At 63.5% G+C, this 57,671-nt stretch carries 45 protein-coding genes, 1 tRNA gene and 2 pseudogenes (2 of these 48 running past the window's edge); 22 read left to right on the forward strand and 26 right to left on the reverse strand.

Annotation, left to right across the window (positions count from 1 at the left end; all coding sequences use genetic code 11):
- Together gabT and gabD are read right to left on the reverse strand one after the other, a co-directional pair.
- Positions 1 to 900: the 5' portion of a 4-aminobutyrate--2-oxoglutarate transaminase gene (gene gabT, locus NPS46_RS13620; RefSeq protein ID WP_274107963.1), read on the reverse strand. The gene continues 381 nt to the left of window position 1, outside the view; only the first 900 of its 1,281 coding nucleotides appear in the window; the start codon lies at positions 898 to 900; the stop codon falls past the left edge of the window.
- A 174-nt stretch (positions 901 to 1,074) separates the two neighbouring features.
- A complete protein-coding gene (gene gabD / locus NPS46_RS13625) occupies positions 1,075 to 2,517 on the reverse strand; it encodes an NADP-dependent succinate-semialdehyde dehydrogenase (protein WP_274107965.1) in 1,443 nt (480 codons plus the stop codon).
- Positions 2,518 to 2,856: 339 nt separating this feature from the next.
- Here gabD and NPS46_RS13630 point away from each other — a divergent pair.
- From NPS46_RS13630 to NPS46_RS13705, 16 genes and pseudogenes are all read left to right on the forward strand, one after another.
- A tRNA-Arg gene (locus NPS46_RS13630) sits at positions 2,857 to 2,933 on the forward strand.
- Between the two features lie 482 nt (positions 2,934 to 3,415).
- The gene (locus tag NPS46_RS13635) at positions 3,416 to 4,309 is read left to right on the forward strand and encodes a LysR family transcriptional regulator (RefSeq protein WP_274107967.1); all 894 of its coding nucleotides are present in this window, start codon (positions 3,416 to 3,418) and stop codon (positions 4,307 to 4,309) included.
- A 222-nt stretch (positions 4,310 to 4,531) separates the two neighbouring features.
- Positions 4,532 to 4,876 (forward strand): hypothetical protein, encoded by a 345-nt coding sequence (locus tag NPS46_RS13640; protein WP_274107969.1) that lies wholly within the window; start codon positions 4,532 to 4,534, stop codon positions 4,874 to 4,876.
- Entirely contained in the window at positions 4,854 to 6,242 is a 1,389-nt protein-coding gene (locus NPS46_RS13645) for an aminotransferase (RefSeq protein WP_274107971.1), read from the forward strand. The genes NPS46_RS13640 and NPS46_RS13645 overlap by 23 nt, the downstream gene beginning before the upstream one ends.
- Positions 6,175 to 7,347, forward strand: a complete 1,173-nt coding sequence (locus NPS46_RS13650) for an ABC transporter permease (RefSeq protein WP_274107972.1) — start codon at positions 6,175 to 6,177, stop codon at positions 7,345 to 7,347. Before NPS46_RS13645 ends, NPS46_RS13650 begins: the two co-directional genes overlap by 68 nt.
- Positions 7,344 to 8,249 (forward strand): ABC transporter permease, encoded by a 906-nt coding sequence (locus tag NPS46_RS13655; RefSeq protein WP_274107973.1) that lies wholly within the window; start codon positions 7,344 to 7,346, stop codon positions 8,247 to 8,249. Before NPS46_RS13650 ends, NPS46_RS13655 begins: the two co-directional genes overlap by 4 nt.
- Positions 8,250 to 8,257: 8 nt before the next feature.
- On the forward strand, positions 8,258 to 9,103 hold the full coding sequence (locus NPS46_RS13660) for an ABC transporter ATP-binding protein (protein WP_274107975.1): 846 nt from the start codon (positions 8,258 to 8,260) through the stop codon (positions 9,101 to 9,103).
- Positions 9,091 to 9,610: pseudogene (locus NPS46_RS13665) on the forward strand (ABC transporter ATP-binding protein); the annotation flags it as partial. The gene NPS46_RS13660 and the pseudogene NPS46_RS13665, both read left to right, overlap by 13 nt.
- A gap of 307 nt (positions 9,611 to 9,917) precedes the next feature.
- On the forward strand, positions 9,918 to 11,507 hold the full coding sequence (locus NPS46_RS13670) for an ABC transporter substrate-binding protein (protein WP_274107979.1): 1,590 nt from the start codon (positions 9,918 to 9,920) through the stop codon (positions 11,505 to 11,507).
- Between the two features lie 341 nt (positions 11,508 to 11,848).
- Positions 11,849 to 14,338, forward strand: coding sequence for a TonB-dependent receptor plug domain-containing protein (locus NPS46_RS13675; RefSeq protein WP_274107981.1), 2,490 nt, complete (start codon positions 11,849 to 11,851; stop codon positions 14,336 to 14,338).
- A 49-nt stretch (positions 14,339 to 14,387) separates the two neighbouring features.
- Complete coding sequence (locus tag NPS46_RS13680) at positions 14,388 to 15,812, forward strand: NAD-dependent succinate-semialdehyde dehydrogenase (RefSeq protein WP_274107983.1); 1,425 nt, start codon at positions 14,388 to 14,390, stop codon at positions 15,810 to 15,812.
- A 22-nt stretch (positions 15,813 to 15,834) separates the two neighbouring features.
- Positions 15,835 to 17,154: an LLM class flavin-dependent oxidoreductase gene (locus tag NPS46_RS13685; protein WP_274107985.1), complete on the forward strand. Its 1,320-nt coding sequence runs from the start codon at positions 15,835 to 15,837 to the stop codon at positions 17,152 to 17,154.
- Between the two features lie 75 nt (positions 17,155 to 17,229).
- Positions 17,230 to 17,382: pseudogene (locus NPS46_RS13690) on the forward strand (helix-turn-helix domain-containing protein); the annotation flags it as partial.
- Between the two features lie 447 nt (positions 17,383 to 17,829).
- Entirely contained in the window at positions 17,830 to 19,110 is a 1,281-nt protein-coding gene (locus tag NPS46_RS13695) for a flippase (RefSeq protein ID WP_274107988.1), read from the forward strand.
- 154 nt (positions 19,111 to 19,264) lie between these two features.
- Positions 19,265 to 20,206: a phosphotransferase gene (locus tag NPS46_RS13700; RefSeq protein ID WP_274107990.1), complete on the forward strand. Its 942-nt coding sequence runs from the start codon at positions 19,265 to 19,267 to the stop codon at positions 20,204 to 20,206.
- A gap of 50 nt (positions 20,207 to 20,256) precedes the next feature.
- Positions 20,257 to 21,402 carry a glycosyltransferase gene (locus NPS46_RS13705; protein WP_274107992.1) on the forward strand — a complete coding sequence of 382 codons (1,146 nt, stop codon included), beginning with the start codon at positions 20,257 to 20,259 and terminating at the stop codon, positions 21,400 to 21,402.
- A 74-nt stretch (positions 21,403 to 21,476) separates the two neighbouring features.
- Here the strand turns inward: NPS46_RS13705 and NPS46_RS13710 are convergent, their stop codons facing one another.
- Entirely contained in the window at positions 21,477 to 22,493 is a 1,017-nt protein-coding gene (locus NPS46_RS13710) for a GlxA family transcriptional regulator (RefSeq protein WP_274107994.1), read from the reverse strand.
- Between the two features lie 105 nt (positions 22,494 to 22,598).
- Here NPS46_RS13710 and NPS46_RS13715 point away from each other — a divergent pair, with 105 nt between their 5' ends.
- The 5 genes from NPS46_RS13715 to NPS46_RS13735 are packed head-to-tail and all read left to right on the forward strand — an operon-like array spanning position 22,599 to position 27,428.
- The gene (locus NPS46_RS13715) at positions 22,599 to 23,654 is read left to right on the forward strand and encodes an ABC transporter substrate-binding protein (RefSeq protein ID WP_274107996.1); all 1,056 of its coding nucleotides are present in this window, start codon (positions 22,599 to 22,601) and stop codon (positions 23,652 to 23,654) included.
- A 15-nt stretch (positions 23,655 to 23,669) separates the two neighbouring features.
- On the forward strand, positions 23,670 to 24,743 hold the full coding sequence (locus NPS46_RS13720) for an ABC transporter ATP-binding protein (RefSeq protein WP_274107998.1): 1,074 nt from the start codon (positions 23,670 to 23,672) through the stop codon (positions 24,741 to 24,743).
- Positions 24,740 to 25,582, forward strand: coding sequence for an ABC transporter permease (locus NPS46_RS13725; protein WP_274108000.1), 843 nt, complete (start codon positions 24,740 to 24,742; stop codon positions 25,580 to 25,582). Before NPS46_RS13720 ends, NPS46_RS13725 begins: the two co-directional genes overlap by 4 nt.
- Positions 25,579 to 26,367 carry an ABC transporter permease gene (locus NPS46_RS13730; RefSeq protein WP_274108002.1) on the forward strand — a complete coding sequence of 263 codons (789 nt, stop codon included), beginning with the start codon at positions 25,579 to 25,581 and terminating at the stop codon, positions 26,365 to 26,367. The genes NPS46_RS13725 and NPS46_RS13730 overlap by 4 nt, the downstream gene beginning before the upstream one ends.
- 47 nt (positions 26,368 to 26,414) lie before the next feature.
- Positions 26,415 to 27,428, forward strand: a complete 1,014-nt coding sequence (locus tag NPS46_RS13735; RefSeq protein ID WP_274108003.1) for a proline racemase family protein — start codon at positions 26,415 to 26,417, stop codon at positions 27,426 to 27,428.
- 115 nt (positions 27,429 to 27,543) lie between these two features.
- On the opposite strand, the gene pgaD is transcribed toward NPS46_RS13735, so the two are convergent.
- The 7 genes from pgaD to NPS46_RS13770 form a co-directional block, all read right to left on the reverse strand.
- A complete protein-coding gene (gene pgaD, locus NPS46_RS13740; RefSeq protein WP_274108005.1) occupies positions 27,544 to 28,068 on the reverse strand; it encodes a poly-beta-1,6-N-acetyl-D-glucosamine biosynthesis protein PgaD in 525 nt (174 codons plus the stop codon).
- Positions 28,065 to 29,426: a poly-beta-1,6-N-acetyl-D-glucosamine synthase gene (pgaC, locus tag NPS46_RS13745; RefSeq protein ID WP_274108007.1), complete on the reverse strand. Its 1,362-nt coding sequence runs from the start codon at positions 29,424 to 29,426 to the stop codon at positions 28,065 to 28,067. Before pgaC ends, pgaD begins: the two co-directional genes overlap by 4 nt.
- A 2-nt stretch (positions 29,427 to 29,428) precedes the next feature.
- Complete coding sequence (pgaB, locus tag NPS46_RS13750; RefSeq protein ID WP_274108009.1) at positions 29,429 to 31,426, reverse strand: poly-beta-1,6-N-acetyl-D-glucosamine N-deacetylase PgaB; 1,998 nt, start codon at positions 31,424 to 31,426, stop codon at positions 29,429 to 29,431.
- 12 nt (positions 31,427 to 31,438) lie between these two features.
- Positions 31,439 to 33,916 (reverse strand): poly-beta-1,6 N-acetyl-D-glucosamine export porin PgaA, encoded by a 2,478-nt coding sequence (gene pgaA / locus NPS46_RS13755; protein WP_274108011.1) that lies wholly within the window; start codon positions 33,914 to 33,916, stop codon positions 31,439 to 31,441.
- Between the two features lie 178 nt (positions 33,917 to 34,094).
- Positions 34,095 to 36,407, reverse strand: coding sequence for a CHASE2 domain-containing protein (locus NPS46_RS13760; RefSeq protein ID WP_274108013.1), 2,313 nt, complete (start codon positions 36,405 to 36,407; stop codon positions 34,095 to 34,097).
- 18 nt (positions 36,408 to 36,425) lie between these two features.
- Positions 36,426 to 37,406, reverse strand: coding sequence for a FecR family protein (locus NPS46_RS13765; RefSeq protein ID WP_274108015.1), 981 nt, complete (start codon positions 37,404 to 37,406; stop codon positions 36,426 to 36,428).
- 322 nt (positions 37,407 to 37,728) lie between these two features.
- Positions 37,729 to 37,941, reverse strand: coding sequence for a hypothetical protein (locus NPS46_RS13770; protein ID WP_274108017.1), 213 nt, complete (start codon positions 37,939 to 37,941; stop codon positions 37,729 to 37,731).
- A gap of 149 nt (positions 37,942 to 38,090) precedes the next feature.
- Between NPS46_RS13770 and NPS46_RS13775 the strand changes: the two genes are divergently transcribed.
- Entirely contained in the window at positions 38,091 to 38,810 is a 720-nt protein-coding gene (locus NPS46_RS13775; protein ID WP_274108019.1) for a response regulator transcription factor, read from the forward strand.
- Between the two features lie 75 nt (positions 38,811 to 38,885).
- Here the strand turns inward: NPS46_RS13775 and NPS46_RS13780 are convergent, their stop codons facing one another.
- From NPS46_RS13780 to NPS46_RS13855, 16 genes are all read right to left on the reverse strand, one after another.
- Positions 38,886 to 40,376, reverse strand: a complete 1,491-nt coding sequence (locus NPS46_RS13780) for a YdgA family protein (RefSeq protein WP_274108021.1) — start codon at positions 40,374 to 40,376, stop codon at positions 38,886 to 38,888.
- A 256-nt stretch (positions 40,377 to 40,632) separates the two neighbouring features.
- Complete coding sequence (locus NPS46_RS13785) at positions 40,633 to 41,268, reverse strand: NADH:ubiquinone oxidoreductase subunit N (RefSeq protein ID WP_274108023.1); 636 nt, start codon at positions 41,266 to 41,268, stop codon at positions 40,633 to 40,635.
- A 73-nt stretch (positions 41,269 to 41,341) separates the two neighbouring features.
- Positions 41,342 to 42,790 (reverse strand): efflux transporter outer membrane subunit, encoded by a 1,449-nt coding sequence (locus NPS46_RS13790; protein WP_274108025.1) that lies wholly within the window; start codon positions 42,788 to 42,790, stop codon positions 41,342 to 41,344.
- On the reverse strand, positions 42,787 to 43,683 hold the full coding sequence (locus NPS46_RS13795; RefSeq protein ID WP_274108027.1) for an efflux RND transporter periplasmic adaptor subunit: 897 nt from the start codon (positions 43,681 to 43,683) through the stop codon (positions 42,787 to 42,789). The genes NPS46_RS13790 and NPS46_RS13795 overlap by 4 nt, the downstream gene beginning before the upstream one ends.
- On the reverse strand, positions 43,680 to 43,889 hold the full coding sequence (locus NPS46_RS13800) for a DUF1656 domain-containing protein (protein WP_274108029.1): 210 nt from the start codon (positions 43,887 to 43,889) through the stop codon (positions 43,680 to 43,682). Before NPS46_RS13800 ends, NPS46_RS13795 begins: the two co-directional genes overlap by 4 nt.
- Positions 43,886 to 45,964, reverse strand: coding sequence for an FUSC family protein (locus NPS46_RS13805; protein WP_274108081.1), 2,079 nt, complete (start codon positions 45,962 to 45,964; stop codon positions 43,886 to 43,888). Before NPS46_RS13805 ends, NPS46_RS13800 begins: the two co-directional genes overlap by 4 nt.
- On the reverse strand, positions 45,961 to 46,392 hold the full coding sequence (locus tag NPS46_RS13810) for a MarR family winged helix-turn-helix transcriptional regulator (protein ID WP_274108031.1): 432 nt from the start codon (positions 46,390 to 46,392) through the stop codon (positions 45,961 to 45,963). The genes NPS46_RS13805 and NPS46_RS13810 overlap by 4 nt, the downstream gene beginning before the upstream one ends.
- Before the next feature lie 211 nt (positions 46,393 to 46,603).
- Positions 46,604 to 46,837, reverse strand: a complete 234-nt coding sequence (locus tag NPS46_RS13815; RefSeq protein ID WP_274108033.1) for a DUF2789 domain-containing protein — start codon at positions 46,835 to 46,837, stop codon at positions 46,604 to 46,606.
- 22 nt (positions 46,838 to 46,859) lie between these two features.
- Positions 46,860 to 48,437 (reverse strand): glycosyltransferase family 39 protein, encoded by a 1,578-nt coding sequence (locus NPS46_RS13820; protein WP_274108034.1) that lies wholly within the window; start codon positions 48,435 to 48,437, stop codon positions 46,860 to 46,862.
- A 72-nt stretch (positions 48,438 to 48,509) separates the two neighbouring features.
- The gene (locus tag NPS46_RS13825) at positions 48,510 to 50,921 is read right to left on the reverse strand and encodes a TonB-dependent siderophore receptor (RefSeq protein WP_274108035.1); all 2,412 of its coding nucleotides are present in this window, start codon (positions 50,919 to 50,921) and stop codon (positions 48,510 to 48,512) included.
- A 147-nt stretch (positions 50,922 to 51,068) separates the two neighbouring features.
- On the reverse strand, positions 51,069 to 52,022 hold the full coding sequence (locus NPS46_RS13830) for a FecR domain-containing protein (protein ID WP_274108036.1): 954 nt from the start codon (positions 52,020 to 52,022) through the stop codon (positions 51,069 to 51,071).
- Positions 52,019 to 52,528 (reverse strand): sigma-70 family RNA polymerase sigma factor, encoded by a 510-nt coding sequence (locus NPS46_RS13835; RefSeq protein WP_274108037.1) that lies wholly within the window; start codon positions 52,526 to 52,528, stop codon positions 52,019 to 52,021. Before NPS46_RS13835 ends, NPS46_RS13830 begins: the two co-directional genes overlap by 4 nt.
- A 135-nt stretch (positions 52,529 to 52,663) precedes the next feature.
- The gene (locus NPS46_RS13840; RefSeq protein ID WP_274108038.1) at positions 52,664 to 54,091 is read right to left on the reverse strand and encodes an efflux transporter outer membrane subunit; all 1,428 of its coding nucleotides are present in this window, start codon (positions 54,089 to 54,091) and stop codon (positions 52,664 to 52,666) included.
- Entirely contained in the window at positions 54,088 to 55,143 is a 1,056-nt protein-coding gene (locus NPS46_RS13845) for an HlyD family secretion protein (RefSeq protein ID WP_274108040.1), read from the reverse strand. Before NPS46_RS13845 ends, NPS46_RS13840 begins: the two co-directional genes overlap by 4 nt.
- A gap of 25 nt (positions 55,144 to 55,168) precedes the next feature.
- Positions 55,169 to 56,707 (reverse strand): MFS transporter, encoded by a 1,539-nt coding sequence (locus tag NPS46_RS13850; RefSeq protein ID WP_274108042.1) that lies wholly within the window; start codon positions 56,705 to 56,707, stop codon positions 55,169 to 55,171.
- A gap of 155 nt (positions 56,708 to 56,862) precedes the next feature.
- On the reverse strand, positions 56,863 to 57,671 hold the 3' portion of the coding sequence (locus NPS46_RS13855; protein WP_274108044.1) for a LysR family transcriptional regulator. It continues 106 nt past the right edge of the window; only the last 809 of its 915 coding nucleotides appear in the window; the start codon falls outside the window, past its right edge; the stop codon is at positions 56,863 to 56,865.

The raw sequence follows: 57,671 nt of genomic DNA on the forward strand, positions 1-57,671 counted from the left end.
GGCGTAGGTGCCGCCCAGGCCGCCTGGCGCAATGGCGTCCATGTATTCGGCCTTGCCGCATACACCGGCCAGCGGGAAGCCGCCTGCGATGGATTTGGCGAAGGTGGTCAGGTCGGCAGCAACACCCATCTGTTCCATGGCAAAGAAAGTACCGGTACGGCCGGCACCGGTCTGCACTTCGTCGGCGATCAACAGGATGCCGTGCTGGTCGCACAGGGCACGAAGGCGAGCCATGAAGGCTTTAGGCGCAACGTAGAAACCGCCTTCCCCCTGAACCGGCTCGATGATGATTGCAGCGATGTCTTTAGGCTCGGCATCGTTCTTGAAGATACGCTCGATGCTGGCGATGGAGTCATCAACGCTGACGCCATGCAGTTCGTTCGGGTACAGCGCGCGGAAGATGCCGCCTGGCATCAGGCCCATGCCGGCCGAGTACGGTACGACTTTACCGGTCAGACCCAGGGTCATCATGGTACGGCCGTGGTAGGCGCCGGTGAACGCGATCACGCCGGCACGGCCGGTGGCGGCGCGGGCGATTTTCACGGCGTTTTCGACCGCTTCGGAACCGGTGGTGACCAGCAGGGTTTTCTTGGCGAAGTCGCCAGGCACCTTGGCGTTCACTTTCTCGCACACTTCAACGTACGGCTCGTAGGCCAGCACCTGGAAGCAGGTGTGAGTCAGCTTGTTCAGTTGCTCGGTCACGGCGGCGATGATTTTCGGGTGCACGTGGCCGGTGTTCAGTACCGCGATGCCGCCGGCAAAGTCGATGAACTCGCGACCTTCAACGTCGGTCACGGTGGAGTTCTTCGCCGACTCGGCGAAGATCGGGTGGATCTGGCCAACGCCACGTGGCACGGCGGCCTGGCGGCGTTGCATCAAGGATTCGTTAGTCTTGCTCATGGTGTCCTCATTCACCGCTCATCGGGCGGCGTGGTTCAAGGATGTCGCGACGGGGAGGCAACTGCGCCAGCATACGATGATCGACTGCCGCAGCGATCCCGGTCACATGGATAGATCGTTTGAAACACGCAAGGAGCAGCGCTCTCGTGCCCCTCGCGTCGAACCACTCTCGCCTTAGATACCCAGGCAGAGATATTTGATTTCCAGGTAGTCTTCGATGCCGTACTTGGAGCCTTCACGGCCCAGGCCAGAGGCCTTGATGCCGCCAAACGGCGCGACTTCGTTGGAGATCAGCCCGGTGTTGACGCCGACCATACCGTATTCCAGGGCCTCGGCCACACGGAAGACACGGCCCAGGTCGCGGGCATAGAAGTACGAAGCCAGACCGAACTCGGTGTCGTTGGACATCGCGATCACATCGGCTTCGTCCTTGAAGCGGAACAGCGGCGCCAACGGGCCGAAAGTTTCTTCCTTGGCCACGGCCGCATTGTTCGGCACGTTGGTCAGGATGGTCGGCTCGAAGAAGTTACCTTCGATGGTCTTGCCGCCCGCCAGCACCGTCGCGCCTTTGCTCACGGCATCGGCGATATGTTCCTTGACCTTGGCCACGGCTTTTTCGTCGATCAGCGGGCCGGTGGTGGTGCCCTCTTCCAGACCGTTGCCGATCTTGAGCTTGGCCACGGCCACTTTCAGCTTCTCGGCAAATGCGTCGTAGACCGAATCCTGGACATACAGGCGGTTGGCACAGACGCAGGTCTGGCCGTTGTTGCGGTATTTGGAAATGATCGCGCCTTCGACGGCCTTATCCAGGTCCGCGTCGTCGAACACGATAAACGGCGCGTTGCCACCCAGTTCCAGGGACACTTTCTTGATGTCCTTGGCGCATTCAGCCATCAACTGGCGACCGATTTCGGTCGAGCCGGTGAAGGACAGCTTGCGCACGATCGGGTTGCTGGTCAGCTCGCCACCGATGTCGCCAGCACTGCCGGTAACAACGCTCAGCACGCCTTTTGGAATACCGGCGCGGTGCGCCAGCTCGACCAGGGCCAAAGCGGAGAACGGGGTTTGCGATGCCGGCTTGATGACCATGGTGCAACCGGCGGCCAGGGCCGGGCCGGCTTTACGGGTGATCATCGCGGCCGGGAAGTTCCACGGGGTGATGGCGGCGGTCACGCCGATCGGCTGTTTGATCACGATCAGACGCTTGTCCGGCTGATGGCCCGGGATCACGTCGCCATAGATGCGCTTGGCCTCTTCGGCGAACCACTCGATAAAGGAAGCGGCGTAAACGATTTCACCCTTGGCTTCGGCCAGCGGCTTGCCCTGTTCCAGGGTCATCAGACGGCCGAGGTCGTCCTGGTTCTCGATCAACAGTTCGAACCAGCGGCGCAGCTTATTGGCACGCTCCTTGGCGGTCAGTGCACGCCAGGCCGGCAGCGCCTTGTCGGCGGCTTCGATGGCACGGCGGGTTTCGGCAGCGCCCATTTTCGGCACGGTGCCCAGAATCTCGCCCGTAGCCGGGTTGTTGACCTTGATCGTCTGACCACCGTCCGCATCAACCCAAGCCCCATCGATAAAGGCTTGTTGGCGGAACAACTGGGCGTCTTTAAGCTGCATGTCGGCTTTCCTTAACAGCACCGCGCACGCGCGGAGCGAATTATTGATTATAGAAAGGCGCCTCAAGGGGCTGCCGTCAGGGAAATCATTCACCGGGCTGAAGCACAATCAGCGCACATAGGGACAAGCGTGCGGTTCAGCACCCAGACAAGAGCGTTTGAAATCTCAAACGAATCCTAGGATCAAAGGGGGTAAAGGACAATAGTCTGTTCAAGAAAAAGAACGAAAAGGTCGGTTTACTGCGAAGTTTCTGACAAGCGTTGTTCAAGTTCCACAAACGCCTGTCCAATCAATAGCATGGACGGCAGGTATGCAGATGAGTATCATGGCGCCCGCGTTGCACCAGTAGCTCAGCTGGATAGAGTACTGCCCTCCGAAGGCAGGGGTCGTGGGTTCGAATCCCGCCTGGTGCACCATCTTCTTTCCCTTGTATCTCAAGGGCATCGCACTCCTCAGCAAAACCTGCCCCTCTCCTGACAGCCGCCTGACCGGGCAACGACTTCACCTGAGCGTGCGCCCATGGTTGAAATGGCAGCAGGCCTGTAAGTCCCACCTTCGGGCACAAGCCGCAGACAACCCTTGCTGACTTGCAAAAAGTGCTCTGACGCCCAAGCCAGGGGCGCTTCTGACGGAACATAATCGACCCGAGTTTTTGAGGTGTTCGCCTCCAGGCTGAGCACACCACCTCCCGCTCGCCTGCCGATTAGACGTCCCAAACCCCTAGCGTTTTAACGATTGGCAAACCGTAGCGTTGCCTGGGGCTTTGCCCTCTGCCGCACAATCGGTGTGCCGCGTTTTTTGCGTCCGAGCCTTTGCGCACATGCCAGGGCGGCTAAGCCACCCAGCCGATGATTATTCTATAATCACATTTTGGCATAACCCAATATGAGCAGATTTAATGAAGATCGATGACATGGATGCCTTCGTATCGGTGGTGCGCTGCCAATCCATCAGCCTGGCCGCCGACGCCCTGCAACTGACCCAGCCAGCCATCACCCGGCGCACGCAAAACTTCGAGAAAGACCTCGGCGTAATCCTTCTGGACCGCAACACCAAGCCGCTCAAGCCCACGCCCCTCGGCATGCGGGTGTATGAGCAGTGCAAGGCCGTGATACGGGAAATCGATTCACTGCGCGAACTGGTCGGCGCCGCAGGACCGACAGGCGGCGCGCTGCGCCTGGGGGTGCCGCAGACCATCGGCGATGCCGTACTGCTCCATGCCCTGCAGGACATTCGCGGCGCCTACCCGAACTTGCGTACCCAGGTCGTCAACGGCTGGGGCAGCCATCTACTGGCCAAAATGGAGAACGGTGAGCTGGACGCAGCGGCCGCGTTGTTCCCGGCCGGCAAGATTTTCCCCGAAGGCATCACCGGCCAATCCATCGGTCGGATGCCGCTGCTGGTGGTCGCCGCCCGGGATGCCCAACACAAACGGACTTGCAAGCTTGCCGACTGCTATCGCCAGGGCTGGGTCCTCAACCCCGACGGCTGCGGTTTCCGTGCTGGCCTGCAACGCGCACTGTCGGAACAGGGCCTGTCGCTGCACATCAATCTGGAAACCTTTGGCACCGAACTGCAACTTGGCCTGGTGGCCAACGGCATGGGCCTGGGCCTGGTGCCCCAACCGATCCTGGAGAAAAGCCAGCACCGCGAACACCTGGAAGTGATCAGCGTCAGCGACTTCAAGCCGATGATCGACCTCTGGCTACTGCACCCGCGCTTTCTCGGCAACCTCCAGGAGCCCGTCGCCTTGTTCGGCCGACTGGTGGCCCAGAACCTCGGCCAACCTTAGCGTTATCTGCCGGCGGCAGCCGAACGCTCGCCGGCGAGCAGGGATTACATGAAAAATTTGCATATAATGCAAAAATAACAATGCAATAAATACATAATTAGCTTAGACCTAAAAAGACTTTTACAGCGCATTTATATACGAATAAGTTGGCGCCATAACCGACCCCTCGCCAGGTGGAGGACACCCTAATGCGGCTCAGCCGTACGATGACGAGGGGCGTTCATGCCGTCACCATCCTGCACCTACACCCCGATCACCCGGACCCACCGGGAAGCCGATGCGTATGGCCCGACGCGGCAGTCACCCGCCGCCTGCCAGTGGGCAACCCTCGACCCGCCATTGGCAAGCCGCTTGAAACCGCACGGCTCGCCCATCCCTGCAGCTAACACACCCAATCCCGGCCGTGGCGAAACCCGGCCACTTGCCCGCCGCCACGGCCAGGCCGGCTTCGTCCCGCCGCACAACATCCACTGCACCGGTCGACGCCTGAGCCATCCGTTGCCTGCCCACGCCAGGTCCACCCCAACACACCAGGAGCACTCACGTGAGCCAGCCGCACAGCGATAACCAGCGCCGGGACATTGCGCATTTCATTCACCCCTATAGCAATCTCGACGCCCATCCCAGTCGTGGCCCAACGGTGATCGTGCGTGGCGAGGGCTGCCACGTCTTCGACGAACACGGCCAGCGCTACCTTGAGGGCATGTCCGGATTGTGGTGCACCAGCCTGGGCTTCTCCGAGCAGCGTCTGGTCGACGCCGCACATGCCCAATTGCAGGTCCTGCCCTACTACCACAGCTTCAACCACCGCAGTCACGTGCCGGGCATCGAACTGGCCGAGAAACTCGCGCAACTGGCCCCCGGACACCTGAATCACGTGCTGTTCGCCAACTCCGGCTCCGAGGCCAACGACTCGGCGGTGAAGCTGGTGTGGTACTACAACAACCTGCTGGGTCGGCCGCTGAAGAAAAAAATTATCGCCCGCCGCCAGGGTTACCATGGCATCACCGTCGCCTCCGGCAGCCTGACGGGCCTACCGCCGATCCACGGCGGCTTCGACCTGCCGATTGCCGGCATTCTGCACACCGACAGCCCCAGTCATTATCACGCCGGGCTGCCCGGTGAAACGCCACAAGCTTTCAGCGACCGTATTGTTGGCAACCTCGAGGCCCTGATCCTCAGCGAAGGCCCCGAAACCATCGCCGCCTTTATCGCCGAACCCGTGATCGGCTCCGGCGGGGTGATTCTGCCCCCACCGAACTACTTCCCGCGGGTCCAGGCGCTGCTGCGCAAGTACGACATTCTGTTTATCGCCGATGAAGTGATTACCGGCTTCGGCCGCACCGGACAGTTGTTCGGCAGCCAGACCTATGACCTGCAACCGGACCTGATGTCGGTCGCCAAGGGGCTGTCCTCGGCTTATCAACCCATCTCCGCACTATTGGTCAGCGACACCATCGATGACGTGTTACGCCAGGCCAGTCGCAAGCTGGGCGGTTTTGCCCACGGCACCACCTACGCCGCGCATCCGGTCTGCGCGGCCGTGGCCCTGGAAACCCTGCGCATCTACGAAGAGCGGCGCATCGTCGAGCACGTGCAGGATGTTTCACCGTACTTTCTGCAGCGCCTGCAAGGCTTCGCCGACCACCCGCTGGTCAGCGACGTACGTGGCGTGGGTCTGCTCGGCGCATTGGAGATCGCCGCCGATAAAAACCAGCGCACACCCTTCCCGGCGCAATGGCGCCTGGGCGAGTGGATCCAGCAGTCAGCGCAGGACCATGGCGTCATCGTGCGCGCCATCGGCAACGCTATCGCTCTGTGCCCGCCGCTGATCATCGACACACCACTGATCGACGAACTCTTCGATGGCGTTGCGCGCAGCCTGGACGATGCGCTGCGTCACGTTCGTCAACTCGACGCGCAGCGAGCCTGAGGTCGCCATGCACCAGAATGCCAACGTGCTCGACGACGCCTTGCCCACGCCTGCGCGCCTTGCCCTGCCGAACTGGACCCGCAGCGCCGCACGTGGCGCGTGGCGGCTGGCGGGGGCGCTGTTGAGTATTGCCGGCACGTTGCTCGGGCTGCTCTTCGTCACGTTCGCCATCGGCCGCCTGCTGCCCGCCGATCCCGTGCTCAGCGTGATCGGAGACCGCGCCTCGGCGGCGCTGTACGACAAGGTGTTTATTGAAATGCGCCTGGACCGGCCGCTGTACGAGCAATTTGCGCTCTATGTGCGCGACATGCTCAGCGGCGATTTCGGCACGTCGCTGGTGACCAGCAACCCGATTGCCAGCGACATCCTGCGCTTCTTTCCAGCCACCCTGGAACTGGCCACCGTGGGCATGCTCTTCGGCACGCTGCTGGGCATCCCGCTCGGCGTCCTTTGCGCACGCCATGAGGGGCGCCTGGTCGATCACCTGGGCCGCGTGGTGTCGTTGCTTGGCCATTCGATCCCGGTGTTCTGGCTCGGGTTGGTCGCCTTGCTGCTGTTCTACGCCAAGCTCGAATGGGTCGGCGGCCCCGGTCGACTGGATATCGCGTTTCAGTATTCGATCCCCGAAGTCAGCGGCCTGGTGCTGCTCGACTGCCTGCTGGCCGGCGACAGCGCGGCCTTCGCAAATGCGCTGTCGCACATTGTGCTGCCGGGCGCGCTGCTCGGTCTCGTTGCCCTGGGCTACATCGCCCGCATGACCCGTGGTTTCCTCCTCGCACAACTGCACCAGGACTACATCCTGGTGCTGCGCCTGAAAGGCTTTTCGCAATCGCGCATTCTCTGGCGTTACGCGCTGCCCAACGCCGCCGGGCCGATCCTGGCGGTAACGGTCATGGCCTACGCGTATTTGCTCGAAGGCGCGGTACTCACCGAAACCGTATTTGCCTGGCCCGGCCTGGGCATGTTCATCACCGAGTCGCTGTTTGCCGCCGACATTCCCGCCGTGCTTGCTGCCACCCTGGTGGTGGGCGTGGTCTATCTCAGCTTCAACATGTGCAGCGATGCCCTGTTGGTGCTGCTCGACCCACGAGCCCGCACGCAATGAAAGCCCCAACCCTCACCCATGCCTGGCTCACCAGTGACGAGCCACGCCACCGCTTGCAGGCGCGCCTGGGCAACGCCTATCGCTTCGCCCGTCGTTACGGGGCCAGCCCGGTGGGCATGCTCGGCCTGCTGATCGTCGGCCTGCTAGCCGGCCTGGCACTCGTCGCGCCCTGGCTGCCTCTGCAAGATCCGCTGACACAGCAGCTCAGCGAGCGCCTGATGCCGCCCTCGTCCGTGCACTGGTTCGGCACCGACAGCCTTGGCCGGGACATTTTTGCACGTGCGCTCTGGGGCGCCCGCCCGACCTTGCTGGTGGTGCTCGCCGCACTGGCATTGAGCGCGCCCCTGGGCACCCTGATCGGCGCCGCTGCCGGGTTGTTCGGCGGCGTGATCGACCGCGTGTTGATGCGCCTCACCGATATCTTCATGGCCTTCCCCCGGCTGATCCTCGCCCTCGCCGTGGCCGCCGCCCTGGGCGCGGGCTTGTGGACCGCCGTACTGGCAATCACCCTCACCGGCTGGACGCCCTATGCACGCATCGCCCGCAGCGAAGCGGCATCACTGCGCCGCGCCGAGTTCATGCAGGCGGCCCGTACACTCGGAGCTTCCCCCTGGCGCCTGCTCTGGCGCCACGCCTTGCCGCTGTGCCTGCCCTCGATGATCGTGCGGGCGGCGCTGGATGCTCCGGGAATCATTCTGATCGTTGCCGGCCTCGGCTTCCTCGGTCTCGGCCTGCCGCCGCCCCAGGCGGAATGGGGGGCGATGGTCGCTGACGGACGCTCCCTGGTCTTCGAAGCCTGGTGGGTCGCAACCTGCCCGGGCCTGCTGATTCTGCTCGCCGGCCTGGGTTTCAACCTGTGCGGTGACGCCCTGCGCGACCTGATCGGCCCTGCCGCCCGCTAGGAGAACACATGGACATCCCCCTCACCCAACCGCTACTTGAAGTCGACAACCTGTGCGTGGCGTTTAACGGCCCGGCCGGCCCTGTGCAAGCGGTACGCGGCGTGAGCCTGAGCCTGGGTCGCGAGCGCCTGGCCGTGGTCGGCGAGTCCGGCTCAGGAAAGTCCGTCAGCTTTCGCGCCCTGCTCGGCCTGCTGCCATCGAGCAGCGCGGTCAGCGGCCAGGCCCGCTTCGCCGGCGCCCCACTACTGGGCCTGGAAGAAAAGCAGTTGGTGGCCCTGCGCGGGCGCCGTATCGGCATGATTGTCCAGGACCCGCGCCAAGGCCTGAACCCGCAGCGCGACGTCGGCGTACAATTGCAGGAGATGCTGCGCTGGCACTGGCCACTGTCGCGCGCGCAGGCCCGCAACCGGGCACTGGAACTACTGGCGGACGTGGATATCCGCGAGCCGCAACGGGTCATGACGCTCTATCCGCACCAGTTGTCCGGCGGCATGGGCCAACGGGTGATGATCGCCATGGTGCTGGCCGGCGAGCCGGACCTGCTGATCGCCGACGAAGCCACCTCCGCCCTGGACAGTGTGATGCGCGGCACCATTCTCGACCTGATCGACCGCCAGGTACGCCAGCGCAACATGGGCCTGGTGCTGATCAGCCATGACCTGGACCTGGTTGCCGGGTTCGCCGATCGGATCCTGGTGATGTACGCCGGCAAAGTGGTCGAGGAACTGGCCGGCGGCGCCATACACACCGCAAGCCACCCCTACAGCCGCGGCCTGCTGGCCTGCCGCCCGAGCCTGGACAGCATTGGCCAGGACCTACCCACCTTGCAGAGGGATCCCGCATGGGCAGTGTGAACGCGGCATTGACGATCACCGACCTGGATATCCGCCATGGCGCACACAGCGTGGTCAAGGGTGTCTCCCTGCGCCTGGGCGAAGGCCATTGCCTGGGCATCGTCGGCGAATCCGGTTGCGGCAAGAGCAGTATTCTCAAAGCCGTCGCCGGTGTTGACGAGCACTGGAGCGGGCAAATCGACGTGTTCGGCGAGCCACTCGCCAGGCGCCGCAGCCAGCCTCAGCGACGCGCCCTGCAAATCGTCTTCCAGGACCCGCTGGCTTCGCTGAACCCGGCGCACACCGTGGACGAAATCCTCCGCGAGCCCTTGCAGATTCATGGCTTCGACCGCCACGAAGCACGCATTCTCGAAGCCCTGGACAGCGTGGCGCTACCCCGCGCCATTCGCTTCCGTTTCCCGGCCCAGCTCTCGGGCGGCCAGCGCCAGCGCATCAGCATTGCCCGCGCCCTGCTGGTCGAGCCCCGGGTCCTGCTGCTGGACGAACCCACCTCGGCGCTGGACGTTTCGGTGCAGGCCGAAGTGCTCAATCTGCTGTCGCGCCTGCGCCGCGAGCGGGGCCTGAGCTACCTGCTGGTCAGCCACGACCTGGCGGTGGTCGCGCACCTGTGCGAGGAGGTCGCCATCATGCATCGCGGCGCCTTCGTCGAGGTGCTGCAGCGCGAGCAACTGGCCGCAGGTCATGTCAGCCACCCCTATACGCAATCACTATTGAGCGCTGCAGCGTTCTGACCCTTATCCCCCTACGAAGAACTCGCTACAGGATAAAAGCTGCGCGGGATTGACCAAGGCCCCTGTTCCATCAAGGAGTTCCCATGAAACAACGACCCGCAAAGTTGCTCGTCACCCTCACCCTGCTGGCCGCCGCGCTGGCCGGCCAGACGCAGGCGGCCACACCCAAGGACACCGTGGTGATGGGCAAGGACATCACCAATATCCTGACCCTCGATCCTGCGGAAACCTTCGAGGTCACCGGCGGCGAGGTCATCAACAACCTCTACACCCGCCTGTTCACTTATGACCCGCAGGACTTCTCCAAGCTTGAAGGCGGCGTGGCCAAGGACTGGAGCGTTTCTGAGGACGGCAAGGTCTTTACCATCGCCATTCGCGAGAACCTGCGCTTTCAGTCCGGCAACCCGGTCCGGGCCGAAGACGCCGCCTTCTCGCTGCGCCGTGTCATCCAACTGGGCCTGACACCTTCGTTCATCCTCGAACAATACGGCTGGACCGCGCAGAACGTGGAGCAGAAAGTCCGCGTGGAAAACGGCCGCCTGGTGCTGGAACTGAACAAGCGTTGGGCGCCGACATTGGTCCTCAACACCCTGACGTCCGGCGTCGCGTCCATCGTCGACGAGCAGTTGGCACGCACCCATGAGAAAGCCGGCGACCTCGGCCATGCCTGGCTCAAAACCAATGCCGCAGGCTCCGGGGCGTTCAGCCTGAAACAGTGGAAAGCGGGTGACGTGGTGGCCCTGGATGCCTTCGACGGTTACTACCGCGGCCAGCCCGCGGTCAAGCGAGTGATCCTGCGGCACATCCCCGAGCCATCGGCACAGCGACTGCTGCTGGAAAAAGGTGATATCGACATCGCCCGCGACCTGCGCCCGGAACAGGTCAAGGCCCTGGCCGGCAATCCCGAGGTCACTCTGCACCAGGAGCACAAGGTTTCCGAGTTGTACCTGGCGCTCAACCTGAGCAACCCGGCACTGGCCAAGCCCAAGGTGCGCGAAGCGCTGCGTTGGTTGATCGACTACGACAACATCAGCGAACACCTGCTTGCCGGCCAGTGGTTCAACCACCAGACCTTCGTCCCCAAAGGCGTGCTCGGCGCACTGGATGAGACGCCGTACAAACTGAACGTGCAGAAGGCCCGCGAACTGTTGCGCGAAGCCGGGTATGCGGACGGTTTGAGCATCACCCTGGATGCCGCCAATCTGTTTCCCTGGTTACAAGTGTCCCAGGCGATCCAGCAGAGCTTCGCCAGTGCCGGCGTCAAGGTCGACCTGCGCGTAGTCGATATCAACCAGGCGATGAGCCGCTATCGCAGCCGCCAGTACGATGCGATGTTCTTTTACTGGTCCCACGACTACAACGATCCGCACTCCTCCGCCGGCTTTCTCATCCCCAACCCGGACGACAGCGACACCTCCACCCTCAAGGCAGCTGCCTGGCGGACCCACTGGAAGTTTCCCCACCCCGAGTTGATCGAGCAGGCCGCCGAAGAAACCGATACCCAGCGACGCGTCGCGCTCTACCAAGATCTGCAACGCCAGGTGCTGGCCGACTCGCCCTATATCTTCCTGTTGCAACAGAACGAGCAAACCGCCCTACGCAAGAACCTGAGCGGATTTGTCTCCGGTCCCGCCTTCGACACCCCCGTCTACGCAGGCCTGAAAAAAGACTAGAGCCCGCCTTTTCAGCCCTCCATCAATAGCCTGTCCGAGCCTCTCGGACGGGCTATTGGCGCTTCTTGAGAAAGCCTCGCATAAGAATATTTATGCATATTAGGTTATGCATATTATGTATTTCACGCATTAAAACCCCTCTCATAGAATTCCCCTCGAACTTCGCGGTTGCGTACGGCTTCACCTGGAACCAGGCCCCCTACGAGTCACCGCGTAACTCCCGACCGCTTTGGCCGGAGCAGCGCTTCTCCCCAGCGAGTCAGCCACGCCGCACACGGAACGCTCGCCCGCATAACTTAAAAAAAAGCCAGCACACACTTAGATCTCTGGAGTTAAACAACGTGGACAACCGCTTCCGCCGTGCGATCCTGCCCGACCTCGTCAGGCTCACTCTCTCCCTTGGCCTGCTCACCGGCAGCACCGCCGCCATCGCCGAAACGAATGACCGTCCCGGCTACGATGACAAACGCCTGGACACCGTGGTCGTCACCGGCAACCGCGCCCGCGGCAACCAGCGCACCATCACCGACAGCCCCGCACCGATTGACGTTATCAAGGGCGAAGACCTGCAACGCCAGAGCAGTGCCGGCCTGACCGCGGCCCTGAACAGCCTGCTGCCCTCGTTCAACCTGCCGGCCATCCCCGGTGGCGGTTCTTCATCGCTGGTGCGCCCGGCCGGCCTGCGCGGGCTGAATGCCGACCAGACACTCGTGCTGGTGAATGGCAAGCGACGCCACACCACGGCACTGGTGAATATATCCTCTTACATGAACAACGGCTCGCAACCGGCCGACATCGACCTGATCCCCGTCAGTGCGGTGGATCACATCGAGGTGCTGCGCGACGGCGCGGCGGCGCAGTACGGCTCCGATGCCATTGCCGGGGTGATCAACATCATCCTCAAAAACAATGACCACGGCGGCAACTCGACCACGACCGCAGGTCACAATTACGGCAGCGGTGGCGGCGTGGTGACCCAGGCCCTGAACCTGGGCACGCTGCTGCCCAACGATGGCTTCTTCAACTTCGCCCTCGACGTGCGGACCCAGAACCAGGCCGACCGCGCCGAGGCGGCCAAGGGTGACTTCTACAACCCACTGCCCGGCGGCGGCGCAGATCCGCGTGAATCGCAGGTCAACCGGCATATTTCCTCAAGCTACGGCCAGCCGCGCTACAAGCTGCTGAACGCGTCCTACAACGCAGAGCTGCCACTCTCGGACACCACGGCGCTGTATTCCTTTTCCACGGTCAGCGTACGCAAGTCCGAAGGGGGGGCGTCGTTCATCCGCCCCAACAGCCTGAGCGCCAATGCGAACCTGTACCCAGACGGCACCCTGCCGGTCCGCGAGATCGAGGAGCATGACTTCCAGAGCGCCTTCGGCGCCCGTGGCGAACTGGCCGCCTGGGCCTGGGACCTGAGCACCACCCTGGGCCGCAACAAGGCCTGGCTGTCGAGCCGCAACGATCTCAACCCCTCTTTCGGCGACAACAGTGGCACCCGCTTCGACCAAGGCAGCCAGACCGCCGACCAGTGGACCACCAACCTCGATTTCACTCGCCTCTTCGAAATCGGCCTGGCCAAGCCGGTGGATGTGTCTTTCGGCTTCGAGCACCGCTTTGAGCGGTTCAGCATCGGCGCCGGCGACTACGACTCCCACGCAGATGGCGGCTACGTGATCCCCAGCGGCCCCTACGCGGGAATCAAGCCTGCGGCCGGCTCCACCGCCACCAGCGGCTTTCGGCCAGACGAAGCCGGCAGCGGCAGCCGCAACAACTACGCCAGCTACCTGGACCTGGGTTTCTATCCGACCGAAAAGTGGTACGTGGGCGTCGCTGGACGTTATGAGCACTACACCGATGACGCCGGCGACTCGACCAGCGGCAAGCTGTCTACGCGCTATGAGCTGACCCCGGAGTTCTCCCTACGAGCCACGGTCAGCAACGGGTTTCGCGCACCGTCCATTGCCCAGTCGATCTATGCCTCTTCCTGGACCCGGACCCTGGTCACCGGCCCAGGCACCAGCACGTCCTACGACGTGAAGGTGCTGCCGGTCGATTCGGCCGCCGCCAAAGCCCTGGGCGCCCAAGCCCTGAAGCCGGAAAAATCGCTGAACTACAGCGTCGGCTTCACTTACGAACCCGTGCACAACCTGCGCCTGACCACCGACGCCTACCTGATCAAGATCAAGGACCGCATTGTCGAGGCCAGCGTACTGGCCGGGCCGCAGGTCAGTGCGATTCTGGCCGCCAACGGCTTGCCATCGGACATCGCGGCGCAGTACTACACCAATGCCATCGACACCCGCACCCACGGCGTCGACGTGGTGCTCGACTATCTGCAGGACTACGCCGCCTTCGGCTCGGTGAAGTGGAGCGCGGGGCTGAACTGGAACAAGACCAAGGTTTCCGACATCAAGGACACCCCGGCAGCACTCGCCGCCCTGGGCTCGAACTACACCCTGTTCGACTACGAGGCCCAGAGCGACCTGACCAAAGGCTCGCCGACCAACAAGTTCATCCTCAGTGCCAACTGGCTGATCGGTGACTTCAACGTCAACCTGCGCGGCACCCGCTACGGCGAGTACTTCCAGGCCAGTGCCGGCGGCCGTGCCTACGACCGCACCTGGAGCCCGACCTGGATCACCGACCTGGACGTCGCCTACTCGATCACCAAGCAACTCAAGGTCGCCGTGGGCGCCAACAACCTGTTCGACAAATACCCCGACAAGATCGGCCCGGTGACCGGCCAGGGGCTCAACGCCTACGGCCTGTATTCGCCCTACGGGCTGACCGGTGGCTACTACTACAGCCGCCTGTCGTTCGACTTCTGATTCCTTCCCAACCCACCCCGCGCCAGCCGCGGGGTCCGAGGACTGCCCAATGTACGAACACCTGTCGCTGTATATCGCCGGAGAATTCATCCACGAGGACCGTCCGCTGCAGGACGTGCTCAACCCTGCCGATGGCCAGGTCATCGGCCACCTGCCCCACGCTTTGACGGCCGACCTTGACCGCGCGCTGCACAGCGCCGAGCAGGCCTTCGAGGGTTGGCGGCGCAGCTCGCCGATCGAGCGCTCGAATGTCTTGCGCCGCGCCGCCGCCCTGGCCCGCGAACGCGCCGCGCAGATCGCCCACAACATCACACTTGACCAGGGCAAGCCGTTGGCCGAAGCCGTGCGCGAGGTACACGGCAGCGCCGAGCACCTCGAATGGCACGCCGAGGAAGCCCGGCGGATCTATGGCCGGGTCATCCCGGCACGCCAGCCTGACGTACGCCAGACCGTCACCCTGGAACCGGTCGGCGTCTGCGCTGCCTTCACACCGTGGAACTACCCGCTGTCGCAAGCGGTGAAGAAAGTCGCGGCCGCCATCGGCGCCGGTTGCAGCCTGATTCTCAAAGGCTCGGAGGAGTCGCCCAGTGCGGTGGTTGCCCTGGCCCGGCTGTTCCATGATGCGGGCCTACCGCCTGGCGTGCTGAACATCGTCTGGGGCGAGCCGGCGCAGGTCTGCGACTACCTGATCCGCTCACCGATCGTGCGCAAGGTGTCGTTCACCGGCTCCGTGCCCGTGGGCAAACAACTGGCCGCACTGGCTGGCCAGTACCTCAAGCGCACCACTTTCGAACTGGGCGGGCACTCGCCGGTGCTGGTGTTCGACGATGCCGATGTAGAGCTGGCGGCGCAGCAACTGGCGCGCTTCAAAGTACTCAACGCCGGCCAGGTCTGCATCTCGCCGACACGCTTTTTTGTCCAGAAAAATGTCTACGATCGCTTCCTTGAAACCTTTACCAGCACCCTGGCCAGCATCCGTGTCGGCAGCGGCCTGGATGCCACCAGCGACATGGGGCCCCTGGTCAGCCAACGGCGCCTGCAAGCCAGCCTGCGGCTAATCGAAGATGCGCGCGACAGGGGTGGGCGCGTCCTTCTCGGCGGCGAACGCCTCGGCAGCCAGGGCAACTTTCTCGCGCCGACGGTCCTCACCGAACTGCCCGCAGACGCCGCGATCCTCCATGAAGAACCTTTTGCCCCGGTGGCCCCCGTCATCCGTTTTGACGATCCGGCCGACGCCATCCGCAGCGCCAACAGCCTGCCCTACGGTCTGGCGGCCTATGTCTTCAGCAACTCCCTGCGCCTGGCCAACCACGCAGCGGCGGCACTGGAGGCCGGCATGGTCGGCGTCAACCACTTCGGCATCGCCCTGCCGGAAACCCCTTTTGGCGGCATCAAGGACAGCGGCATCGGCAGCGAGGGCGGCAGCGAGACCTTCGATGGCTACCTGGTGCGCAAGTACGTCTCGCAACTCTAATTCCGTTTAAAGGTACCTATTCATGAGCAAGACTTTACATCTGGGCCTGTTCCTCATGCCCAACGGCCATCATTTCGGCGGCTGGCGTCATCCGCAGGCGCAGGTCACGCGTCACCTCGACTTCGACGCCTACGTGGACATCGCACGCAAGGCCGAAGCCGCACGCCTGGACATGATTTTCATCGCCGACCGCCTGGCGGTAGACGACATCTACGGCGCGGACTTTCGCGACGCCGTGCGCTACCGTCCGTCCACCTCCGCCGAGCCGATCACCCTGATCGCCGCACTCAGCGCCGTGACCCGGCATATCGGCCTGGTGGCCACCGCCTCGACCACCTACAACGAGCCCTTCCACGTGGCGCGCATGTTCGCCAGCATCGACCACTTGAGCGGCGGACGGGTCGCCTGGAACGCCGTCACCTCCACCAGCGATGGCGAGGCCCACAATTTCAGCCGGGCCGAACACCTGGACCGGACCACCCGCTACCGCCGGGCCGGGGAGTTCCTGGACGTGGTGACCGGTCTCTGGCGCACCTGGGGCGAGGACGCCCTGCTGGCCGACAAGAGCAGCGGTGAATTCTATGACCCCGCAAAGATCCACTACCTCGACCACAAGGGCGAATGGTTCAACGTCCGCGGCCCCCTCAATGTACCCCGCACGCCACAGGGACGACCGGTGATTATCCAGGCTGGGCAGTCGGAAGAGTTCCGCGACCTGGCCGCGCAGCAGGCCGACGTGATTTTTACCGTCCAGCCGACCCTGGCCGGGGCCAAGGCTTTCTATGCCGATCTCAAGAACCGGGCCCAGGGGTTCGGCCGCGCACCGGACGCACTGAAAATCCTGCCTGGGCTGGTTCCGATCGTCGGCCGCAGCGAAGCCCACGCACAAGAACTCCAGGCGCTGCTGAAAGAGCGCACCCACCCGCTGGCAGGCCTGACCTTTATGTCGGCCAGCATGAACTACGATCTCTCGCAGCACCCCCTGGACGAACTGTTTCCAGATATCGAAGACCGCCTCAAGGGCAGTCGCGGACGCTTCCAGTACGTGATCCGCGATGCCCGCGAGCGGGGCCTGACCCTGGCCGAGGTCGCGCAGAACTACGCCGCCAACCGCTCGCACAACCTCGTGGTCGGCACGCCGCAGTTTATCGCCGACCAGATGCAGCAATGGCTGGAAGAAGAGGCGAGCGATGGCTTCAATCTGATGCCGGCCTACATGCCTGGCGGCCTTGATGACTTTCTCGAACAGGTCGTCCCCGAGTTGCAACGACGCGGGCTGTTCCGCCGCGAATACAGCGGCCACACCCTGCGCGACAACCTGGGCCTGGCACTGCCCGCCTGAATGCAGCCCGTCGCGGCCTACGCTCGCACACCCAGGAGCCGCGGCCGCGCTGACGGCTCCTGCTGGGGCCCAAACCTGCTTTGTCCCTGGCCTGCGCAGTCATCAAGGCCTCGCCCCCTGCATATCAATCCCCGCGCCCTGAAGTACTTCGACACCATCCGCCGCTGCGGCTCGATCCGGGAAGCCGCACGACGTTTGCACCTGGCCGTTTCGGCAGTTAACCGGCAGGGACTGGACAAGCCGCTAGCGAGAAAGCCTGCCATGAGAGCCGGCGCCGGCGCGGCCAAGCGCTCGGCATATTCATGGACCCCATTGGCGTAGCCAGGGCGGTGGGGGAATCTCGGGTCGCTTGCTACCGGCCTCCTGTGTACAATTAGTCAAACTATTTCAATAGCAATGTTTGTTCAGTTAGCCACTGGCTCCTCGAAATCGTTTCTCTGCTTGTCAAACCTGGCTCTGCAAGCCGCCAGCAAAGCGTGAACCCGCTCGAAACCGTGAAACGATAGAAGCAGCCTTGTCCTAGCCGGAAAACGCGAAGCTTCCTGGCCTGAATATTCAAGAATTATTGAGCTCGATAAACGTGGATGTGCAGGAAATGCTCCGTCGCTTCGGAGTGCTCTTGGGATGTGAGAACGCCTCACACCAGAGCAGGCATTACCAATAGAGGCTTGATGCGTGCGCTTTTCTGTCAATACGCAGTGGATGTTGCTGGAGCAATTGGTCAGGACGGCGACTGCGTTTTTTGTGGGCATCTACGTTGCTCGTTATCTCGGCCTGACGCAGTTCGGTGTACTCAATTACTGCATGAGTATCGTGGTGATCATCACGACTCTGTCGCGGTTCGGGATGGACTCAATCCTGACCCGAGAAATCTCCAGAACGCCCCACGACCTAGAGAAACTGCGGTCCAGTGCGGCCCTCATGATGTTCGCCGCCGCACTTGTCTTCAGCGTCGCGTGCCTGTTGATTCTGTATTTTTCAGGCGCAGAAAGAACAACGCTCGCCTACGTCGCAATTCTATTGTTCATGCCTGTACTGCAATGTCTCTATGTTGTGGACTATCAGTTTCAAGCCCAACAACAAGCCAAGATAACCTCGATGATCAAGGCCGGCGGGCTGCTGATCGGCGCACTCGTGCGAATCATCTTGGTCCAATACGACTCAGGTCTGTTCTGGATCATTGCCGTCTCGCCATTGGAATACTTACTGATCGGCGCAGCCTTCGCCCTGTTGAACCGCAATTACGTGAAACAACCCATTTTTCGCGGGGCGAGCCTGGAGTACATCACGTCTCTTGCCCGCAGCGCCTGGCCAATGGTGTTATCAAGCCTGTCCACCATCCTGTACTTGCGCACGGATCAATTGATGATCCAGCACATGCTGGGCCCGCAGGAACTGGGGCTGTACTCGGCCGCCAGCAAAATTTACGAAGGCTGGGTCGTTATTCCATTCATCTTGAGCATCGCTGCACTGCCCAGGCTGGTAAAGCAACGACAAATTTCCAGGGCAGTCTATGAGCGCGATCTCTGCACGCTTTTCGCAACGGTGTTCTGGGCTGGCATCATCGTCGCGCTGTTCTGCAGTATTTTTTCCGAGCTGATCATCCGCCTGTCATTCGGTAACGAGTTTCTGCCCAGCGCCCACGTATTGAGCATCTCCATGTGGGCCGCAGCCTTTTCCGGACTGAGTTCAGTCAGTACCCGCTATTTTGTGACCGAAGGACTGGAGCGTTTAAACCTGTGGCGCACCGTATTCACCCTACTACTGAACATTGCCCTCAACTGGGTACTCATCCCTATTGCGGGAATAGAAGGCGCCGCCTTCTCGACCCTGATCAGCCTTGTCACCGCCAACGTTCTCCTCGATTTCCTTGATGGACGCCTCCGTCGACTGGCCTTGATAAAACTCAAGGCATTCGCGCTCTACCCGCTGTGGAGAAAGGAATACAGACGTTGAGTTTCCTTGAGCACTCCACAGACCTGCCGGCAGGTGAAAGATCCTGTCCGGAAAAAGGTAAACCCCTTGTCACATCCGCCCTGCTGCGTTGCAGCTTCGAAGATCGCGTACCCATTGTTCTGCGGTTGAAACACACCACTGCCTGGCTGGACCGATGACCTTTTCCCCCCGTGAAATACCCGCACTGGCCTTGAGTTTGCTGCAGCGCCTGCTGGACCGCCTGCTCGGTGGCTTGGCCAACAGAAAATGGCTGCTGCGCTGGCCTTGGCTCATTGTTGGCTATCGGTATACCCATCGCTATTGCAACCGGATATCGAAACAGCAGCTTGAGATCGTTTCCAGGCTCCACGCCCATCATGACGTGGTGAAAGTGGGCATGACCTCAACAGGGGTATTGCAGTGCTACACCCCTCAACAATTGTTCGTAGTGCCATGCGGTGATGTTGCCGTTGGTGCGCTGGCTCAGAGCCACAAACACTGGAAACAATTGCAGGACAGTCCCTGGTCAGCATTGGCGGCCTATGACTTCACTCACCCAGCGCCCTCGCTATACACCATGGCGTTACTGCGCCCGGTTGATGACACGCGAGCCATCGCCAATGCTCTGCAGTCGATGCAAGGCCAGCGCTTGGAAGCCATTTCACACTTTGCCTGGCAACCACTCATCCAGCGGTTGAGCCTTTTCGCGGATACAAGCGCCCTGATGCAACTCTGCGAAAGCTCGACCGAAGTTACTTTCGGCCCCCTCCATGGCGACCTTCATCCAGGCAATGTCATGGCCAATCAAAAGGGAGAGCCGGTCCTTATCGACCTGGACAGATTTCATGCGTTCGCGCCGCAGTTCATCGATGAAATTCATCTGCTGGTCGGCAACCTTGAACAAGGTGCACACCGTTCCTGGCTGCTGATCCTGGCCACGGAGCATGTGCGCCAAGTGCGCTTTTCTACCGAACAGATCCTGGCCTACGTGGCCTTTCGAGCGGCAGCAGAAACCGCTTGGTGCACACCTGAACCGCGTTACCGCAGGCGCCTGGAAAGCTGCCTGGCATTTTTGGCCGAGCTCGATGAAAAACGCACGACCGATCCAGTGAACTGATTGATTCCACAGTGGAATTGACGCTGTAGTTTAGAGACAGGACGATTTTTATGGAGCAGGATTTCGAGTATTCAGCCAGCGAGTCCATCGAGGTACTCACTTGCGTACGCGACATCAGCAAGGAAGGCGGAGGTGTTGCCGGAGTCGCCCGCCCCCTGCACTTGGGACTCCAGACCCACCATACAGGCTGCGAACTGATCTTCAGCTCGACCGACACCGGTCTTGTGTTGGGAGGGGAGCAACTGTTGGAGAAAAAAGCGGCATTGATGCAACGCCTGAGAAAAACGCCAGGTGCGCTGGTGCATGTCCATGGCTTATGGTCAAAGTTCGAAGTCAATATGTGCCGTGCCGCCCTGGCCTGCCGTACGCCTTTAGTGATCAGCCCCCATGGCATGCTCGAGCCCTGGGCGCTTAAACAGAAAAAACTCAAGAAGAAGCTAGCCTGGCACCTTTATCAGAAGCGCTTGATCGCACGGGCCGACCTGCTGATCGTGAACTCTGAGCGCGAGCGGGCCAATACAAGAAAACTGGGCCTGCGCAACCCGATTGCGGTGATTGCCAACGGCGTGTCGCTCGACGGGTGGTCAAAGTCCCTGCAACGTCAAGACCCGCGCAAAACGGTACTTTTTCTTTCGCGCATCGTGCCGGGCAAAGGCGTTTTTGAGCTATTGGCCGCCTGGAGCCAATTACCCGCTTTGCATGGCTATCGATTGAGGATCGTCGGCAACGCCGACCCCGAATACGCCGCCACCATGGAACTCTTGCTCGATCATTGGAACATCCGCGATACGGTCGATATTGAAGGGGCCCTGTACGATCAGGATAAGTGGCAGGCCTACCTGGATGCGGACCTCTTTGTGCTTCCATCCCACAGCGAAAACTTCGGAATTGTCGTGGCCGAGGCGCTGTTTGCCGGGCTTCCGGTGATCACCACCGATCAAACGCCCTGGCGCAAGCTGGAGCGCACCGGCACGGGCTGGATCTGCAGCACATCATCCGAGGATCTGGCCGCCACACTCGATAAAGCTCTCGGACTGCCCAGGGAAAGCCTCGCCGACATGGGCCGCAAGGCCACGGCACTGGCGAAGGCGAACTACCTCTGGGAAGGTATCACGCAGCAGTACATCACGACCTATGAATGGCTCGCCGGCAGGGCACAGCAGCCGGAATGGGTGGAGCTGGCAGCTCCGGCGTAACCCCTTGCCAGCGCGCACCTGGGTCGCTGCGGATAGGGCGGACACGAGGGCGGTAGGTCTAGTGATTCGGGCGTCTAACCCTCAACGCCCTGGCGCTGGAACTGCCGCGGCGCCATGCCAAAGCGCGCTCGAAACTCCCGGGAGAAGTGCGCGCAATCGGCAAAGCCGCAATCCATGGCGATCTGGGTAATGCTGTTCTGGCTGTTGAGCAGCAACCAACTGCCATATTCGATCCGTAACGAGCGCTGGAACTCCATCGGCGATTGGCCCAATGCCTGCTGGAAAGCACGGGTCAGCTGGCGCCGGCCAAGGCCGACGTACCGTGAGATCGCATCCAGGGTCGGCAAGCTATCCATACGCTGTTCGATGTAGTGCGCGGCCTGGCGCACGCGTTCGTCCTTGATCCCCGCCAGGTCCGCATAAAAGTGCGCCTGCGGCTGCCGGCCCTGGCGGATGCCTTGCAGCATCATATGCCTGACGGCTTGCTGGGCTTTCTCTCGGCCACAATGCCGGGCTACCAGGTACAAGCCCAGATCGATCGCCGCCGTGGAGCCGGCGCAGGTAATCAAGTCGCCTTCGTCGATAAACAGATGGTCCACTGCCGCCCGGGTCCTGGGAAAGCGCGCGCGAAACGCATCCAGCACATTCCAATGCACACAGACCGTACGGCTGCCAATCACATCGGCCTGGGCCAGGGCGAAGGTGCCCGTGCAAATCCCCAGCAACCGCGCACGGCTGTCGGCCGCACGGCGCAACCAATCACGCAGCGCCTTGGACTGGTGGGGGTTGGGAAAATCATTGCCACCGCAAATGGCCACATAATCGAACGCCCCCGGATCCTCCGCCAAAGCGCCCTCGACTTCCAGCACCAGCCCGGCACTGGACGTGCGCGGCAAGCCATCGACACTCATCACACGCCAGGCCGTATCAACCTGCCGGCTACCACCACCCGGGTTGGATGACAGACGCAGGACATCGACGAAACCGGCAAACGCCGCCAAGGTGAACTGGTCGAGCAGCACCAGCGCGACCGACAACGAGGGGCGCGCCATCGGCTGGGAAGGATCACTAGTAGAAGGGAGGTTTTTCATGACCCAACTATTCAACTTTATGACCACACAGTGCAAGCCCTCGCCAACCCACGACGAGCAAGATGCAGGCAAGGGGAAAACACCTTTTGCGACCCAGGAGATGATATGAAACCCAAGATTACGAACCCGATCACCGGCGCACTCTTGCTGGCAGGATGCATCTCCACGCAGCCCGCTTGGGCGGCCCCGCAGGAAAAATTGACCGTTGCCCTTTACGGCGGCAACTGGGGCGAAGCATTCCTGGGTTGCGTCGCCGAACCGTTCACCAAGGCCACCGGCATTGCCGTCGCCGCCGAAGTCGGCACCTCGACGACCACCCTGGCCAAGCTGCAACAGCAAAAAGCCAAGCCGACCATCGATGTCGCCTGGATGGATGGCGGTATCAGCGAGCTGGCCTACGCCGCCGGCGTGCTAGACGACCTTGATCCGGCCAGCATCCCAAACCTGGCCAACGTGCAGGACAAGGCCCTGTACCGCGACGCCGATCATCTGTTCGCTGTCGGCTCGGGTTACTACTCCCTGGGCCTGACCTACAACACCCAGGAGATCAAACAGGCGCCGACCAGTTGGAAAGACCTGTGGCGTCCCGAATATGCCGGCGCCATTACCATTCCCTCGCCGGCCAACTCCGCAGGCGTGCCTTTCGTGTTCTTCCTGGCCGATGTCTGGGGTGTCGACCCGGCCAACCTGGCGCCGCTCTACAGCAAGCTCGCCGCACTCGATACCGCGCTGTACTTCGACAGCTCGGGCGCGGCCTCCAATGCCTTCCAGAGTGGCGAAGCCATTATCGGCGCGCATTTCAGCGTCGGCGCCTGGGACCTGATCGACAAGGGCGCGCCCATTGCCTTCACCCTGCCCAGCGAAGGCGCCTGGGCCACCGATACGCGTCTGCACCTGATCAAAAATGGCCCCAACAACGCCGCCGCCCGTCGTTTTATCGACACCGCGTTGACCAAGGAGGCTTCGGCCTGCCTGGCCAGCAAGCTCTACCTGGGCCCGGCGGTGAAGGATGTGACAGTGGCCGACGACGTGGCTCGCAAACTGCCCTGGGGCGTCGGCGGGTCCATCGACAGCCTCAAGCTGTTCGACTGGAGCCGCATCAATGCCCGCCGGGCGGACGTCACCAACGACTGGAACCGCCAGGTCACCGGCAAGCAATAAGCCTAGAGGTGTGCGATGTCCGTTCTACTCAGTATAAAAAACGTCAATAAACGCTTTGCCGCGTTTCAGGCGCTCAACGATGTCAGCCTGGATATCCAGCAAGGTGAGTTCATTGCCCTGCTGGGCCCCAGTGGCTGCGGCAAGACCACACTCCTGCGCTCGATCGCCGGCTTCCTGCAACCCGAATCCGGCGCCATCCTGATCGACGGTGTCGATGTCAGCGGCCAGCCCCCCTATCGTCGACCGTTGAATACGGTGTTCCAGAACTACGCCCTATTCCCGCACATGAGCGTGCTCGACAACGTCGCCTACGGCCCCCGCCGCCAGGGCATTGCCCGGGGCGAAGCTCGCGAGCGCTCGTTGCAAGCATTGGAGATGGTCGGGCTGGTGGATCTGGCCGAGCGCTTCCCCCGCGGGATGTCCGGCGGCCAGCAACAGCGGGTGGCGCTGGCCCGGGCCATCGTCAACCGGCCCAAGCTGCTGCTACTCGACGAACCGCTCTCGGCACTGGACATGAAGCTGCGCAAACGCATGCAGCTCGAACTCAAGCACCTGCAGGCCAAGCTGGGCATCGCCTTTATCTTTGTCACCCACGACCAGGAAGAGGCGATGACCATTGCCGACCGCATCGTAGTGATGAACGCCGGGCGCATCGAGCAGGTCGGTTCGGGCAGCGAGATCTACGCCCGGCCGGTGTCGCGTTTTGTCGCAGACTTTATCGGCGAAGCCAACCTGATCAGCTACCAGACCGGCGGCCTGAATCAGGACGAAATCCGCCTGGCGCTGCGCGAGGCTCCCCTCGCCATCGGCCAACGGCCGCGACCCGCGCAGGGCATTGCCCTGTTGCGCCCCGAGCACCTGCAAGTGCTCGACGCCAGCCAGCCAGCGGCCGCGAGCTGCCAGCAGTTGACCGGCACGGTCAGCGAAGTGGTGACCGTGGGTAGCCATACGCTGATCCACACCCTGGTCGACGGCCAGTTGCTTGTGGCCCGGACCATGGGCTTTCCCGGCGCCGACCTGATCGCCGGCAGCGCCGTGCGCCTGGGCTTCGACCCGGCGCACCTGCACCTGATTGGAGAGTCGGCATGAAACGCGCGACAGCGGCTCCGCTGCTGATGCTGGGCGCAGCGCTGGCGTTCTTCGCGGCGTTCTTTCTCGCCCCCTTCGCCGTGGTGATCTTCGCCAGCCTGACCAACAGTGCCGACCAGAGCTTTACCCTCGACCACTACATCAAGGTCCTTGCCGACCAGTACCACTGGGACGTGATCCTGGTGACGTTTCGCATCGCCGCACTGACCACCCTGGTCTCCCTGCTGCTGGGCTATCCACTGGCCTGGTACCTGGTGCGCGTGGTCAAGTGGCGGGCTTGGCGCCGCGCCTGCGTGATCCTGCTGGTAGTGCCGATGTTCACCAGCAATATCGTCCGCTCGTTTGGCTGGATGGTACTGCTGGGGCGCAACGGCCTGGTCAACCAGAGCCTGGTCGGCAGCGGCCTGGTGGACAGTCCGGTGCGCTTTCTGGGCACCGAGCTGGGCATCCTGATCGGCATGGTCTACATCCTGCTGCCGTTTATCGTGCTGGCCGCCGGCAACGCCCTGGCGCAGGTCGATCCAGCCTATGAGCAGGCCTCCAGCGACCTCGGGGCAAGCCCACGGGCGACGTTCTTCCATGTGCTGCTGCCCCTGACCCTGCCAGGCATCATTTCCGGCTCGATCATGGTCTTCACCCTCGCGGCCAGCGCCTATGTCACCCCGGCACTGCTATCGGGCGGACGGATCTCGGTGCTGTCGATGCTGATCTTCCAGCAGTACAGCTCGGTCTTCGACTTCAACTATGGCGGCGCACTGAGCGTGGTGCTGCTGATCTTCACGCTGATCATGGTCGGCCTGGCCGGACGTGTCGGCAACATTCGGGGAGACCGGCCATGATCGCTCGTCTGTTGTTGCGCCTGGTGTCCTGGGCCGTGCTGGGCTACATGCTGCTGCCACTGGTGGTCATCCTCGGCGCCTCCCTGACCGCGTCCTCGTTCCTCGCCTTTCCACCCAAGGGCTGGACCCTGGGCTGGTACACCCAGATGCTGAGCGACCCCAGCTATGTCGCGTCCTTCGCCACCAGCACCGTGCTGGCGCTGGCCGCGACCCTGGTCGCCGTGCTGCTCAGCGTACCGGCGGCACTGGCCATGGCCCGCTACGACTTCGCCGGCAAAGGCGCGATCCTGGCGGCACTGACTTCGCCCCTGGTGTTTCCCCATATCGTCCTGGGGGCGGCACTCCTGCAGTTTGGCGGCTACTTCGGCCTGACCCGCAGCTTTCTCGCCCTGCTGATCGGCCACACCATCATCGTCTCGCCGTTCGTCCTGCGCTCGGTGCTGTCGATGCTGACCCCCGAGCAACGGGCCCTGGAAGAGGCCTCCAGCGACCTGGGGGCCAACCCCTGGTCAACCTTCTGGTTCGTGGTCCTGCCGCTGATCCGGCCGGGCATCGTCACCGGATCGATCTTTGCCTTCATCTCGTCGTGGATCAACGTCGAGCTGTCGATCTTCAACACCACGCCGGCGCTCAACACCATCCCGGTCAAGTTGTTCAACTACGTGCAATACACCGTCGACCCGACGATTGCCGCCGCCTCCGGCGCCACCATTCTGGTCGTCGTGGTCGCCGTGATCGTGCTCGATCTGTGTATCGGTCTCGACCTGCTGTCCGAACGCAAATAACCCCCTACTCGTCACCCCAACTGCCCTTGTAAGTCAGGAGTATCGCCATGCGCATTCAAGACACATTCGACGTTATCTACACCCACACCGAAGGCGAGCCATTGTGCATCGTACACAGCGGTATCCCGTACCCGGCCGGTTCCACCATCCTGGAAAAACGGGCCTTCCTGGAAACCCACTACGACTGGCTGCGCACCGCGCTGATGCAGGAACCACGCGGCCACAAGGATATGTTCGGGGTGTTCCTGACGCCGCCTTCGAGCAGCGAATACGATGCTGGCCTGATCTACATGGACGGCAGCGTGTACTCCCATATGTGCGGTCACGGCACCATCGCGGTCAGCATGGCCATGGTCGCCCTGGGCCTGGTTCCACGCGGCGCCGACGGCATCACCAAGATCCGCTTTGAAACCACCGCCGGCCTGGTGGTTTCCGAAGTCGCCTCCGAAGGCGATACCGTGCTCTGGACCCGCTTCGAAAACGTCCCAGCCTATGTAGCGGCGCAGGATATCCCGATCAACCTGCCTGGCTACGGCGACCTCAAGGCCGACCTGGTCTGGGGTGGCAACTACTTCGGCATCGTCGACCTGACTGACTGCGCCCTGCGCATCAGCCCGGAAAACGGCAGCGAACTGTCACGCCTGGGCCTGCTGGCTCGCGAACAGATCCAGAAGCAACTGAAAATCCAGCACCCGACCGAGGCCCATATCAACGACCTCAACTTCATCACCTTCTGGCACCCGGCGACCATCGACGGCGCGTTCTACAAGAACGTCCACGTGTTCAGCGCCGGCCAACTCGACCGCTCCCCGGGCGGCACCGGCACCAGCGCGATGATGGCGATGTTCGAGGCCCGTGGAAAACTCGATATCAACCAACCGATCCGCTCCGAAGGGTTGCTCGGCAGTGGCACGTTCGAAGGCTGCCTGCTGGGCGAAGTCGACCTCAACGGCACTCGCGCCGTGCGCCCGACGGTCAAGGGCACCGCCGCCATCCTCGGCACCGCGCGCTGGGTGATCGATCGCAATGATCCAGTGGGGGCGGGGTTTGTTGTTAACTGAGTCATCCCGCAAAGTCCGGTAGCCGGATCCAACGGATCAGCACCGATTCCACTGGGGGGAAAGGGGGGGAGTGGGCTTGAAACCACGCCCCTTTTTCTCTTTAGAGGCGGATGCTCTATGGCTCTTTGGACGAGGGAGGGTGCTCACCCAGCAAGGTCGCCTTCTGCTCTTCCAACGACGCCAACGCAATCACCTCACTCTGCTTGCTCGGATCGATACGAAAGAACCGGGTATCGACATCACTCACATCTCCCGCCTCGTCGTTATGAATCACCATGGTGCCCAGCTGGCGCATACGCTCCAGCCGATCACCGGTGAGCTTGAAACTCTTGCTCAACTCCTCATCCCCCGCCACCGGCACCGAAGCGCGGCGCTGGGCGAAGCTTTTGCTCTTGCGCTTTTGCGCGCGCGCCCAGGAAATCAGCAATGCAGCGTTGAACAAGGCCACCCACAGGTAGATCTGCAAGGTGCCCAGCGCGTCCAGAAACGATGAGTCAACCAGTCGCGGCCCACCGTGGGTCATGACCAACGGCCAGAGGCCGCGAATCAACAGGTACAACAAGCCGATCCAGGCCAGCACGGTAAAGAAAATATCGACGATCACCAGGAATGGACGCTGGCGGGTACGGATAATTTTCATAGCCTCGTTTCTCCTTCTTCCTCATCGTCTCCTGTCGGTTTGATACCCCGATCCGGGCTGACCCAGCGGGCCCGTTTCTGATGCTGGCGGAACAGAACCTTGGGAAAGCTGACAAGGGTGGTCAGCAGGCTGATAAACCAGAACACCAGGGGGTACCAGACCACCCAGAACATGGTTTTCCACAGCCCGGGCTCATAGCGCCGGTCGATCAGGATGCTGACTGCAAACTGCAGCAGGCAGACCATCGCCAGTACCAGTCCGGTAAACGCCGGCGGCACCAGGTGGTGGACAGCAATGGCCTCGGGCATGACCATGAACTTGCCCATGGCCCAGAACACCACCGACAGCAGGAACGTGAAGGCCCAGCCCGTCGACAGGCAGTACTCGAACAGCAGCGGCCACAGGTAGCGATGGCGCCATTGCCAGATCCCGCGAATATTCTTGAACAGCACTTCTGCACCGCCCTGGGCCCAGCGCAGCCGCTGTTTCCACAGGCCGTACAGCGTTTCCGGCATCAAGATCCAGCACAGCGCCCGCGGCTCGTAGAAGATGCTCCAGTGATCGAACTGCAGCTTCCAACTGATATCGATGTCTTCGGTGATCATGTCCGGGCTCCAGTAGCCCACCCGGTGCAAGGCCGTGCGGCGAAACGCGACGATCACCCCGGAGACCGTGAAGATCCGTCCGAACACCCGCTGGGTCCGCTTGATCAAGCCAATGATCGACGAGAACTCTCCCACCTGGACACGCCCGACCAGGGTCGAGCGCGTACGAATCCGTGGGTTACCGGTCACCGCCCCCAGGCGTGGGTTGTCCAGCAGCGGTGCCACCAGATAGGCCGCCGTGTTGGGCGCCAGCAAGGCATCGCCGTCGATGCACACCAGGTATTCGCTGCGCGCGGCAATCGCCCCCATGCGCAAGGCCACCGCCTTGCCCTGGTTTTCCGCTAGGTGCAGTACGCGCAGGCGCGCATCAGTCTGGGCCAGGGCATCGAGCACCTGGGCGGTGTTGTCGCTGGAACCATCGTTAATGGCAATGACTTCGATATTCGGGTAGTGCTGGCCCAGGGCAGCATGAATGGTGTCGGCAGCGTTATCACCTTCGTTGTAGCAAGGGATCAGGATCGAGATCAGCGGCTCGCCTTCCAACGGCGGCGGCAGCGTGTCCTTTTCCCACGGCCAGTGCCGCTCCCAGTGCAGCCAGAAGTACAACCCGCCGGCAATCCATAACCCGGACATAAACAGCGGATAGAAAAATACGAAATCCATCAGGAATTCGCCCGTCACCAGAAAGATCAGCCCCAGCGGCACGCCGAGGACGATCGCCAGAACCAGTAACGCCAGAAGTCTATCGGCCATGATCAGGGATTCCATTTATTGGAGAGCGCGGGCCGCACGGTTTTCAGGTCCGGACTGTTTTCCAGAAAGTTGTCCGGGTAATAACCGAAGCTGGTCGCACCCTGGCGTTTCAGGCGGCCCATCCAGTCCGCCAGCACGGCGGCGTCTAGGTCGGCTGGCGGTTTACTGGCCCAATCCCGGGCCTGCAGTTCGAAGACCGTACGTTTGAGCGAATCGGGTCGGCTCTTGAATGGCACCACCAGTTTTTCCAGCCAGGCACCGGACTGTTCAGGCGTGACTTTCTCCATCAATGGCATGGCCATCGGCGCGGTCCAGTCGTAGGCCAGCAGGAAGTCGTCGAGGTTCTGGGCGAACCAGGCTTCGCTGGCAGGATTGAGGATCGGCTCGGCAAAGATATTGCGCGCGGTCATGACCTGCGGACCGCGAATGGCACGGACCTTGGCCGTCAGCTCCTGGGTGAAGTCGATCAGGTAGCGGCTCTTGAAGCGGGTCCAGCGCTGCATCACCGCCGGGTCGTCGCGCAACGCCGCCATGGAGCCAGGCAAGCCGTGGGCCGCATAGGCGCGCAGCGCGGACGGACTGGCGTCCTCGAAGTCGGACAGCAGGGCATCGTCGTGGAACAGAATGCCGTCCACCGACGTCAGGCGGGCAACGTCCTCGTAGATCTCGCCGATGGTCTGCCGCACACGCGGATCGAACGGCGACAACCGCACGTACTGATCGGGATCGACCGAGGCCTGCCCGGTCTCGGGGTTCCAGCGCGTCACCCGCTCCAGCGTGGGATCGAGGGCAAAACTGAGCACCGGCATCCAGGCGAAGACCTTGACGTGGGAGCGGGTACGCAACTGCCAGGCCACGCGGTCGAAGATATCGGCGCGTACCGGCAGGTGACGGTTGGGGAAATACAGTGAATGCACCAGGCCATCGCCCTTGGGGTCGGCGAACGCCTGCAGGAACACGGTATTGGCCCCCATATCGGCCATGCGCTGAACCAGCTTGCCGAGGTTGATATCCTGCTGCGCCGGGTCGGGGTCGTAGACATTATCCAGGTCGACATGCACCACCCGCATCGGGGCATCGGCCTGCACCGCCACAACGCTATTGGCAAAATGCTCGCCGTCCGGATCGGAGGCCACCAGAAAACGCGGACCGCTCATCAGGTTGTCCAGCGCATCGAGGCCATCATCCAGGGTCAGGGCCATGTCATAGCCCTGCTCGCTGACCACCTGCAACGCCGTGCCATCGGCCGTGCCATAAGGCCAGACCCAGACCCGCGGCCGATAACCGGCGACCTTGCGGATCTTCTCGGAAATGGTTTCCACGTCCGTGCGCAGGCGCGCCCTGAACGCCTCTTCGGACTCATAGCGACCGGTCGTGGCATCGTAGATCCGGGTGGCGGCCGCCGGCTGCAGATTGCCCTGAGGGTTGGCCAACACCCCCTTGTGGCTGGCATCGGTGTGGGCGGCGATTTCCACCAGGCCCGAGCGGGAGATTTCGCCCACCTGCTCCCAGGTCAGAAAGTCCGAACGCGCACGCGGGGTGCCGGCGAAGTCCACGGGCTGATTCGCCGGCGTGTCGATCCAGGTGCCGACCGGTGCCAACAGGGCATGCCATTGGTAGGCACGCAATACCGGCAGGACCCGGGTGTAGAAGCTCGAATAGCCATCGTCGAAGCTCAGCAAAATCGCCTTGGGCGGCAACTCAAGGCCGCCCTTGCGCGCCGCCAGTATCTGGTCGATGGTGACGGGTTTGTAGTTGTTCTCACGCAGCCAGGCCAACTGCTCCAGCAACCGTTCAGTGCGCACGGCCACCACCGCCTGGTCGGGATCGCGGTCCTCGATATCGTGGTAGGCAATGCCCAGCACATGGTTTTTCGGCCAGGGTTGCTCGTTGGCCGGCATCGGCCGCTCCTGGGGCGGCACAAACGTCTGGGGCTGCTGGGCGCAGGCGCTAAGCGTCAAGGCGACGAGCAATAGGATGCAACGCATGATCAGAGGCATCTTCGTACTCTTCTAGAAGCGATAGGTAAGGTCGACAATCAGGCGCACATCGCTTTCGCGGTCGCCGTCATAGGGCCGGTTGAGCCAACTCAGGGCGCCGCCGACCTCGAACACGTCGTTCCAGCTGTAACGCTGGCCATAACTGAGCAAGCCGACCGCGCCCGTGGAGTAGCTGCGCTGGCTGTAGGTGCCCAGCCCCGCCTGGAACTGCTGGCTCCAGGACGTTTCATAGCGGTGATAGAGGATGTGGTTGACGCTCACCGTCGGCAGGACGCTGAAGTCGGCCTCGGGGTTGAAATACGGCACGTCCTCCTTGGTGTTGTGGCTGGCGCCGACTTCCAGGCCCAGGTCGACCTGGACATGGGGCGAGCTGTAGACCCCCTCGCGACCGGTCAGCAACGCTTCGACACGCTGGTTGCCATCACTGAAGTGCGACGGGCTGACCGCCAGTTTCCACTCGCGGCTTTCATTGGCCCGCCAGCGCAAAAAGGCACTGCCGCCGTTGGACGAAACGTCGCTGTTCAGCGCCCGTAGTGGCGTGTTGGCCGAGAGGTAGTCGAGGCTGCCGCCGTATTGCCAGTGATCGTCGATATCCCGGGCGATGGCCAGCCGGGCCCCGAGCTTATTGCCGTAGCCGTAGGAGTGATTGGAGATTTCCGCTTCCAGGGTCATGTCCCGGGTCCGGCGTTCCACGCCCAAACGCTGGAAGCGATGGTGGCCAGTACCTTCCTGGAAGTCACCGGTGGCATAGCCAGCGCCGGCGAACAGCCGCCAGTCTTCGTCGATGGGCGGGCTGTAAAGCACGCTCTCGATGCCCAGGTCGCGGCTGCCGGTCACGGCGCCGGCACCGTTGTCGCCACCGCCATAACTCTTGCCGCCATAGGCCGAGACCCGCAGCTCGGCCATATCATGGACCTCGCGGACCCGTTGCAGACGCTGGACCTGGCGGTTGTCCGGGAAGCGGGCGCCCACATCGTCGGTCAGCGCATCGAGCTGCCGCCATTCCTGCAGATCCAACGCGGTATGGCCCTGGGCAACTTCCAGGCCGACATCACGCGGGGCTATGCTCTCGACCTCCTTGAGCGCGCTTTCCGCGCGCCGCGGCCAGTCCCGCGCCAGGTAGGCGTCGGCCTGGGCCAGGCGCAGGCCGACATTGCCCGGGGCCTGTAACACCAGGGCATCGAGGCTCTGCTGACTGTTCTTGATATCCCCGGAAAAGGTCCCGGCCTGCGCAGCCAGTTGCTGCGCATCCATCCAGGAATCGCTCGGGTTGCCCACCGGCAGCCCCTTGAGTTCGATCCGTGGGCGTTCGGTCCGGGCCATTTTATCGGCGAGTTCGCGGGCGGCTTCCGGCTGGTCGCTTTCGAGCAGCGCATAGAACAGCGCAGTGGTGTCTTCAACCCGATCGGCGCCATCGGCGTCCGGTGCCGACAAGGCTTCGCGGTATAGCGGGATCGCCAGCTCGGGCTCGCGCAGATCCAGGTACGCAGCCGCCACCCAGCGCTTGGCATAGGTCGGGATCGGCACCTGCTCGGCAGTCAGTTTCTGATATTGCGCGATGACCTCGGCACTGCGCGCGCGGGCCTTGAGCGCGCCCATGCGGTCGATCCGCCAGCGGGTGACATCATCATGGGCCTGCGGATCGGGGGTCCAGGTGGCCAGCAGGTGATCGTAGTCGGCCAACGCCCGGTCGGCGATGACATAGCGCTCCTGTTCAGTACGGGTCGCGAGGTCGGCCATGCGCACACGCTCGGCAGCCAGATCGCCCTCGATACGCCGCTGATACACCGGATCTATCAACCCCGGACGCTGACGCGCCAGGCGCAGGGCCGGCTCCGGCAGGCGTGCCCGCTGCAGGGCGAACACATATTCACGGGCCACTTCCGGTTTGCTGCCCGCGCGGATAAAGGCCTGGTCATACTCGAACAAGGCATCGTACTTGTTCCCCGCCCGCGTCAGCGCATAGCCCAGGGCCAGGCGCCGCGCCGGATCGTCCGGCTTGGCCGCGACCAGGGCACGAGTGCGCGCCACCGCCTCAGCGGGTTGCCCAGCGTCAGCCTGGGTCAACGCCAGGGCCAGTTGCAAATCGGGGTTACTCGGTTCGCGCCGCAAGGCTTCGGCGTAGAGCCGCTCGGCCGCATCCCAGCGTTTGAGATTGCGATAAGCGCGGGCAGTGGCCGTCAACGCCGGGGTGGGCAGTGCCAGATGGCGGCCCTGGGTTTCATAGACCTGTACCACTTCAGCATCGAGGCCGGCCCAGCTCGCGATCTGCAAATGGTCGCTGACCTGGCCCAGCGTCGATTGGCCCGCCGGAACCTGGCGCAGCAGCGTCAGCGCCGGGGTGTAGTTGCCAGCGCGGGCATCGCGAACCATCTGGTCGTAAGGGGTGTCAGCCAGCGCCAGTGTGGGCCACAACAACTGACTGCACAGCGCCACGCGCAACAGGGAGTGCAACCCGAAATGAAAAGGGGGGTAAGCAATACGCGGCATTTCGTCAGCTTCCTTTCGTGGCTAGCCGGAGTTCTATGCTCCCCCGTCTGGTCGGTGCCAGACAGCCGCCCCTAGGGCCGGCCGAGCTTTTCAGGGCACAGTCTTCCACGAAGGTTAGACCAAAAAATAATTTGCAAGATTTATTCAGATTCTTAGCGCCAGCACGCTGGCGGCGGCGTTATTCGTCACACACCGCCAGTTCCAGACTGAAGGTCGCGCCCTGGCCAGGCACGCTGGAACAGCTGATACGCCCGCCATGGCGCTCGATGACCGTCTTGACCATCGCCAATCCCAGACCCAGCCCATCGCTGCCCTGGGCACCGGCCAGACGGCGATAGGGCGCGAACAGCTGAGGCAGATCGTGCGCATCGATCCCCGGCCCTTCGTCCTGGATGCGGCAATTCAGCCAGCCGGCGGCGACGGCCACGCTCAGGGTCACGGTGGAGCCCGACGGGCTGTACTTGATGGCATTTTCCAGCAGATTGAACAGCGCGCGCGTCAGCAACGCCGGATCGGCCTGGACCCTGCACTCATCAGCGCCTTCAGGCCGGTGGCGCAGGTGAATACCCTTGAGCTGGGCATGGGTGGTGGCCTGGTCGATGACATCCAGCACCAGCATGGCGAAGATCGTCGGCTGGAACCGATAGCTGTCCGACTCGGCCCGCGCCAACTGGACAAACCCATCGGTCAGGCCCAGGGCGCGGCGGACCTGTTGCTCGACTTGCCAATAGATCAGCGCATCGCCCGCGCCCTGCCCGCGCTGGACATCGAGCAGGGCCAGAATCGCCGAATGGGGCGCGCGCAGATCGTGGGACAGAAAACGCAGCAAGGTCGCCCGTTGCTGCTCGGCGTCGCGCTCGATGCTCAGGTCGCTCAGGCTGAACAGCCAGCCCACCAGCACCTCGGCTTCGGCTTGCAGCAGCGGCGCCGGCTGCAGGTACAGGCTGCGCTCGCGGTGATCGCGAAACTCACTGGCAGTCAAAGCGGCCAGTTCCGGCCGGGCGCCCTGCGCGAACGCGGGATGGCCGAGGTCGGCCAGGCAATCGAGGAAATTGCCCCCCAGTAACGGCTCGCCCAGCATCGCCCGGGCACTGCGGTTGCACAGCAGAATTCGGCCATGGGTGTCGCAGATCAGCGTCGCAATCGGCAGGCACTCCAGGCCGTCGGCCATAAAGCGCCGTGTATCGCGGGTTCGGCTCAGGGCCTGTTCCAGGGCCGCGATGCTGCCCTGCAACACATCCCCCTGGGCAGCGACCCGCCGCCGGCGCTCGGGAAGGACTTTCGGCTCGTCGTTCAACCGCGCCAGCTCCCAGCCAAAGTAGGCGAGGATCACGCTCAGGCGTCGCCAGTTCCAGAGCAGATAGCCGAGCAGCACCCCGATCATGCTGGGCGCCGGCGACCACCACCAGCCGTGGCGCAACAACCCCGCGGCCGCCAGCAACACCCCGGCCAGGCCACCCAGCGTCAGCCACAGCGCATAACGGGGCAGGCCGAGCAGGGCGCCCAGGACCAGGGCAACGACTGTCAGGGACATCAGCGTGGCCAGCCACGACGGCACATCGAGAATGCTGCGCTGCTGCAACAAGCCATTGAGGATATTGGCCTGGATCTCGACCCCGGCCGTGTTGCCCGCCGGCCCGGACACCGGCGTGGCGTAGCGATCACCCAGGCCCGGGGCCGTCGAACCGATCAGCACCAGGCGGTTGCGTAACAGCGAAGCGGGTACCTCGCCCTTGAGCACACTGACATAGGGCACCGTGGGAAAACCGCTAGCGGCGTCAATAAACGGGATACGAATCCGGTGGTCGCGCTGCCAGCCGTTGTCGGCCGGCTTGGCACCCAGGCCCGGCATCGACGCGCTCTGCCCGGGCGGCACCTGCTGGGCATAGACCTGCCAGGCCAGTTGCCCGTACGCCTGCTCGGGCGCGCCTTCACGCAAATAGACGCTGCGCACCACACCGTCGCTATCCGCCTCGACATTGATATGACCCACCCCGGCCGCACACCCACGTAAAGGCTCGACCGGCTGGACCGCACCCGCACTGGAGCCGTCCAGCGGTGCCTGGTCGCGCAGCAGCGGCAACCACACGTTGGCGGCCCGGCAGAGTGCATCGGCCAGTTGACGATCGTCCTGGCCCGACCGGTCGGGCTCACTGAACAGCACATCGAACAGCACCGTCCGGGCCTGGGCCTCATGGAGCTGGTCGAGGGCATCGGCGTGCAGGCTGCGCGGCCAGGGCCAGCGGCCCAACTGCTGCAGGCTGCGATCATCGATGCTGACGATCAGGATGCGCGGATCCGGGGCCAACGCCGTCAAGCGGCTCAGCCGGTCGTACAACCCATTGCCCAGCAACGGTCCTTGGGTCAGCGACAGCCAGGCGGTCACGGCCAGCAGCACCAGGCAAACCAGCAGCCATTCCCCCAGCAGGCGGCGAAACAGCCGCTGTGCCTGGCTCGGGCCGCGTCCATCGGTCCGGGGCCAGAGCGTCATGGCCGCAACGCTGACAGATCAGGGCAACTGCGCATGGACGGTCCCTGGCAGATAAAGAATATCGTAGATCGCGCTCTCGCCTTCCAGGCCCTGGTCGTCAAACGCCGATAGCCGAACGTGGTAGTACGCCCCGGGCAGGTCGCTGAAAGTGAGCTGCGGCGTGTCGGAAAAGCTTTCCTGACGGATCCTGAGAAACTGCCGGTCGTTCGCCACCTGAGCCCGATAGCGCTGCGCCCCGGGCAAGGGGTCAAGCAGCAAGCGCCAGAGTGCCACCGTACCGCGCTGACCGTCCTGGCCCGCCAAACGGGGTGCCGGCAACAGGTCCACCGGCGCCAGCTGGCCCTCGGGGCGAATCTTCAGGCCCTGCCGCGCGCCCACCGCGACCGTTTCATCGGACACGGCAGCGCGCGGCTTGCGGGTCGGGGCGGCGAGGTCAACGCGGGTGACGACCACCTGCCCGTCGAGCACCTCCAGCCGGGCTCCGTCCGTGTCGCTGGAGGTACGAAAGTGCGTGCCGCGCACCCCCAGGATGCCCAGTGCGGTACGAATCTGCAGGCGGTCCTGGGCGCTACGACGCTTGATCACATACGACTCGACCTGGCCCTGCTCCAGGATGACCTGGGGGATCGTCAGCGTTTTCTCCACATGCAGGCGAATCGCGGAGCTGGACGGCAGGACAATGCGCGAGCCATCGCCCAGCAGCAGGCTGACAAAAGCATTGTGGGCCGTGCGTACGCCCTCGCCTTCCTCCAGCGGCATGCCTTCGACCAGCTTGATTTCGCCACCCCGGGCATCGAGTTTCCACGCCTCGCCTGACAGGTGAAGCACGGTGGCTGGTAGTGGCTGCGGCTGGCATTGTTGTTCGCGGTCCAGGAACACGGCCGGGGGCTTGGGGGCGGCTAGCAAGGGATTCAGCGCCAGGCCAAGGCAAAGCCCAGCCAGGATGCGCAGTGCGCTGCGGGTTGGCCGAAGCCGGGAGAGGGCTGGGAATGGGCTCATGAATTGATCTGCGCAACGCGGAAAAAGGCCGGATCGCCAACAGCGTCAATGGCTGCGCTGGCATCATGCCACAGGTTGGGGACTGGACATCGCTGGCAACGCCGGCACCGTATCGGCTCTTCCCCGTCGGAACCTAAAGTGCCGGACCCGCGCTTCCCGGCGCGAGCCCGGCGACGGTTGGCAAATTGCCAGGCCGCCTGGCACATCCCGTGCCGCAGTATTGCTCCTTGTGCCCCTGTGTTGCGCCGAGAAATCTACCGGGAAATCCGCGGCCCCGAACAATTGTGCAGATTTGTTCAGAATTGCTAATAGCCACTAGCCGCTAGAATACCCAGCGCTGGGCCTGCTGCGCTGAATGCATCAGCCCCACCGGGGCGAACTCCACCGAGGCCGCCACGGGCTGCACCCGCTGCCCCGCCAAACGCTCCAGCACCAGCGGCGCGGCCACGCCCAGGATCAGCCCCAGCGTGGTGAACACCAGGGCCTGGGCGATAAAGCGCCGGCGTACAGTGGCGAGCGTGAAGGGTTTATCCATTGATCCTGCTCCTGGGGCACTTGGGACATTGCGCGGCACCAGTGCTGGCCGCCGCCCTGCCAGGCAGCCTAACCAGTGCCCTTGGGGGCCTGCAGGATTGGCCACAATTGTTCAGATTCATCTGACGTCACCGGAGAAAGGACCAGGACATGCGAGTCGCGATGCTGGACGACGAACCCGCCGAACTTCGCCGGGTCGAGCAAACGCTGCAACAGATCCCGCAACCGGGTGAAGCGCCGTGGACCCTCTACGGTTTCGAGCGCGGCGAAGACCTGCTACGCCAGCTCAAGCGCGAGACCTTCGACCTGTTGATTCTCGACTGGCAACTGCCCGACATCAGCGGCCTGGCCCTGCTGCGCTGGAGCCGCGAACACCTGGCCGTGCCGCCGCCGGCGATCATGGTGACCAGCCGCGACGCCGAGCAGGACATTGTCCTGGCCCTGAGCAGCGGCGCCGACGACTACGTCAGCAAACCCTTTCGCGCCAATGAACTCAAAGCCCGGGTCAAGGCGGTACTGCGCCGCCACGGCGGGCAGCGCAGTAGCACCCGCGAGGTGCTGGCCTTCAACGACCTGCGCTTCGACGATGCCGAGCTCACGGTGACCCGCGACGGCCAGCCCATCAGCATGACCGAGCGCGAATATCGCCTGGCCCGCTGCCTGTTCAGCAACCTCGGGCGGCCGCTGTCACGCGACTATCTGTACGAGCGGTTCTGGCCCCACGAAGAGATGCTCTCCTCGCGCCCCCTGGATACCCATATCTATCGCCTGCGCAACAAGCTGGGGCTCAACGCCGAGCGCGGCTGGCAACTGCTGACGATCTACGGCTATGGCTATCGGCTGGAGAGCGTGGCGGAAGAAGGGCAGTAGGAGGCTGGGGAGCTTTTTGATCGCGCATAAAAAACCCCGGGCTTGCACCCGGGGTTGGCCGTGTCACGCAGCGGATCAGTCGCGCGAGCCGCCCAGATTGGCCATCAGCAGCATGACAAACTGCTCCAGGCTGATTTTCTGGCCATTGAGGTCCACCTGTTGCTCGGCGTAGTTCAGGTTCGACACCAGGTTCTCACCTTCTTCCTTGAACAGGCCGGTCGACAACAACATGCGCCCGTAAGCACTGCTCAGCATCATGGCTTGCGCCTTGACTGCATCGGCGCTCGGCTGGGCGTCGAGCTCGACCTGCAAGGTGGTCAGATCAAGCAGCATCGGCTTGGACACCCGCGCTTGAGCCTGAAGCCGGGCCAGCACTTGCTTGAGCTGTTCATCCGGAGCCAGATCGAACGACGCCGGCTTGGCCAGGTCCACCGCCAGGCTCAAGTGACTTTCGCCATTGGCGGTCTTGAGCGAGAGGTTGTCCAGGGCCAATTGCGGCTTGCCGGCCAGCAATTTACCCAGCTCGATCTGCAGCAAAGCCTGCTCCGCTGCACTGAACGCTATCTGGGGCACCTCGCCACGCGCCGCAGCCGCCTGCTGCTCGGGCGCCTGCAACTTGGCCTGGTACATCTCGCCCAGCGCCTTGAGCGCCGGGACATCCACCTGCTTGGCACTCCAGGCCATCTGCATGCTGCCAATCGACTTGTCGGCATAACTGATGCCAGCGATCTTGTAGGCCAGGCTGGCGGAGAGGAAATCGCCCGTCACTTGCAGGTTGTCCCGCTGTTCGATCTGCTTGAAGACCAGCGTGGGCTGGTTGTCGCCAAAGCTCATCTGCGTGTCTTTGAGCTCGACCACACTGCCACCGATGTAGAAATCGAACGGGCTCTTGTGCAGGTCACTGGCCACGGTCAGGCCATTGAATTCGAACCGCATCGGCACCCGATCCGCCGAGACCAGGCGCAGAGCCAAATGCTCCATAAAGCCATCGAGCTTGACCTGCTCGGCATTGCTGGACAGCGACATCGCCAGGTTGAGGCCGGAGAACTTCACCGCCGAGTCGGCATCGGGCGCCAGCTCGAACGGCAGCACCGACAGGGTGCCCGTGATACTACGGTCATAACCGAGAGTCATCTGGCCGTTAAGCGGCGAAACGCCCTGGGTGGCGGCAAACCATTTCTCGGTCAGCGGGTTCTTTTCCAGTTGGTACTGGCTGCTTGCCAGGACTGGCCAGAGCTTGAGTTGCTTGACCCGGGAAAACGGCAACGGACCGTGTTCGAGATTCTCCAGGACCAGCAGCTCGACATGCTCGCTGCCAGGTTCCAGGTTCTTGAAGTTCAGGCGGTACTGCGCCGTGCTGCTGTAGAGATGGGTCTGCAGCGACACCAGCTCGATGCTGGCGGTCGTATTGGTACCCACCAGGGCATCGCCCAGCTGTTCGTTGGCCCGCTTGATCTCGGTATTGAGCACGCCCTCAAGCTGGGTGCCGGTGTACCAGGCACCCGCCGTATGAATCGCTGCGCCCGCAACGATGATGCCCAACAATACGCCTGCCGATTTATTCATGAAGTAGCCCGGTCAATATCCGTGTGAGAGGGAAAAAAGTGCGGCGAGATTAGCATTTGTCACCGTCGGGCTGCGGCATTTCGCACAGGGGGATGCCAGCGTGTAACCGCTACCGCAGGTTGGGTGCGAGTACGCAACGCCCGCCATTCGGGCACCGCGCGCGGCCAGGTGGAGGGTGCCTGAGCGGTTTACGAGCGCTGCACGTGCTAACGGCCGCCTCGCGGCAATGGCTATGGGGCGGCCGGGAGCCGGCGACTCAGGAATACTCGACTTCCATCTCGTCGAGTTGATGGTCAAAGGTTTTCAGGCGTGCGGTCCAAGTGTAGATCAGCACCTCGAAATCACGGTCGATCACCAGGCCCTGAGAGGCGTCCTGACGGGGCTTGCAGTAGTCGAGCTGGTAGCGCTGGCGGGCCATGGCATTGGCCACATCAGCCAGTTCGCGGGCATTGCTCAGCCAGTGCCTTTGCGGGCCGAAGACCTGGTCGTCGAGCTTGAGGCACTGGCCCCTGAGGGCCTCAAGGCTTTTCTCCAGCGGGGTGCCGGTCAGCTCGCCCATCACCTCCTGAAAGGTCCGTCCGGGCTGCCAGTAATTGCCCCAGAAATACCGGTCGAACACCGTCTCGACCCGGCGCAGCGCCACCTTGGTATCCCAGATGGCCAGCAGGGTCTTGCTCTGCTCCAGTTGGCGCTTGTGCAACTGGCGGGTTTGCCAGGACGCCCAGGCGACCATCGCCACCGCCAGCCCCGCAATCAGGGCACTGGCGCTGTCGAGAAACAGCAGCGCCTGGTCGAGTTGTCGGGTCAGCATGATGCCGTAGAAATAAGTGGCGGACAGCAGAACCAGCGCCGTCAACACCAGCCAGAAACCGGGGGCATAAGGGTTTTTCATTATTGGAATCCCTCTTGACCGGCGCGCCAGCGCGAGGGGCGCGATACCGATAAAAGCCAGCATAGCAACGGCTTCAGGGTTGCGTTGGCCTCGACGCTGACGTTCGTCCGGTTTGCCAGCCGCCCCCCAGGGCCAGGAACAAATCGATCTGGCTCATGGCCACTTGGGTGTTCGCCGCCGCCAGTTGGGCGCGCATCTCAGTGTAGCTGCGCGTGGCTTGCAGGTCGGCCAGAAACGAGGCCCGGCCGGCCTGGAAAAAGCGATGCGTCTGGTCGGCCGCCAACTGCGCCGACGCTTCGGCGTCTGCCAGCGCCGCCCGGCGTTGCAGCACCGCATCGTACTGGGCGAGGCCGGTCTGGGTCTCGCGGATGGCGTTGAGCACCACCCCATCGAAATGTGCCAGCGCGCCCTGGGCGGAGGCCTCGGCTGCGCGGATCCGCTCGCGGGCCCCGTTGGACGGCACGCTCCAACTCAGTAGAGGCCCAAAGCCCCAGCGGTTGGTGGCCGGCTTGCCCAGGTTCTCCAGGATACCGACGGTGCCAACGGTCGCGCCGATGCTGATATCCGGGTACAGCGCCCCCGTGGCCACGCCGATACCCGCCGTGGCGGCCGCGAGATGGCGCTCGGCCTGGCGGATATCCGGACGGCGCTTGAGCAACGCGGCGCCATCGCCGACCGGCAGTAATTGGGCAATCTGCGGCAGCTCGGCGCAATCAGCGACGCCGGCCGGCAACCGCTCGACAGGTTTGGCCAGCAGCATCGACAGGCGAAACAGCGCGCCCTGGCGCTGGGCGGTGTAACGCGGCAGCTCGGCACGCAGGGACTTGAACTGGGTTTCGGAACGCGTCACCTGGGTTTCATCACCACGCCCGGCATCACGCAGGCGCTGGGTCAATTCGGTGCTCTGGCCCTGTAGCGCCAGAGAATGCTCGGCAATTTCGCGCTCCTCATTGGCCGCGCAGACCTGGGTGTAGGCCCGCACCACATCGGCCACCAGGGTAATGCGCGCGGTGTCGGACGCTGCCTGGGCCGCGTCCGCCGAAGCCTGGGCTGCTTCGATGCCGCGCGCGAGGGTGCCGAACAGATCGAACTGGTAGGACGTGGTGATCGCGATATCGCCGACATTCGCCACCGGCACCTTGTCCGCCAGCAGGAACGCTTCGCCCGATTCCTGCAAGCGCTGCGCGCCCAACTTGACCCCACCGTGCCAACCGCCAGCCGCCTGGGCCTCGTCGACCTGGGCCCGGGCGCGGGCCAGATTGGCCGCCGCGACCCGCAGGTCGGTGCTCGATGCCAGGGCCTGGCGCACTAACTCGTCCAGCCGGGCATCCCGGTACAGGCGCCACCAATCATCCGGCACCGGTGCCGAAACCACCGGCGCACCCGAGGTCGGCAGCTCGCCTTGCAGGTCCGCGCGCTGGACCGCCGCATCCTTGGGCAACTGATAATTGGGGCCGACCATCTGACACGCCGACAGCAACAGTCCCAGTCCGGCGCCACCCAGTACATACCGCAGCCTCATGGCGTGGCCTTGGCCGGCAGGCCGCTGGCATCGTCGAGAATCGACACGGTTGCGGTCCGCCCGGCAATCATGCGGAAATCTGCCGGGACCTCATCGAAGGCGATGCGTACCGGAATCCGCTGGGCCAGGCGCACCCAGCTGAAGGCCGGGTTGACGTTGGGCAGCAGGTTCGCACCGCTGCTGCGGTCGCGGTCCTCGATCCCGGCGACGATGCTCTGGACGTGCCCGAGCAGCCGCGCCTTGTCACCCACCACGCGAATATCCACGCGCTGGCCGATGCGGATGCCCTCCAGCTTGGTCTCTTCGAAATAACCATCGATATGGTACGAAGCGCTGTCGACAATCGACAGCACCGCCCGCCCGGCACTGACAAACTCCTGGCTGCGCGGCGCGCGATCATTCACATAGCCGTCCACCGGGCTGCGGATCACCGAGCGCTCAAGGTTGAGCTGGGCGCTGTCCACCGCCACCTGGGCTTCAGCTAGCGCGGCCTGGGCGCGCATCTCACGCGACTGGCTTTCCTCCAATTGCTCGCGGGCGACCAGATTGCCCAGCCCGCGATTACGCCGGGCTTCACGCTGGGCCTGGGCCAGGCTTTCTTCGCGGTCGGCCAGCGCCGCACGGGCCTGGCGCAGCGCCAGGCCAAACCGGTCCGGGTCAATGCGAAACAGCACCTGGCCGCGCGTTACCGGTTGGTTATCGCGCACCAGCACTTCCTGGATCAACCCTGAGACATCGGGAGCGATCTGCACAATATCGGCACGGATATGCCCGTCGCGGGTCCAGGGCGCAAACATGTAATACATCACCATGCGCCAGACCAGCACACAGGCGAAGCTCACCACCAGCAGGGTCAGGACCACACGGCCCAGGGTCAACAGAGGTTTTTTCATGTCATCAGGTATCGGCTGAGTGAGTCCACGGCGCCCAGCAGCAAGGCGTAGAGGCCGACGTTGAACAACGCCCGGTGCCAGACCAGGCGATAGAAATGGCAGCGTGTCAGCACGGCGTGCACCACCAGGTACAGCAGGTAGGTGATGCCCATCAGCACCAGCAGTGTGGGCAGGAAGACCCCGCTGATATCCAGGTCACCGATCATAGAGGCGCTCCGTCAAGGCCCGCAGGCAAGGCCGGGGGCTGTGCGCTGCTGCCGAGGAATTCGACGCCGGGTAACAGCGCCAGGCGCAAGCCGCTCAGGGCGTGCAGCAATTGCAGGCGGGTTTCTGTGTCAGCCTCGCTACCGAGCGCGCGGCGGGTACGGTCCAGGGTCATCAACAGCGGGACCGGCGCCGGCAGGCGCTCGCCGGCCTTGAGGCAAGCGTTGAAATAATCGCCCACTTCCGCCACCACCTGGCCCAGCAAGGTATTGGCCACGCCGCGCACCCGTGGGGTGTAGGCCAGCAGATCGAGCAGGTTCAGGGCGACTCGCAGTTCGCGCAGGGCCACGCCCGTGTCCTGGCCGGTCATGGCCAGGCGCGGCAGATGCTGCATCAGCCGATCGAGCATCTGCGCCCCCAGGTGCCGATGCTCGGCCAGGGTTGCCGGGCGTGTCAGGCTGACAATGTCGCGCCAGCTGAAACGGGTCAGGCGCTTGGCCGCCAGTTCGGCACCGAACGGCCGGGTCAGCAGGGTCCAGATAAAGGCGAACAACAACCCCAGGGGCCCGGCCAGGTTGGCATTGATAAAAACCTGGAAGTCCGCATCGTAGGCGCCCTGGATACTGATGAACGATGCCGTGTTGACGATGGTCAGCAACGTGCCCAGGTAGAAACGTGGCTGCACGGTCAGCGTGCCAACGCAGATAAAAGGCACGGCAAACGCCAGCACCAGCATGGGGAAGTCATGCAGGTTGGGCAGGATCAGAAACAGGTAGAGGCTGGCAAACAGCACCGACAGGGCGGTCCAGAAAAAGAACCGATAGATCTGCGGGGCCGGGTCATCCTTCGCGGCGAAGAAACTGCACGCCACGGCCGCCAGAATCACCGCACTGGCGCCATCGGTCCAGCCCAGCAGAATCCAGAGCACCGAGGCGACCAGGATCGCAGTCACCGTCGAGAACACCGAATAGAGCATCAGGCCACGGTCGAGAAACGGCGTCAGCCGGCCCAGCCGCCAGTGCCGGTAGACCGCGCGCCAGTTGCTCTGGTCGTCGCTCTGGATGGCCTGTTGCAGACTGCGGCAGTCCTGCCACAGATCGATCCATTCGCCCAAGCGGTACAGGGCATTGGAGAACAGCAACTGGCGTCGATCCTCCAGCGCCTCGGGCGCCGGCTGGTGGTGTTCAAGCTGTTCGCGCAAGGCTTGCCAGCGCGCCACGCCCGGGTCGCGGGCACTGGCCTGCAACCACTGATCGGCCGCCACCAGCAGCGGTGCAAAGCGCTCGACCAGCTCCGGCGTGCGACGCTCCAGGGCGTAGAGCGCGTCCTCCAGGGCGTCGATCACCGGCAGCAGGTGGATCATCCGCCCGCGTAACTCCTTGGCATTGCGCACCGTCTGCGGCCGCGCGCCTTCGTGGGGCAACTGGCCGATCATCAATTCCAGGCTATTGAACGTCGCGACCATCGAGGCGCGCAGGCCACTGACCGTTTCACCCTGGACCTCACGTCGCAGGAAGCACTGGCTGTAGCGCGTTGCATCGGCAAACCACTGGCCGGTCGCATCGGCCAGTACCGGCGCCAGCCGCCGGGGCCAGAACACACTGCCGACCACTGCCGCGCAGATAATCCCGAGGAAGATTTCTTCGGTCCGCGCCTCCGCCACGTCGAACACCGCCAGCGGGTTATCGACCACCGCCAGGGCAATCATCGGCAGGGTATAACCGGCCAGCATCAGCGCATAGCCATTGGCGGTGCGCAGGTGCAGGGACAGGAACAACAGGGTGCCTGTCCAGAGCGCGATCACCAGGGCCAGCAGCAACGGTGTCTGCACAAACAGCGGCACGAAGAACACCGCCGCCGAGGCGCCGAGCAGTGTACCGCCGGCGCGGTACAGCGCCTTGGAACTGGTCGGCCCGACAAACGGGCTGGAGACGATATAGACCGTGGCCATGGCCCAGTAGGGCCGGGGCATTTGCATCAGCAGGGCGATGTACAGCGCCAGCATTGAGGCAGCAAACGTACGCACGCCATAGAACCAATCACGGGCCGGCGGCAGGCCGCTGAAAAAATCCTTCAGCAATCTTGCGCTCCAGGGCTCTGGCCGGCCGCCTCGAAGGCGCGGATCACCCGCAGTGCCGCGTCCAGGTCCGCCGGGGCGATATCCGCCAGGGCCTCACGGCGCAAACGCACCAATTCGGTTTCGATGGCCTGCACCAGCTCGCCACCGCGCTCGGTCAGGCTCAAGGTCTTGGCCCGCCGGTCACTGGGGTCCTCGCAACGCACCACATAACCCGCGCTGCACAGCTGATCGAGCAGGCGCACCAGCGACGGGCTCTCCATACCCGCGGCCTGGGCCACCGTGACTTGACGCACACCACCACCCAGCCGGCCGATGATCAACAGCGGCATGGCGCAGGCTTCGGAAACACCGTAGTTGACCAGCGTGCTCTGGCAGACACGCCGCCAATGGCGAGCGGCGACCACCAAGCCGGTGCTGATATTCATCCGCAGGAGATCGAGGGTAGGAGGCAAAGGAGGCGCTCACACAAAGTTAGTTTGCTAACTAATGGTAAAGCCGACCAGCATTAATGTCACTAAATGTTTCCAGCTCTTAGCCATTGACCTGCCGCAGCTCCCACCCACTGGCTGCCAGGGCCTGCGCGCCAAACAGGGCGCGCGCCTCGCAAGCACGCTTGCGTTTTTCAGTGCTGGAGCGTCAGCGACGCAGCATCAGGTTGAGCTGGTCGACGATCTCGGCCCAGTCGGCATCTTCCTGAATCTTTTCGCGCAGAAAGGCCGCCTGGGCCGGGGTCCAGAAAAAAGCATCGGCCAGGGCGATCTCGGCTTTGAGCGGACCATGGCTGCTGACGAAGGCCTCGATATCCCGGGGCTCGTTGGGCAGGCCCAACTGTTTGAACAATGCGGGAAGGCTGTGGATAGGCGGTTGCATGGGTATCTCCTGTCTGCAGTATTCAGTGACCAGCGCACGGCTGGCAGATTTGATATAGCACCGCCTGGGCATCACCGCCGCCCTGCCCGGCCATTCGGCGCCAGGTCGGCGGAATGACGGGAAACTCGTCCGGGTCGACGCGGCTCATCACCAGCCATACCCGGCCGGTGCCCTGGGGCAACGTCGCCAGGCTGTCGAGATAGACCCCACGCCCGCCATCCTTGATCAAGGTGCCAAACCCATAGTCGTTGGGGCGGGTCGAACGGCCATCGGCCAACGGCGGGGTATATAGCAGCGGCCTGGCAGGCGTGCGGTTGTAATACACATAACTGAGGTACCAGAGCATATCGCCGGTGACGATCCGGTCCCCAGCGACAAACTCGCGGTTCACGTAGTCGACCATGGTGTCGAACTGATCGTTCGGGTCGACCGTGTAATTGTTCAGCAACCCCAGCCCCTCGACGCCGACGATCAGCGCCAGCAAAGCCAGCGCCAACCCTCGTGAGCGCCTGGCCAGGCGCTCGATGACCAGCGCCAACATCAGCGGCAGACCCAGGGCGAAGGCCGTCAGGTAGCGTTCGATAAACAACGGGCTGATCAAGGAAATGGCGTGGATCAGCAGCAACGGCAAAGCCCAGTACAGCACCAGCAGGCGGGTAAAACGGTACGGCCCGCGGTCGCCGCGCCAGGCGGCGACACTGAGCGCCAGCACCACCAGGGGCAGCGCCAGCAGCCATGGCCAGGTCCAACCCTGGGCATCGTCCTGGGCCAATAGCTGCCAGAGCATCGAGGGCAGCGAGCTCAGGTCGACCGCCGGCTCCCAGCCAATATCGCCGCCGACCTTGAGGGCTTCGACATGACGCAGCAGATCGATCAGTGACGGGACCCAGGGCAGGTACAGCAGCACGATTGCGCCATTGGCCAGCCACCAGGCCGGCCGTGTCAGCAAGGTGCGCGCCGGCGCGGGCTGGCGGCGCAGCAGGGCGAGATAGCTCCAGTGCACCAACACACCGAACAGCGTGAAGTAGTGGGTGTAGAACGCGCCACTCATCAGCAGCGCGTAGACCGCAAGGTAGCGCGAACGCTCGGGCCGGCGCACCCAGTAGACCAGCGCCAGGGTCGCGCCCAGCAACCACAGGCCCAGCCAGGCGTACATCCGCACTTCCTGGCTATAGCGCACGGCGGTGGGCAGCAGCGCCAGCAACAAGGCCCCCAGCCAGGCAGCGCGCGGCGTGGCAATCACCCGCATCAACCACAGGCCGACCAACACCGTGGCCGTGCCCGGCAAGGCGCTGAACAGACGCACCGCCATCAGGCTGTCGCCAAACAGCGCGATCCAACCATGCAGCATCAGGAAATACAGCGGCGGATGCACGTCATGGCCCGCATGGGCCCAGATATCGGCCGGGGCGAAGCCGGCCAGCAACAGGCTGGAACCTTCATCGCCCCAGATCGCCGCGGCGTCCAGGTCATACAGCCGCAAGCCACCGGCCAGCAGGACCAGCGCCACCAGACACAACGCCTGCGCCCAGAGGCTGGACGCGGCGGTTACACGCGGCGCCAGGGACACCTGCGCCAACTCCCGGGTCGCAACGCCCATGCTGCTCCTCGTACCTGGATGAGACAGGGCTGAGTGTAGGACAGAACCCGGGGCAGGCGATGGCGGCTGGCGTTACCAGCGATACGCCACTTCGGCCGACACGGTGCGCGCCTTGCCGTAGTAGCAGCCCAGCTCCCAGTTGCAACTGGAGACATAGGTCTTGTCGAGCAGGTTCTGCACATTCAGGCTGACTTGCGCACCGCGCAACGCGGCGTCGACGCGGCCCAGGTCATAGTGCACCGCCGCATCGAACACCGTATAGCTGGGCAGGCGCAGGGTATTGCCCGAGTTGCCGTACTGGCTACCGACCCAGCGCACGCCCGCCCCCAGGCCCAGACCCTCGAGCGCACCGCTGTTCAACCGATAGTTCGCCCACAGCGAGCCGGACCAAGGCGCTTGACCGACCAGGCGCTTGTCGATCTCGGTCGGATCGTTGGAACGGGTGGTGCGGATATCGAGATAGGTCAGCGCCGCAATCAGGTCCAGCGCCTGGTCGACCGTGGCCTTGGCCTCGAACTCCGCACCGCGGCTGCGCACCTCGCCCTTCTGCACCGAAAAACCCGGGTGCTCGAAATCGCTGGTTTGCATGTTCTGCTGCTTGATCTCGAAGACCGATAGGGTCAGCAGTGCATCCTGCCCCGGCGGCTGGTACTTCACACCGGCCTCAACCTGCTTGCCCGTAGTCGGCTCGAACGCCTTGCCGGAAAAATCGCTGCCCACCACCGGCAGGAAGGATTCGGAATAACTCACATACGGCGCAAAGCCGTAGCCCGCCAGCCAGGTCAACCCGGCCCGACCGGTAAAGGCACTGTCCTTGCGCACGGTGCGGCTGTCGTCGATCAGGTCCTTGTTATTGATGGTCGCGCGGTCCTGGCGCCCGCCGAGCGTCAGGATAAAGTCGCCCCACTTGATCTGGTCCTGCAGGTAGGCACCCAACTGGCCGACGGTGTTGTCCCACTGGTGGGTCAGCGGCGGTGTGTCGGTGGTGACGCTGTAGTCCGGGTTGTAGAGGTCAATGGACTTGGTGAAGTAGTCGTTGTAGCCATCGTACTGGCGCGAGAAGTGCCGGTAGTCCAGGCCCGCCAGCAGGGTGTGCTGCAACGCACCGGTCGCCAGCTTGAACTCCAGATTGTTGTCCAGGCTCAAGGTACTGTTGTGCTGCTCCCAATTGAGCTTGTTGCGAGTCGCGCGGCTGTAGTCGGTCTGCCCGCTGCCATCGGTGCCGTACCAGCGCAGGTAGAAGCCCTTGTAGTCGTCCCTCAGGTCGACATAACGCACGCTCTGGCGCAGCGTGAGGTCATCGTTGAACTGGTGCTCGAAGTTCGCACCCAGTACGTATTGCTTGCGCTGATAGTCGTTGTAGTGCGGGTCACCACTGAAAAAATCCCGACTGATGCGCTGACCACCCGGGCCACGCTTGAGCGTACCGACGACCGGCAACGGCTGGTAATCGGGCAAGGCGTCGTCGCGCTGAACCTGGGCGTAAACGGTCAGCGCGGTGGCGTCATTCAGATTCCACGTCAGGCTGGGGGCGAGAAACAGCCGCTGGCTTTCGGTGTAGTCGATCTGTTCGCTGCCGGTATTGCCCAGCGCCAGAAAGCGATACAGCAGGCTGCGGTCCTCATTGAGCGGGCCACTGACATCCACCGCAGCGCTGGTTCGGTCATAGCTGGCAGCCCCCAGCTTGACCTCGCCGCGGGCTTCTTCGGTGGGCTTCTTGGTCACCATATTGATGATCCCGCCTGGCTGGTTCTGCCCGTAAAGCACCGAAGCCGGCCCCTTGAGCACCTCTACCCGCTCCAGGCTGTAGGGTTCGACCTGCGGCGCACCGCCCAGGCTGCCGGCATAGGGCAGATAGGCCCCATCCAGATACAGCGGCGCCGGAGCAAAGCCGCGCGAACTCATTTCATCGGTGAGCATATGGGAGTCGGTGAAGCCGCTGCTGGAAACCCCCGGGGTGTAGCGCAGCGCCTGGGCAATGGAGAGGGCACCACGCTCGGCGATTTCGGCCGCAGTGACCACGTTGATGGTCTGCGGAATTTCCGTCAGCGGCGTATCAGTCTTGCTCCCGGTGGCACTGCGCTTGGCAACGATGCCATCGACCGCACCCCAGGCATTTTCCTGCTCGCGAGCATTGATCTGGGTGGCCCCCAGCGTCAGCGCCGTACCTGTCGGCGCCGCCTGCACCGACCAGCCATTGCCAGCCGGTACGGCCTGTAGGCCACTGCCATCGAGCAACAACGCCAACCCGCTGGCCGTGGTATAGCGACCCCGCAACCCGGCGCTGCGCTTGCCTTCGGTCAGTTGTGCATCCACCGACAACAAAATTCCGGCCGTACTGGCAAAGCGGTTCAGCGCCTGGTCCAGGCTGTCGGCCGCAATATCGTAATGGCGCACCGCGCCCAGTTCTGCACCGGCCGCCTGGGCCACCATGGGCAGCAACGGGGTGGTGGCCAACAGGCCAAACAAAAGGCCCCGGCGCATAGCGCCAGCTAGAAGAGAAAGAGCGGGTGATGGCGGATATGGCATTCTGAAACTCCCCGTAAGAATGCTTCTTGATTTGGTTTTCAAGAGCTATCCCGAGCGGGCGACAAAAACCGACAACGCCGGCGCGATTATTTTTTCTCAGGTTCAGCTTCGACGTTGCACCGTGACCCAGTAGCGGGTCACCGACTCGACCCGTACCGGCAGCGAACGCTCAAGGGCTGCGAGGATGCGGTCGGTATCGGCCAGGGGGAACACCCCGGTCAACAACAGCCCGCTGGCATCGTCGGCGCAACGCAACACACCGGGGCGATAACGGTCCAGTTCGGCCAGGAACTCGCCCAGGGGCTGGCGCTCGGCAATCAAGCGCCCCTCGGTCCAGGCACTGGCATTGGTATCGGCGACCTGCATGGCCGTACTGCGCTCGGCGCTGAACCACAAGCGGTCGCCCGCGCTCATCAACTGAGCAAAACCCTGGCGCGGGCGTACCTGCAACGCGCCTTCGAACAAATCGACCCGGCTGCCGCCATGGATCTCACGTACGGCGAAGCGCGTACCCAGGGCCTGGATATCCCCCGCAGGGGTCTCGACGATCAGTGGGCGATGACGATCGTGGCCGCTGTTGACCAATATTTCACCGGCCACCAGACGGATCCGGCGCTCCCTCTCGCTGAACAGCACATCCACGGCACTGGCGCTATTGAGCGCCAGTTGCGTGCCATCGCTCAACGTCAGGTGACGGATCTCTCCGGTGCCGCTGCGATAACCGGCAAAGCTGCTGCGCCACGGCTGACTGCCCTGCACCAGGTAGCCACTGCCACCCGCCAACAACAACAGGCCCAGCAGTTTCAGCGCGGCACGGCGCTGACGATCCGGCGCCGCGCTGAGCACGGCCCGGGCGCTGTGGATCGGCACCCCACCCAGGGTGCCCTGTAGTTGCTGCAAACGTTGCCAGGCCCGCCGATGCTCAGGGTCGGCGCCCTGCCAGAGGGCGAAAGCCCGCTGTTGTTCAACACTCAATTCGCCGCCCCAGTGCAGCATCAGCCACTCGCTGGCCTGCTCGACAACCGCTGGGGCAATGGGCGCATGGGCCGGGCTCATGATTCGTAGAGCACGCGGTAGCAGGCCTGGATCGCCCGGATCATGTACTTCTGTACCGAACTGACAGTAACGCCCAGGCGTTCAGCGATCTGCGCATAGGTCAGGCCTTCGAACTGCGACAGGATAAACGCCTGGCGCACCTTGCCCGGCATGGTGTCGAGCATGGCGTCGATCTGCAGCAGGGTTTCTAGGATCAGTGCGCGGTCTTCCAGGGAGGGCGTCTGCGGCTCGGGCAAATGGGCGATGCTTTCCCGGTAGGCCCGCTCGATGCGCAGGCGACGCCATTGGTCGATCAGCAGATTACGCGCGATCTGTGCCAGGTAACTGCGGCTTTCCTGATGAGCGGGGAAGCGCCCGGACACCAGCAGCCGGACAAAGGTGTCCTGGGCCACGTCTGCCGCCTGCTCACGGTCGCCCAGGCGCTGGCGCAGCCAGCCTTGCAGCCAGCCGTGGTGATCGCGATACAGCTGGTGGAGCTGAACCTTGCCGTCAGACACTGCGTCCATGAAAGACCTACACGCATAATTGATAGCAATTATCATTACACTTTGTACCCCTTCGGGCCAAGCCCGATGCATGGCTTTCAGTGATGTGCGACGGCTGCGACCACGGCAGATGGGGCTTTGCGATGGCCACCACCGCTACAACGGATACACCGACTCCCAACCGCCGCCCAGCGCCTTGTACAGGCTGACCATGGCCAGCGACACCCCGGTCGAACTGTCGATCAATTGCTCCTGGGTCGCCAGCAAGGCGCTCTGCACAGTCAGCACATTGACGAAATCGACCACCCCTTCCACGTACTGCTGCTGAGCGGTATTAAGGGCGATCTGGTTCTGGCGCACCGCCTCGATCAGGCGGTCGCGGCGCAACTGGCTGGCGTTGTACAACGTCAATTGATCATCGATTTCATGCCAGGCGCGCAAGACGGTTTGCTGGTACGCCAACGCCGCTTCCTGCTGCTGCGCCTCGCGCAGTTGCAGCATGGCGCGCAAACGGCCGCCGTCGAACAATGGCAGGCTGAATTGCGGGCCAATACCAAACTGGCGTGAACCCCAGGAACCAAAGTCGGCCAATTGCAGGGCCTGCGATCCCAGGCTACCGGACAGGCTGATCCGTGGATAAAAGTCGCCCTTGGCCACGCCAATACTGGCCGTCGCCGCATGCAACTGCGCTTCGGCTTGGCGGATATCCGGGCGCCGCTGGGCCAGTTGCGAAGGCAGGCCGATTGCCACCGCCGTCACGGGCGTGGGCACCGGGCCATCGGCGCCGAACTCGACCGCCAGGGCCTGGGGCGGCGCACCCAGCAACAGGCTCAAGGCATTGATCAACTGCGCCTGGCGCTGGCGCAGGGCCGGCAGCCGCGCGTCGATGGTCGCCACCTGCGCCGCCGCTTCGGCCACATCCAGGTCCGTGGCCACACCATCGGCCAGCCGTAGCCGGGTCAACTGCAGGCTATGGCGCGCCGCCTCAAGGTTCTGCTCGGTAACCGAGCGGGTGTTCTGCACCCCACGCAGTTGCAGGTAGTTCTGCGCCGTCTCGGCCAGCACTGCGAGCAAAACCCCGCGCTGCTCGTCCTCGGCCGCGTGCAGGGTCGCGTCGGCGGCTTCGCTCTGGCGCCGCACCCGGCCCCACAAATCCAGCTCCCAGGCCGCCGAAAAGCCAGCCTCCCACAGGTTGTAGGCGGCATTACCCTGGTTTCCCGAGGGGTCGCTCAGGCCTTCGCCACTGTTGCGCTGACGGGCATAGCCACCGCTGGCATCGAGCCGTGGATAACGCTCGGCGGTCACCACCCGGCGCGCCGCGCGGCTTTGTTCCAGGCGCTGGGCGGCCCGTTGCAGATCCAGGTTCTGCGCCATAACCCGACGGCACAGCTGCACCAAGCGCTCGTCCTGAAAGACCTCCCACCAACGTTCTTCCAGAGGCGCATTGACGGCCTGGCTAGTGGCCGGCTGCAGCGGCTGCGGCCAGGCCCCTGGCTCACTGGCGGTGGGGCGCTGAAAGTCGGGGCCGACACTGCACGCACTCAAGCCAAGCACTGCCATGGCCAGCAAGGTAAGGGCTTTCATTGCTGCGCCACCTCGCGCGTGTTCGGGGTCGAGTCTTGGGTATCGATCGTCGCCTCCACTGACATCCCGACCCGTAACGACCGCGCCAGGGGCTGATCGTTATCCAGCAGGATCTTGACCGGGATCCGCTGGACCACCTTGGTGAAGTTGCCCGTGGCATTGTCCGGCTTGATCGAGGCAAAGGTCACGCCGGTGGCCGGCGCAATGCTTTGCACCCGTCCGCTCAGCGCCTCGCCGTCCAGGCTGTCGACCCGTACCGTCACGCGCTGGCCGGGCCGCACATCGTTCAACTGGGTTTCCTGGAAATTGCCGACCACATAGGCCTGTGCCAACGGCACCACCGCCAGCAGCCTGGTCCCCGGCGTGACATAGGCGCCGACCCGCACTCCGCGCTGGCCGACCATGCCGTCCACCGGCGCGACAATCCGCGTGTACGACAGCTCGTAAGTAGCCAGTTGCAGCGCCGCTTCAGCGCGTTTCAAACCGCCTTCGGCGCCCTCGCGCTGCGCCTCCAGAATCTCGACCTGCTTGCGCTCGGCGCTCAACACCGCACTGGCGTTGGCTAGCCGCGCGTCCGCCTGATCGATACGGGTGCGCGCCTGCTGGGCATTCTGCAAGGTGCCCGCCCCCACGCCCGCCAGGTGCTCATAGCGCTTGAGCTCATGCTCGGCAAACGCCCGCTCGGCGCGACTGGACACGACCGTGGCCTGCGCCTGGGCGATAACCGAGACCTGGCGCTCGAGCATGGCGCGCATGTTTTGCAACTGCGCCCGGGCCATCAACAATTCCGCCTCGCGGGCCTGCACAGCGGCGCGCAGATCCTGATCGTCGATCAGCGCCAACACTTGTCCGGCCTTGACCTGCTGGTTGTCCTCCACCAGCACCTCACGGATAAAACCGGAGATTTTCGGCGCAACCAGGGTGTAGTCCGCCGTCACAAAAGCATCGTTGGTACTCTGGCGCGCCGCGCGGCCGAACAGGCCGGGGGCAAGCAGGCCAACCAGAGCGATCACGGCGGCCAGCGAAGCGGCAATTTTTTTCGGGGTAGTCATACTTCAAACCTCATGCAGGGCGCTATCAAACTGGCGCGCGCGGGGGATAGATCCGCGTCGGCAGCCAGAAAATCAGCAGGATCATGGCCGCCGCCAAGGCGGCCATGCACAGGTACAGGTCGGCGGACGTCAGCACCACGGCCTGGGCGTGAATACGCCGGGCCAGGCCGGCGCTGTCGCCGTCCACCAGGGGGGAATTGCCCAGGCGGTCGACCAGCATCGTCGAGTGCAGGTGCAAGCGAGCGGTGGTCAGTGCATCGAGCAGGCCAGTGGCAACCACCGCCGCCAGGCCCTTGACCGTGTTGAACCAAGCCGAGGCGAACGGCCCTTCCAGCGGGCTGATACTGCCGGTGGAGAGCATCAGCAACGGCAGCACCGCCATGGGCTGGCCGAAGATCTGCAACAGTTGCAGCACATAGAAATCATCGCGGATCCACGCCGAGGTCAACTGCGCACCGCCCAGGCAGGACAGCGCCAGCAGGCCCAGACCGATGCCCAATACCCAGCGGCAATCGACCCAGCGCAGATTGCATAAAGCTGCCACCAGCGGCAGCGCGATCAGTTGCGGCAAGGCCATCACCAACATCACCGGCGCAGTCTGCAAAGGGCGATAACCCTGGACCTGGGCGAGAAAGGCCGAGGGGATAATGATCACCGCGAGCAGCACCATCAGCACCCCGGCCAGGGTCAGCAGAGCAAATGACAGGTTGCGGTTACCCAGCATCTGCAACTTGAAAAACGGCAGCGGATGGGACCATTCGTTGCACATAAACAGGATCAGCAACAGCAGGCCGCCGCCCAGCAGCCCGCTGATCAGAGTCGACTCGAACCAGTCCAGGCGATTGCCCTGCAGCAGGCCGATCACCAGCATGCAGATCGCCGGAAACCCCAGCAGCAGGCCACGCCAGTCGAACTGCCGAAAGCGTTCCAGGCGAATCGGGTCCTGGGGCAGCCCATAGGCCACGGCCGCCATGGCCAGCAGGCAGGGCCCGACGATCTGCCAGAACGCCCACTGCCAGCCGACATATTCGGTCCAGAGCGCGGCCAGCGGCGTACCCAGGCTGGGGCCGAACGTGGCGGTCAGGGCATAGCCGGCCAGCCCGTACAGCTTCACATTGGGCGGCAGAAAACGCAGGGCGACGGTCATCAGCATCGGCGGCAAGGCGCCGCCAGCCAGGCCTTGCAGCGTGCGCAGCAGCAACAGACTGGGGTAGTTCGGCGCCAGCGGGCACAACAGCCCCAGCAGGGTAAACAGGGCGATGGCCGCCAGGGTGAAACGGCGCAGGGAAAAGGTCACCGAACACCAGGGCGCAAACGCCATGGCGGCGACGGACGTGGCGGCATAGCACGCCACCAGCCAGGTGCCTTCGTCATAGCCGATGGCCAGGGCGCCCCGGATATCCGCGAGGGCGACCTTGGTCACCATTTCATTGAGGCCCGAGACCAGCACCGCCAGCAGTACGCCAACCAGGCCAATCACAATGCGCGGGCCAAAGGCCGCCGGCTGCGCGGCGACCGGCGCACTCGCCGGGACAGCGGCGGCCGGGACAGCAAGGGAACTCATGCAGACACACTCCGAGGAAGAATTACCGGAGCAGTCTATAAAGGGCCATGACTGACAAAAACTGACTTATCGGCAGTTAATAGTTGCGTCAGACGCAGCAATTGAACGCTAGGCAATCAAGGCGAAGAGAACGGCTCGCCAGCCCTTTCCTGGGGCTACGCCCCGCCCGGCCAACTCTCGTCACAACAGACCTTGAGCGTTTCGCGCAACCAGCGGTGGGCCGGGTCCTTGTCATAACGCGGGTGCCAGGACTGGGTCAGCATCAACGTCGGCAAGGCGACCGGCAAGGTGAACGGGCGCAGGCGCAGCCCCAGGCGCGTCACGCTTTGCACCACTTCCCGCGGCACCGGCAGCAGCAGGTCGGAGTCGGCCAGCGCGAACATCGCCGCATGAAAGCTCGGTGCAATCATGGCTACTCGGCGCTCCAGGCCCAGCTCATTGAGCGCGGTGTCGATCGGCCCTCGGGCAATGCCTCGCCGCGACATGCTGATATGGGGAAAACCGGCAAAACGCCGGGCATTGATCTCGCCGTCGAACAGCGGATGGTCTTCGCGCGCCAGGCCGACAAAGGTCGTGGAAAACAGGTGCTGGACCTTCACTTCCGGGGTCAGCGGCTGGGTATTGCTGATCCGCAGGTCGATCCGCCCTTCGCGCAGGGCCTCATCGTCGCCATCGCCTTCCGGCGCGAAGCGCAGCTCGCAGTGCGGCGCATGGCGCTCCATCGTCGCAAACAGACGGCCGCCGTAAACGCCGATAAAAAAATCATTGGCGCGCACATTGAAGCGCCGGCGCAGGGTGCTCAGGTCCACCGTGTCGGCCGAGCGAAACACCAGCGCGGCCTGTTCCACCACGTCACGGACCTGGGCCTGCAGCTCCAGGGCCTTGGGCGTGGGCACCAGGCCACGACCGGCGCGGACCAGAATCGGATCGCCGATGGCCTCGCGAATCCGGGTCAGGGTCCGGC

Source organism: Pseudomonas putida, assembly GCF_028682395.1.
Taxonomy (GTDB): domain Bacteria; phylum Pseudomonadota; class Gammaproteobacteria; order Pseudomonadales; family Pseudomonadaceae; genus Aquipseudomonas; species Aquipseudomonas putida_AB.

Coding starts and splice junctions, on each gene's coding strand:
- NPS46_RS13810 (WP_274108031.1), bottom strand. CDS start 46,392: ATGAATATCAGCACCGGCTTGGTGGTCGCCGCTCGCCATTGGCGGCGT.
- NPS46_RS13835 (WP_274108037.1), bottom strand. CDS start 52,528: ATGGACGCAGTGTCTGACGGCAAGGTTCAGCTCCACCAGCTGTATCGC.
- NPS46_RS13720 (WP_274107998.1), top strand. CDS start 23,670: ATGTCCGTTCTACTCAGTATAAAAAACGTCAATAAACGCTTTGCCGCG.
- NPS46_RS13730 (WP_274108002.1), top strand. CDS start 25,579: ATGATCGCTCGTCTGTTGTTGCGCCTGGTGTCCTGGGCCGTGCTGGGC.
- NPS46_RS13830 (WP_274108036.1), bottom strand. CDS start 52,022: ATGAGCCCGGCCCATGCGCCCATTGCCCCAGCGGTTGTCGAGCAGGCC.
- pgaD (WP_274108005.1), bottom strand. CDS start 28,068: ATGAAAATTATCCGTACCCGCCAGCGTCCATTCCTGGTGATCGTCGAT.
- NPS46_RS13650 (WP_274107972.1), top strand. CDS start 6,175: ATGGCGTTGCGCGCAGCCTGGACGATGCGCTGCGTCACGTTCGTCAAC.
- NPS46_RS13725 (WP_274108000.1), top strand. CDS start 24,740: ATGAAACGCGCGACAGCGGCTCCGCTGCTGATGCTGGGCGCAGCGCTG.
- NPS46_RS13795 (WP_274108027.1), bottom strand. CDS start 43,683: ATGAAAAAACCTCTGTTGACCCTGGGCCGTGTGGTCCTGACCCTGCTG.
- NPS46_RS13685 (WP_274107985.1), top strand. CDS start 15,835: ATGAGCAAGACTTTACATCTGGGCCTGTTCCTCATGCCCAACGGCCAT.
- NPS46_RS13655 (WP_274107973.1), top strand. CDS start 7,344: ATGAAAGCCCCAACCCTCACCCATGCCTGGCTCACCAGTGACGAGCCA.
- NPS46_RS13710 (WP_274107994.1), bottom strand. CDS start 22,493: ATGAAAAACCTCCCTTCTACTAGTGATCCTTCCCAGCCGATGGCGCGC.
- NPS46_RS13735 (WP_274108003.1), top strand. CDS start 26,415: ATGCGCATTCAAGACACATTCGACGTTATCTACACCCACACCGAAGGC.
- NPS46_RS13790 (WP_274108025.1), bottom strand. CDS start 42,790: ATGAGGCTGCGGTATGTACTGGGTGGCGCCGGACTGGGACTGTTGCTG.
- NPS46_RS13815 (WP_274108033.1), bottom strand. CDS start 46,837: ATGCAACCGCCTATCCACAGCCTTCCCGCATTGTTCAAACAGTTGGGC.
- NPS46_RS13700 (WP_274107990.1), top strand. CDS start 19,265: ATGACCTTTTCCCCCCGTGAAATACCCGCACTGGCCTTGAGTTTGCTG.
- pgaB (WP_274108009.1), bottom strand. CDS start 31,426: ATGCCTCTGATCATGCGTTGCATCCTATTGCTCGTCGCCTTGACGCTT.
- NPS46_RS13850 (WP_274108042.1), bottom strand. CDS start 56,707: ATGAGTTCCCTTGCTGTCCCGGCCGCCGCTGTCCCGGCGAGTGCGCCG.
- NPS46_RS13680 (WP_274107983.1), top strand. CDS start 14,388: ATGTACGAACACCTGTCGCTGTATATCGCCGGAGAATTCATCCACGAG.
- NPS46_RS13765 (WP_274108015.1), bottom strand. CDS start 37,406: ATGAGCCCATTCCCAGCCCTCTCCCGGCTTCGGCCAACCCGCAGCGCA.
- NPS46_RS13715 (WP_274107996.1), top strand. CDS start 22,599: ATGAAACCCAAGATTACGAACCCGATCACCGGCGCACTCTTGCTGGCA.
- NPS46_RS13705 (WP_274107992.1), top strand. CDS start 20,257: ATGGAGCAGGATTTCGAGTATTCAGCCAGCGAGTCCATCGAGGTACTC.
- NPS46_RS13775 (WP_274108019.1), top strand. CDS start 38,091: ATGCGAGTCGCGATGCTGGACGACGAACCCGCCGAACTTCGCCGGGTC.
- NPS46_RS13635 (WP_274107967.1), top strand. CDS start 3,416: ATGAAGATCGATGACATGGATGCCTTCGTATCGGTGGTGCGCTGCCAA.
- NPS46_RS13670 (WP_274107979.1), top strand. CDS start 9,918: ATGAAACAACGACCCGCAAAGTTGCTCGTCACCCTCACCCTGCTGGCC.
- NPS46_RS13785 (WP_274108023.1), bottom strand. CDS start 41,268: ATGAAAAACCCTTATGCCCCCGGTTTCTGGCTGGTGTTGACGGCGCTG.
- NPS46_RS13780 (WP_274108021.1), bottom strand. CDS start 40,376: ATGAATAAATCGGCAGGCGTATTGTTGGGCATCATCGTTGCGGGCGCA.
- NPS46_RS13800 (WP_274108029.1), bottom strand. CDS start 43,889: ATGATCGGTGACCTGGATATCAGCGGGGTCTTCCTGCCCACACTGCTG.
- NPS46_RS13820 (WP_274108034.1), bottom strand. CDS start 48,437: ATGGGCGTTGCGACCCGGGAGTTGGCGCAGGTGTCCCTGGCGCCGCGT.
- NPS46_RS13640 (WP_274107969.1), top strand. CDS start 4,532: ATGCCGTCACCATCCTGCACCTACACCCCGATCACCCGGACCCACCGG.
- NPS46_RS13840 (WP_274108038.1), bottom strand. CDS start 54,091: ATGAAAGCCCTTACCTTGCTGGCCATGGCAGTGCTTGGCTTGAGTGCG.
- pgaA (WP_274108011.1), bottom strand. CDS start 33,916: ATGCCGCGTATTGCTTACCCCCCTTTTCATTTCGGGTTGCACTCCCTG.
- NPS46_RS13660 (WP_274107975.1), top strand. CDS start 8,258: ATGGACATCCCCCTCACCCAACCGCTACTTGAAGTCGACAACCTGTGC.
- gabD (WP_274107965.1), bottom strand. CDS start 2,517: ATGCAGCTTAAAGACGCCCAGTTGTTCCGCCAACAAGCCTTTATCGAT.
- NPS46_RS13760 (WP_274108013.1), bottom strand. CDS start 36,407: ATGACGCTCTGGCCCCGGACCGATGGACGCGGCCCGAGCCAGGCACAG.
- NPS46_RS13825 (WP_274108035.1), bottom strand. CDS start 50,921: ATGCGCCGGGGCCTTTTGTTTGGCCTGTTGGCCACCACCCCGTTGCTG.
- pgaC (WP_274108007.1), bottom strand. CDS start 29,426: ATGGCCGATAGACTTCTGGCGTTACTGGTTCTGGCGATCGTCCTCGGC.
- NPS46_RS13845 (WP_274108040.1), bottom strand. CDS start 55,143: ATGACTACCCCGAAAAAAATTGCCGCTTCGCTGGCCGCCGTGATCGCT.
- NPS46_RS13770 (WP_274108017.1), bottom strand. CDS start 37,941: ATGGATAAACCCTTCACGCTCGCCACTGTACGCCGGCGCTTTATCGCC.